The organism is Streptomyces sp. NPDC045026 (genome assembly GCF_056432625.1).
The window spans coordinates 1-57671 of record NZ_JBWKIS010000041.1 but is presented as its reverse complement, the minus strand read 5'-3'; the positions used below and the strand labels follow the sequence as shown (position 1 = coordinate 57671).

General features: G+C 68.9%; 40 protein-coding genes and 5 pseudogenes (1 of these 45 running past the window's edge). 32 read left to right on the top strand and 13 right to left on the bottom strand.

Translation table 11 applies throughout. The features are described 5' to 3' along the window. Positions 1–669, bottom strand: the 5' portion of a protein-coding gene (locus tag AC07EJ_RS43010) for a hypothetical protein (protein ID WP_393587834.1). It extends 75 nt beyond the left edge of the window; 669 of the gene's 744 nt are visible here — the first part of the coding sequence; it begins with the start codon at positions 667–669; the stop codon falls past the left edge of the window. A 174-nt stretch (positions 670–843) separates the two neighbouring features. Between AC07EJ_RS43010 and AC07EJ_RS43005 the strand changes: the two genes are divergently transcribed. The 3 genes from AC07EJ_RS43005 (at position 844) to AC07EJ_RS42995 (ending at position 4274) form a co-directional block, all read left to right on the top strand. After that, positions 844–1578: a Crp/Fnr family transcriptional regulator gene (locus AC07EJ_RS43005; RefSeq protein WP_389484105.1), complete on the top strand. Its 735-nt coding sequence runs from the start codon at positions 844–846 to the stop codon at positions 1576–1578. An 81-nt stretch (positions 1579–1659) separates the two neighbouring features. After that, positions 1660–4020: a hypothetical protein gene (locus AC07EJ_RS43000; RefSeq protein WP_478886284.1), complete on the top strand. Its 2361-nt coding sequence runs from the start codon at positions 1660–1662 to the stop codon at positions 4018–4020. A 35-nt stretch (positions 4021–4055) separates the two neighbouring features. Next, positions 4056–4274: a hypothetical protein gene (locus AC07EJ_RS42995; protein ID WP_389484101.1), complete on the top strand. Its 219-nt coding sequence runs from the start codon at positions 4056–4058 to the stop codon at positions 4272–4274. A 56-nt stretch (positions 4275–4330) separates the two neighbouring features. On the opposite strand, the gene AC07EJ_RS42990 is transcribed toward AC07EJ_RS42995, so the two are convergent. After that, complete coding sequence (locus tag AC07EJ_RS42990) at positions 4331–5125, bottom strand: FHA domain-containing protein (protein ID WP_389484099.1); 795 nt, start codon at positions 5123–5125, stop codon at positions 4331–4333. 170 nt (positions 5126–5295) lie between these two features. On the opposite strand from AC07EJ_RS42990, the gene AC07EJ_RS42985 reads away from it, so the two are divergent. Next, positions 5296–6918, top strand: a complete 1623-nt coding sequence (locus AC07EJ_RS42985; protein ID WP_389484097.1) for a serine/threonine protein kinase — start codon at positions 5296–5298, stop codon at positions 6916–6918. Between the two features lie 1245 nt (positions 6919–8163). Continuing rightward, the gene (locus tag AC07EJ_RS42980; protein WP_478886283.1) at positions 8164–8889 is read left to right on the top strand and encodes a class I SAM-dependent methyltransferase; all 726 of its coding nucleotides are present in this window, start codon (positions 8164–8166) and stop codon (positions 8887–8889) included. A gap of 257 nt (positions 8890–9146) precedes the next feature. On the opposite strand, the gene AC07EJ_RS42975 is transcribed toward AC07EJ_RS42980, so the two are convergent. Continuing rightward, the gene (locus AC07EJ_RS42975) at positions 9147–11909 is read right to left on the bottom strand and encodes a SpoIIE family protein phosphatase (RefSeq protein ID WP_478886282.1); all 2763 of its coding nucleotides are present in this window, start codon (positions 11907–11909) and stop codon (positions 9147–9149) included. 407 nt (positions 11910–12316) lie between these two features. Then, positions 12317–14401, bottom strand: a complete 2085-nt coding sequence (locus tag AC07EJ_RS42970) for a SpoIIE family protein phosphatase (protein WP_393587823.1) — start codon at positions 14399–14401, stop codon at positions 12317–12319. A gap of 868 nt (positions 14402–15269) precedes the next feature. Between AC07EJ_RS42970 and AC07EJ_RS42965 the strand changes: the two genes are divergently transcribed. Beyond that, positions 15270–16340, top strand: a complete 1071-nt coding sequence (locus AC07EJ_RS42965; protein ID WP_389484086.1) for an AI-2E family transporter — start codon at positions 15270–15272, stop codon at positions 16338–16340. A gap of 368 nt (positions 16341–16708) precedes the next feature. On the opposite strand, the gene AC07EJ_RS42960 is transcribed toward AC07EJ_RS42965, so the two are convergent. After that, positions 16709–17536 carry an IclR family transcriptional regulator gene (locus AC07EJ_RS42960; protein WP_393587822.1) on the bottom strand — a complete coding sequence of 276 codons (828 nt, stop codon included), beginning with the start codon at positions 17534–17536 and terminating at the stop codon, positions 16709–16711. A gap of 143 nt (positions 17537–17679) precedes the next feature. Here AC07EJ_RS42960 and AC07EJ_RS42955 point away from each other — a divergent pair, with 143 nt between their 5' ends. From AC07EJ_RS42955 to AC07EJ_RS42940, 4 genes are all read left to right on the top strand, one after another. Continuing rightward, entirely contained in the window at positions 17680–18627 is a 948-nt protein-coding gene (locus tag AC07EJ_RS42955) for a 5-dehydro-4-deoxyglucarate dehydratase (protein ID WP_389484081.1), read from the top strand. Further along, positions 18624–19916, top strand: coding sequence for a glucarate dehydratase family protein (locus tag AC07EJ_RS42950; protein WP_478886281.1), 1293 nt, complete (start codon positions 18624–18626; stop codon positions 19914–19916). The genes AC07EJ_RS42955 and AC07EJ_RS42950 overlap by 4 nt, the downstream gene beginning before the upstream one ends. Positions 19917–20056: 140 nt before the next feature. Then, complete coding sequence (locus AC07EJ_RS42945; protein WP_478886280.1) at positions 20057–21436, top strand: MFS transporter; 1380 nt, start codon at positions 20057–20059, stop codon at positions 21434–21436. 978 nt (positions 21437–22414) lie between these two features. After that, positions 22415–22621, top strand: a complete 207-nt coding sequence (locus tag AC07EJ_RS42940; RefSeq protein WP_389484075.1) for a DUF5988 family protein — start codon at positions 22415–22417, stop codon at positions 22619–22621. A 243-nt stretch (positions 22622–22864) separates the two neighbouring features. On the opposite strand, the gene AC07EJ_RS42935 is transcribed toward AC07EJ_RS42940, so the two are convergent. Both AC07EJ_RS42935 and AC07EJ_RS42930 read right to left on the bottom strand, forming a co-directional pair. Next, positions 22865–25225: a GH92 family glycosyl hydrolase gene (locus AC07EJ_RS42935; protein WP_389484073.1), complete on the bottom strand. Its 2361-nt coding sequence runs from the start codon at positions 25223–25225 to the stop codon at positions 22865–22867. Positions 25226–25512: 287 nt separating this feature from the next. Then, positions 25513–26904 (bottom strand): MFS transporter, encoded by a 1392-nt coding sequence (locus AC07EJ_RS42930; RefSeq protein WP_478886279.1) that lies wholly within the window; start codon positions 26902–26904, stop codon positions 25513–25515. 750 nt (positions 26905–27654) lie between these two features. Here AC07EJ_RS42930 and AC07EJ_RS42925 point away from each other — a divergent pair. The 6 genes from AC07EJ_RS42925 (at position 27655) to AC07EJ_RS42900 (ending at position 35178) form a co-directional block, all read left to right on the top strand. Next, positions 27655–28647: a LysR family transcriptional regulator gene (locus AC07EJ_RS42925; RefSeq protein WP_389484069.1), complete on the top strand. Its 993-nt coding sequence runs from the start codon at positions 27655–27657 to the stop codon at positions 28645–28647. Positions 28648–28845: 198 nt separating this feature from the next. Beyond that, positions 28846–30138, top strand: coding sequence for an FAD-dependent oxidoreductase (locus AC07EJ_RS42920; RefSeq protein ID WP_389484067.1), 1293 nt, complete (start codon positions 28846–28848; stop codon positions 30136–30138). A 12-nt stretch (positions 30139–30150) separates the two neighbouring features. Beyond that, positions 30151–31962: a dihydroxy-acid dehydratase gene (ilvD, locus tag AC07EJ_RS42915; RefSeq protein ID WP_478886278.1), complete on the top strand. Its 1812-nt coding sequence runs from the start codon at positions 30151–30153 to the stop codon at positions 31960–31962. Beyond that, the gene (locus AC07EJ_RS42910; RefSeq protein ID WP_389484064.1) at positions 31959–33242 is read left to right on the top strand and encodes an aconitase X; all 1284 of its coding nucleotides are present in this window, start codon (positions 31959–31961) and stop codon (positions 33240–33242) included. The genes ilvD and AC07EJ_RS42910 overlap by 4 nt, the downstream gene beginning before the upstream one ends. Before the next feature lie 47 nt (positions 33243–33289). After that, positions 33290–33757, top strand: coding sequence for an aconitase X swivel domain-containing protein (locus AC07EJ_RS42905; protein WP_478886277.1), 468 nt, complete (start codon positions 33290–33292; stop codon positions 33755–33757). Continuing rightward, positions 33754–35178 (top strand): MFS transporter, encoded by a 1425-nt coding sequence (locus AC07EJ_RS42900; protein WP_389484060.1) that lies wholly within the window; start codon positions 33754–33756, stop codon positions 35176–35178. Before AC07EJ_RS42905 ends, AC07EJ_RS42900 begins: the two co-directional genes overlap by 4 nt. Positions 35179–35770: 592 nt before the next feature. Here the strand turns inward: AC07EJ_RS42900 and AC07EJ_RS42895 are convergent. Together AC07EJ_RS42895 and AC07EJ_RS42890 are read right to left on the bottom strand one after the other, a co-directional pair. Next, positions 35771–37180: an alpha/beta hydrolase family protein gene (locus AC07EJ_RS42895; RefSeq protein ID WP_389484058.1), complete on the bottom strand. Its 1410-nt coding sequence runs from the start codon at positions 37178–37180 to the stop codon at positions 35771–35773. 74 nt (positions 37181–37254) lie between these two features. Next, positions 37255–37863, bottom strand: a complete 609-nt coding sequence (locus tag AC07EJ_RS42890; protein ID WP_389484056.1) for a TMEM175 family protein — start codon at positions 37861–37863, stop codon at positions 37255–37257. 549 nt (positions 37864–38412) lie between these two features. Between AC07EJ_RS42890 and AC07EJ_RS42885 the strand changes: the two genes are divergently transcribed. The 3 genes from AC07EJ_RS42885 to AC07EJ_RS42875 all read left to right on the top strand — a co-directional run bounded on the left by AC07EJ_RS42885 (position 38413) and on the right by AC07EJ_RS42875 (position 41960). Beyond that, the gene (locus AC07EJ_RS42885; RefSeq protein WP_478886276.1) at positions 38413–39960 is read left to right on the top strand and encodes an alpha/beta fold hydrolase; all 1548 of its coding nucleotides are present in this window, start codon (positions 38413–38415) and stop codon (positions 39958–39960) included. Between the two features lie 12 nt (positions 39961–39972). Beyond that, positions 39973–41583, top strand: a complete 1611-nt coding sequence (locus AC07EJ_RS42880) for an alpha/beta fold hydrolase (RefSeq protein ID WP_389484052.1) — start codon at positions 39973–39975, stop codon at positions 41581–41583. Positions 41584–41699: 116 nt separating this feature from the next. Then, positions 41700–41960 (top strand): hypothetical protein, encoded by a 261-nt coding sequence (locus AC07EJ_RS42875; protein WP_478886275.1) that lies wholly within the window; start codon positions 41700–41702, stop codon positions 41958–41960. A gap of 408 nt (positions 41961–42368) precedes the next feature. On the opposite strand, the pseudogene AC07EJ_RS42870 reads toward AC07EJ_RS42875, so the two are convergent. Beyond that, positions 42369–43256 (bottom strand): annotated as a pseudogene (locus AC07EJ_RS42870) (alpha-galactosidase); the annotation flags it as partial. A gap of 13 nt (positions 43257–43269) precedes the next feature. On the opposite strand from AC07EJ_RS42870, the pseudogene AC07EJ_RS42865 reads away from it, so the two are divergent. Further along, positions 43270–43632, top strand: a pseudogene (locus AC07EJ_RS42865) (GNAT family N-acetyltransferase); the annotation flags it as partial. A 190-nt stretch (positions 43633–43822) separates the two neighbouring features. Beyond that, entirely contained in the window at positions 43823–44161 is a 339-nt protein-coding gene (locus AC07EJ_RS42860; protein WP_389484047.1) for a cupin domain-containing protein, read from the top strand. 703 nt (positions 44162–44864) lie between these two features. Here AC07EJ_RS42860 and AC07EJ_RS42855 read toward each other — a convergent pair. Then, positions 44865–45776, bottom strand: a complete 912-nt coding sequence (locus tag AC07EJ_RS42855) for an alpha/beta fold hydrolase (RefSeq protein ID WP_389484045.1) — start codon at positions 45774–45776, stop codon at positions 44865–44867. 61 nt (positions 45777–45837) lie between these two features. Here AC07EJ_RS42855 and AC07EJ_RS42850 point away from each other — a divergent pair, with 61 nt between their 5' ends. Next, the gene (locus AC07EJ_RS42850) at positions 45838–46320 is read left to right on the top strand and encodes a MarR family winged helix-turn-helix transcriptional regulator (protein WP_389484043.1); all 483 of its coding nucleotides are present in this window, start codon (positions 45838–45840) and stop codon (positions 46318–46320) included. Positions 46321–46697: 377 nt separating this feature from the next. After that, a pseudogene (locus AC07EJ_RS42845) lies at positions 46698–46977 on the top strand (glycosyltransferase); the annotation flags it as partial. 166 nt (positions 46978–47143) lie between these two features. On the opposite strand, the gene AC07EJ_RS42840 reads toward AC07EJ_RS42845, so the two are convergent. Together AC07EJ_RS42840 and AC07EJ_RS42835 are read right to left on the bottom strand one after the other, a co-directional pair. Then, on the bottom strand, positions 47144–48703 hold the full coding sequence (locus AC07EJ_RS42840; protein WP_478886274.1) for an SDR family oxidoreductase: 1560 nt from the start codon (positions 48701–48703) through the stop codon (positions 47144–47146). 347 nt (positions 48704–49050) lie between these two features. After that, positions 49051–50076, bottom strand: coding sequence for an alcohol dehydrogenase (locus AC07EJ_RS42835; RefSeq protein WP_478886273.1), 1026 nt, complete (start codon positions 50074–50076; stop codon positions 49051–49053). Between the two features lie 561 nt (positions 50077–50637). On the opposite strand from AC07EJ_RS42835, the gene AC07EJ_RS42830 reads away from it, so the two are divergent. The 9 genes and pseudogenes from AC07EJ_RS42830 to AC07EJ_RS42790 all read left to right on the top strand — a co-directional run. Beyond that, a complete protein-coding gene (locus AC07EJ_RS42830) occupies positions 50638–50778 on the top strand; it encodes a hypothetical protein (protein ID WP_478886272.1) in 141 nt (46 codons plus the stop codon). Positions 50779–51748: 970 nt separating this feature from the next. Beyond that, complete coding sequence (ppgK, locus tag AC07EJ_RS42825) at positions 51749–52522, top strand: polyphosphate--glucose phosphotransferase (RefSeq protein WP_478886271.1); 774 nt, start codon at positions 51749–51751, stop codon at positions 52520–52522. Positions 52523–52628: 106 nt separating this feature from the next. Further along, a pseudogene (gene pgi, locus AC07EJ_RS42820) lies at positions 52629–52898 on the top strand (glucose-6-phosphate isomerase); the annotation flags it as partial. Positions 52899–52947: 49 nt separating this feature from the next. Further along, positions 52948–53979 carry a phosphogluconate dehydrogenase (NAD(+)-dependent, decarboxylating) gene (gene gnd, locus AC07EJ_RS42815; RefSeq protein WP_389484033.1) on the top strand — a complete coding sequence of 344 codons (1032 nt, stop codon included), beginning with the start codon at positions 52948–52950 and terminating at the stop codon, positions 53977–53979. A gap of 5 nt (positions 53980–53984) precedes the next feature. Further along, positions 53985–54659, top strand: a complete 675-nt coding sequence (locus AC07EJ_RS42810; RefSeq protein ID WP_478886270.1) for a 6-phosphogluconolactonase — start codon at positions 53985–53987, stop codon at positions 54657–54659. Beyond that, positions 54581–55990 carry a glucose-6-phosphate dehydrogenase gene (gene zwf, locus AC07EJ_RS42805; RefSeq protein ID WP_389484029.1) on the top strand — a complete coding sequence of 470 codons (1410 nt, stop codon included), beginning with the start codon at positions 54581–54583 and terminating at the stop codon, positions 55988–55990. The genes AC07EJ_RS42810 and zwf overlap by 79 nt, the downstream gene beginning before the upstream one ends. Before the next feature lie 510 nt (positions 55991–56500). Then, entirely contained in the window at positions 56501–57121 is a 621-nt protein-coding gene (locus tag AC07EJ_RS42800; protein ID WP_478886269.1) for a hypothetical protein, read from the top strand. Next, positions 57118–57321, top strand: coding sequence for a hypothetical protein (locus tag AC07EJ_RS42795; protein WP_389484024.1), 204 nt, complete (start codon positions 57118–57120; stop codon positions 57319–57321). The genes AC07EJ_RS42800 and AC07EJ_RS42795 overlap by 4 nt, the downstream gene beginning before the upstream one ends. Before the next feature lie 189 nt (positions 57322–57510). Beyond that, positions 57511–57671, top strand: a pseudogene (locus AC07EJ_RS42790) (DNA-directed RNA polymerase subunit alpha); the annotation flags it as partial.

Genomic DNA, 57671 nt, shown 5'->3' with positions numbered 1-57671 from the left:
GACGAGCTGATCCGCGGTCCGCGGCCCGGGCTGCGCGGGTTGCTCGACGGAGCCGGCATCCCGGCCGGAACCGACCTGCGGCCCGACGGGGCTGCCCGGGTACCAGAGCCAGGCCCGCGCTGCGTATTCCTTGACCCGGACGTCGGCCGCGGTGAAGGCGTCGGCGTCGAGACCCTCGTAGCCGTGCCCGACTGTTTCCTCGTGGACGTGGTGCGAAAGGATCGCGGCCAGCGGGGTGCCGCCGGTACCGGCCAGGGTCGCGTGCCGCAACGGTGCCGAGTCCAGCAGCCGGGCCAGCGCCTCGAAGGGGGCGCCGGAGACGGTGCCGTCCGGATCGAACCGGATCTCCCCCGCGTGCACCGCGGCCCGCACCCGCAGCCGGGTGTCCGCGCCGGCCTGCCGGTTGTGCTCGCGGATCCGTGAGCACAGCTCCGGGAGCAGCGGAAACAGCAGCCTGGCCTTGGGCAGTGCGGCCGGGGCGACGAGCCGGCAGCCGTCGCCGGTGTCGACGTACGCGAAGTCCCGCTCGTCCAGATCCGCCACGCACAAGGCGTCGGACAGCGCGGAACGCAGAACTCTGCGGATCTCCTGCAGCCGCTGCTCGCCGCGGCCCGCGGAGCCCGCGATGTCGCACGCCAGCAGGGCTCGGTATTCGTACCTCGGATTCACAATTCCTCCGCGATCACGACGGGCGCAGACAATTCGAAGATCGATTTGCTGTCGCCCGGGACATCCGGTGTCGACAAGATGATTGACGAGACCGTAGAGGAGGGGTCCCCGGGTAGAACGGCTACTAATACGGCTTGTGCGGCTTCGGCTGCACGAGGAAGAGAGGTGTGGCCGATGAGCAACACACGTGTTCGCGGGGCCGCGGCCTACTGGCCGTCGGCCGGGCTGCTCGGCCGGGTCGACAAGGCCGACCGCGGAATCCTCATGGGACTCGGCCACGGCGTGGCCTACCCGACCGGCCAGATCACCATCCGCGAGGCCGACACCACGGACTTCGCACTGCTCCTGCTCGGCGGCACGGTGAAGGTCACCGCGCACGCGCAGGACGGCCGCGAGGCGCTGCTGGCCGTGCGGATGGCCGGGGACCTGGTCGGGGAGTTCGCCGGGATCGACGGCCGGCCGCGCTCCGGCACCGTGACCGCCTGCGGCAGGGTGCTGGCCCGCTACATACTCCGTTCCGAACTGCTGGAGTGCACCAAACAGCACCCCGCCATAGGACTTGCGCTCAGCGCGAGCGTGGTGGCCAAGCTGCGCACGGCGACCGGCCGGATCGTCGACTTCACCGGTTGCGACGTGCTCGGGCGGCTGGCCAGGATCCTGCACCACCTGGCCGTCACCTACGGGCGTCCCGGCCGGAACGAAGCCCAACTCCCGCTGTCGCAACCGGAGATGGCCACCCTGGTCGGCGCGGCGGAGTCGTCGATCCACAAGGCCCTGCGGGTGCTGCGGGACTCCGGCGCGGTCGTGACCGGCTACCGCAGGATCACGATCCTCGACCTGGAACACCTCGCCCGGATCGCCGCCGCGGCCGGGCCCGCCGAATCGCCGGCGATCTCACCGAACACGTAATAACGCCGGGTTCGCACGACGGGTCGGCGCGAGCCTGACCGAGTGCCAGGACCCGGGCGTTGCAGAGGACGGGGGAAGCAGATGTCAGAGAACAACGGTGCTCCGGAGGATTCCGGGCGGATCCGGACCGGCGACGTGTCCGGAACGATGGTCATAGGCAGCCACAACACCGTGAGCAACCTGAAGATCACCGCCGAGTCAGGTTCGACCGTCACTGTGCACGGGGGACCGCTGCCGGATCCGGTCAGGCGCCCGTCGATCTCCCAGCTGCCGCGGTCCGTCGCCGAGCCGCTGATCGGACGAGCGCGGGACGTGTACGTACTGCAAAAGGCGATCGAGACACGCCAGTTGGTGCAGGTCTGGGGTGCGTCCGGGGTCGGCAAGAGCGCGTTGCTGCGCCACCTCGCGTGCACGATGGCGCGCGGGCCCGAAGGCGTGGCCCATGTCGAAGCCGGCGGACGTACGGCTGATGACATCGCGCAGGCGATATTCGACATCAGCTTCGACGCGCCGAACTACAAGCCTTCGTTGGAGGTGCTGAAGGAGCATCTGAAGACCCTGCGGCTACGGATCTACCTGGACGACGTGGGACTCGACGAGAAGGACCTGCGCCGGCTCTTCGACATGGCCGGGCAGTCCACGTTCGTCTTCACCTCGCAGCAGCGGTCCGCGGTCGACGGTGTGCACGCGATCCGACTCGACGGGCTGACGGCCTCGGCGGCGGCGGAACTGGTACAAGCGCTGCTCTCCCGCGAGCTGCGGCCCGACGAGGCGCCGATCGTGGACGCGCTGTGCGACGCGGTGGACGGCAACCCGCTGCGGCTGCGGCGCATCGCCCTGTCGGCCGCGACCGGCAAGGGCCTGCCGGGCATCGCCGATCTTCCCGAACTGCTTCCCGCGCTGCTGAACAAGCTCCGGCCGCAGGAGCGCGACCTGCTGTACCTGCTCGGTTCGCTGTCCGGCGCCGAGTTGTCCCCCCGGCATCTCCATGAGCTGCTCGGCCGGCCGGACACCGAAGCGCTCGCCGAGGGTCTGGTGCGACACGGACTGCTGCTCGCCTCGGAGACCGGCTACAGCTGTCCGCCGGATGTCGCCGAGTGCGTGCTGAACATGCGGAGGACGGAGTTTCCCGCCGATCGGCTCTGCCGGGCGCTCACCGTATGGGTCGAGGCGAGGGACACCACTCCGGACGACGTCGCGGCGCACTTCCAGGCCCTGGACGTAGCGGTGCTGAGAGCGGAGCGGAGCGGACACGCGCAGCTCGGCGCGGCGCTGGCCCGTGCCGCCTCGCCGAAGCTGGCGCTGTCACGGCAGTTCGACGCGTGGGGCAGCCTGCTCGGAGCCGGCTGGGCAGCGGCGAAGAGCGCGGGGGACAAGGCGGGGGAGGAGTTCTTCCTGCGGGAGGCCCGTGCCCGCAAGCGGGCGATCGGGCGAATTACGCAGGCGGCCGTCATGGGGATCGAGGCGGGCGTGCTGATGCATGAACTCGTCGCCCTGCATGCACATATGGCTGGTACTCAGGTCGCTGCCGCGGTGTCGGCCGGTACGCCGGCGATCCCCGCTGCCATCCAGGGCGCGGTCCAAGCACCGGTGCTCGCACATGCGCCTGTCGTTACGTCCGTCGGGACGGCTCACGCGCACGCCGCCAACGTGGCGAGGCCGGTGATCGACATGTCCTCGACCTCCGTGCCGTCACATGCCGCCACACATGCGGCCAATGCATCCGCGACAGCCGCGCAGGGACCCCCGCCGATCGACCTCTCGGGCTCGGCGGTGCACTCTCACTCCGCCACCATGTCTGCCGCGGGTGCGAGCCACCCGGCGCTCACCGCCGGCGGTGCCGCGAGCGCCAAGGGCGGAGTATCGGCACTAGCTCTCGCCTGCACGCTCGGCGTCGCGGCTGTGCTGGGAGTGGGTGCCATGGCCTACGTGAGCGACCAGTCGAGCCCGTCTCCCACCGTCGTGGCCGACCCGATCGGCACGCCGGACCCGATCGGCACGCCGGGCCAGATCGATGACACCTCCGACACGGCCGACCCCGTGTGCGCGACCGTGCTCCCCGACCTGTCGTCGGAATCCCGGACGTTCAACACCGACAGCGCCCTCGCGAGCTCCGCGATCGATTCGTACAACACAGCCATGGCCTCCTACAACTCGGGCGCCACGTCCACTCCTCCCGACGACACCATGTTTCTCACCGAGACCGGCACCGTCGTCAGTGATCTGGAGGACTTCGGGACCACGCTGCAGGAGGCATCCGCGCAGGCCCAGGACAGTTCTGTGTCATCGGACCTCGACGACATGCTGACCGCTACTCAAGACATCAAGAGCCAGTACGAGTCGTTCGGGGGCGGTCAGGGAAGTTCGGAGATCGACACGACGAGTCAGGTTTCGGACCTGAACTCGGCGTGGTCCAGCCTGCAGACCGACTGCGGCGAGTGACCTTCCGCTCCAGGACCTACTGAGAAAGGCCGGCCATGCCCGCGGAATCCGCCCACGGAGACATTCACACCGGGGACGTCTCCGGCACCTTCGTCGTAGGGGACAACAACCGTGTGACGACCACGACGTGTCCCCCCGAACAGCCCCAGCAGCAGAATTCGGCCGAGGACCAGGCAGCCGTTTTCGCGGTCGGGCACGGCACCATGCACGTCACGTACAACGCCGCCGCCGAGCGCGAGGCGGAAGAAGACTGAGGACCGCCGCGTGCCCCGGCCGGTGACCGGCCGGGGCACGCACTTTGCGCATCCGCTCAGTCCTTGTCGGTCAGCAGTTCCAGGTCCTGGGCGCAAAGTGTCGCCGTCTTCAGCAGTTCCCGGATCAGGTTGACGCTGAGGGTCGAGCCGACCGGCTCGCCGACCTCGTCACGGAGCAGGCCGCGCACGCCCCGGCGGTGCAGCCGCTCGCGTACGTCCTCGACCGTGTTCGCGACCGACTTGTGGGTCCAGGACTTGGTCGCGTAGGGGGAGGTATTTGCCAGACGGGCCGTGTCCTCCCAGGCAAGGGGTAGAGGGAAGGCGTCGTGGCCCTCCAGATAGCGCCGGGCGAGTGCGGTGAGCACCAGCCGTTCCTGCGGGGAGAGTTCGTAGACCGTCTCGGGATCCACGGTGTCCGCACCGGTCGTGGATCGGGGGTTCTGGCTGTCCTCGTCCACGACGCGGACCTCCACCAGATGGGAGCGTCGCTTGGACGAGTTGATCACCAGCGGGGTGTACCCAGGCCCGACGAGCCGTTTGTGGCCGGTGAGCATCAGCACGCCGTCGGGCAGCTCGATCGGCAGATTGCCGGTGTTGACCAGCCACCAGTCGCCGTCCGTCGCCGTGCAGGTGAACACCCCGTGCCGACGGCTGACGGTCGGGTCGTCGACCCCGACCGGCACATGCACGTCCTCACGGTCGCGCCCGAACAGAAGCGTGTACCGGCGCGGCGGCACGGCGTACCCACCCTCCGGGCCCAGTACGAAGATCGTCCCCGGCGGCGCCGAGGGCACTCGGTCGGAGGGGCTGCCCGGTGGCAGCATCTGGGGTGGGAAATTTCCGTTCGCCATGTCACATACCTCCGGATCAGATCGCGTCAGTGTAGGAGCGCACCGCGGGGACCGGTCCTTCCGCAGATGGGTATGCCGGGCATGGCGTATTCACGCCCAACTCGTTTTGCCTTGGCCTGACTTGCTCGATAGCCTGCCCGCCGTGAGTGTGAGCGGGCGGGGAACTGCTGATGGTGGATAGCGCGGTCGCCGAACCGCTCGGTGCGGACGATCCGCAGGAGATCGGCAGCTTCAACATCATCGGCCTGCTCGGCGTCGGCGGCATGGGCGAGGTCTACCTCGGTGCCTCCGACAAGGGCTACGCCGCCGTCAAGCGCGTCCGGTCCCGGCTGGTCTCCCACGAGCGCTTCGAACGGGAGGTCGGCATCCTCTACCGTGTGCCGGCAGGAGTCGGTCCGCGGGTACTGGCGAGCGACAGCACCGCGGAACGTCCCTGGTTCGCCAGCGAGTACGTGCCCGGACTCACCGTGGACGAGGCGGTCCGGCTGCGCGGCCCGCTGCCCGCCGAGGCACTGTGGCTGTTGCTGGCCGAGGCGGCCACTCATCTGTCGTCCGTGCACGCGCTCGGGATCGTGCACCGTGATGTCAAGCCCGGCAACGTCATGCTGGTGCGGGACGGCGTGAAGCTGATCGACTTCGGCATCGCACGCGCCGCGGACCAGGCGAGGCTCACCAAGAGCGGTGGCAGCTACGGTACGCAGGGATTCTCGGCGCCGGAACAGCAGGCCGGGGACGCGGACGTGGACGCGCCCGCGGACGTCTACTCGCTCGGGGCGCTCGTGCTCTACGCGGCTTCGGGCCGCACGCCCGGTGTCGTCCCCGACGCCGAGCCGCTGCGGGCCGTGGACGACGGCCTCGCCGCTGTCATCGGGTCCTGCCTTGCGGCCAGCCCCGGAGCCCGCCCCACCGCCGGCGAGGTGGCGAAGGCGGCCCGCGCACACCTGCCTGTTCCTCCTCCCTCCTGGCCTTCCGAGGTCATGTCACGCATCGCCTCGCGGCTTGCCTTCGCCGCGACGCCGGTCGGCAAGCTGGAGACCGTCCCACCGCCGGACCTGGATGCGGATCCGACGCCTGAGACCGCGCCCCCGTCCACCGCGGTACCTCGCCACCCGCGCAAACGCCTGATCCTGACCGCCGCAGTGATCGCCCTCGGCGCCGTCGCAGCATTCGTACTCGTCCCGTCCATCGCTCGGCACAACGGCGCCGCGCATCCGTCCGACAGCGCGTCGGCCGACGCCGGGTTCGCGGCAGGGGCGCCACGGAAACCCTCCTCGAGCCCAAGCCGTTCGCCCTCGCCCACCGCGGAGTCCGGGCGCCCGACCCCGAGGGTCCCGGCCGGCACGCACACAACCCTCCCGCCGCGCGCCTCCGGCGCGCGTTCGCCCTCCGGCCCCGTCGCGACCGCCGCGTCCTCAGCAGCCGCCACCCGCGTCACCTCGTCGTCGATCCGTGGCATCAGCGGCAAGGACGACCCGGCACAGGTCAAGGGCTCCGAGGCGGACACCTCCTGGGTCGGCAACGACGCCGCCTGCTCCGCCTGGCTGGACGACAACGGCTCCGGCGAACTCGCAGGCGTGCTCAATACCTCCCTGAACCAAAGCTGCAACGCCGAGCTCCACCGCAACGACGGCATCGCGTACACGTTCCATGCCTCCTGGGGCGCCGCGAAAACAAACTCCATCTCGAACGTCGGCCACACGATGTGGATCTGCGTCTGGAACGCGAGCGATCGATCCGACGAGCAGTGCTCCGCCCACTTCGCCATGAACGGCGACACCCCGTTCAAGGAGTGAAGCGAACAGTGAACCCGTGGGCCTCCCGTGTGCGCGCGCCGTAGACGGAGAGGTTGTTCGACAGCTCGCGTACGCGCCGCCACAGGACCAGGGTCGGGTGCAGGCCGATGGCGAGGGTTTGACTGTCCGGAGGGAGCCTCGGTGTGCGACCGGTCACGTCAGTGACAGGTCCGGGGCCTGTGCCTGTGGGGTGCCATAACTCTCGTACATGCTTCGACCTGGGACTTCGAGGCCTGGGCCCGATCATGGCATGCTCGAGCGCCGTGGCGCTCCGCATGGTCCAACTCGTTTTTGTCCGCCTCCTGGGGCTGCTCCTCCTGCTCTCCCGTTGCCAACGAGCCAAGGACGTCGAGCTGCCGGCGCTGCGCCACGAAGCAGCCGTGCTGCGCAGTCGGCTTGGCGCCTCGCCCGACACACGTCACGCAGGCGCTTGCCGCACGGATCAACGCTGGCAAACGGCCGTAGGGACCGTGCCGTGGGGGTGGGCTGATCGTAGGGTCTGGAACAGGCAGACGAGGCTCGAGCAAGGGAAGCAGCTGATGCCGGTCGTGACGCTGTTCCATGTCAGTGGGCCTCCGCTTGTCGTGAGCTGCCTGCGCCCGATCGCTGGGACCGAGGCGCTCGCCCAGTGCGGCTACAGCCGGGCGATGCCACGCATCCGGGGAGTGAGCGGCGCGTGTGGTGACCAGCTGCTGGACCACGTGCCCGGCAATAACGAGGACCGTGGCGGGACCGGGGCGGTCAGAACGGAGAATCAGGAGTTGTTCGCCCGGCTCTGGCCCCACATGCGGCCCCTTGGCAGTGCGTCCCGGCTGCTGCGGACACTGAAGCGGCGCGGCTGGACGATCGTCCGCGCTCTCTCGGCCTCGGCGAGGGACCTTGCGGTGATGTGGTGTGTCCTGGACGTAGATGACGTGATCGACGCCGGTACCAGGGCGGAGGGTGTGGACACTGGTAAGCCCGCCCCCGATCGCAGGCCTGTTGCTCTGGAGAAGGCGGGCGTGGGGTCGGCCCAGGCGCTGGTCGCCGGCGACAGTCCAACTGGGCGTGCAAGCTGCGGGCCGGGCCAAGGTGCCGTTTGTTGTAGTGCCCTCCCGCGGACTCGGCGAGCGGGCTCTGCGCGCGGCCGGCAACTGGAACACCACGTCGGTGTTGCCGGACTCCTCGCCCGTCTCAACTGCGGTGCGCTCGCGGACCCTGTCCGCTACGCGCCCGAATGCGGTTGGCCGCACTGCCGTGAGTGAGATGTTCGGCGCCGACTACACGGTCTCTGTCGAGTTCTACGATCTGCTCCAGGCCGAAACCGACCGCCGCTCGGCAAAACGGCGCTTCGCCGAGGCGGCCGGCCGCGCCCGGCACGGGATCCTTGATGTCGGCGCGGGTACCGGGATCGTCACCGAGACCCTGTTGACCGCCTCCGCCGCGCCCATCCACGCTGTCGAGCCGGCAGCCCCGATGCGCGCGGCCCTGCTGTCCCGCCTGGCTGGTCTGGGCGCTGACCAGCGTGCCCGCGTCACCCTTCACCCCGTGTCCATCGAGAGAGCGGGACTCGAGGAGGTTGCAGACCTGGCCGTCGCCTCCAACGTCATCGCCTGCCTCGACCCCGCCACCCGACGCTCCACCTGGCAGGCAGTCAGCCGCGCGCTCCTGCCTGGCGGGCTACTGCTCTTCGACCCTCCGCCCGCCGAACTGCCGACCGGGCGCGAGACGGTGGGACGGCTCGGGCCGGTCCGGGTAGGCGCGGACATCTACGGTGCCGACATCACCCGAGAACCCGATGGGGGGATCGTGCGGATGGTCTTCACTTATCACGTCGAACGAGACGGACGGGTATTGCGCCAGCAGCGGGAGACATTCGAGCTGTGGCCGGCCGGCGCTTCGCAGATCGGCGCAGAACTTGAGGCACAGGGCCTGCAAGTCGTGCAGGCTCCCAGGGCCGATCTTCTGGCCGCGCGCCGCCCTGCACGTTGACGGCGACGCGTGGGCCGGCGCTGGACGTGCCTCCTCACTCCCGTGTGCCCCGACGTATCGACATAACCCGTCGACAGCGGTGAACCTTCGGCATCGGCCTCCCGCGGGCCGTTGCGCGAGGCACGTCCCATGTCGGGCACGCCGTACAGCCTGCGGTCGGCCGGGCCATGCGACGCGACGTGGGCGGCGACCGCGTCGACGTCGGGCGGTCGTACCGTTTTCCAGAGAGCAGGCTTCTCTGCCTGCGAGCCCGCCCCTCACTCGGGCAGTTGGTCGGTCAGTGCCGCTACATCCAGCGCGGGGGCGCCTCCCAGCGTCTGTTCGGCCCAGATCACTTTGCCGTTCGCCACATAGCGCGTGCCCCACCCGGCCGCGAATTGCGAGACCAGGAACAGGCCGCGGCCTCCTTCGTCGGTCGTTGCCGCGCGGCGCATCCGCGGCGAGGTGTTGCTGCCGTCCGACACCTCGCAGACCAGGGTGCGGCGGCCCAGCAGGATCCTGACCCGGACCGGAGGGGCTCCGTAGCGGATCGCGTTTGTGAGCAGCTCGCTGAGGATCAGTTCGTTGGCGAAGGACTCCTCCTCCAGCGCCCAGTCCTGCAGTCGGCGGCTCACCTCCGTCCGTATCCGGGAGACCGCGCTGACGTCGAACGGTACGTCCCAAAGCGCGACGCGGGAGGGATCGAGCAGTCGGGTGCGGGCCACGAGCAGGGCCACGTCGTCGCTCGGGTGCTTCGGCAGCAGCGTCTCCATCAGGGCCTGGCAGGTCTCCTCCGCTGTCTGGTCCGGATTGGCCACGGCGGCGCCGAGCAGGGTCAGTCCCTCGTCGATGTCCCGCTTGCGGTCCTCGACCAGGCCGTCGGTGAACAGCACCAGGCGACTTCCCTCGGGCAGGTCCAGTTCGCCCGCCTCGAACGGATGCCCGCCCACGCCCAGCGGCGGCGACAGGGGCAGGTCCGGGAACGTCACCCGGCCCACCGGATCCACCACCGCGGGCGCCAGGTGCCCGGCGCGGGAAAAGGTGCAGCGGCCGCCCACCGGGTCGTAGATGGCGTAAAGGCAGGTCGCACCGGTGACCTGCGAGCCCTCGCGGTCCGCCCCGTCCGCCTGCGAGTCCAGGCGCATCACCATCTCGTCGAGATGGCCGAGCAGTTCCTCCGGCGGCAGGTCCAGCGAGGAGAAGTTCAGCACCGCCGTGCGCAGTCGGCCCATGGTCACCGCCGCGTGCAGCCCGTGGCCCACCACGTCGCCTACCACCAGTGCCACCCGGAAGCCGGGCAGGGGGATCACGTCGAACCAGTCGCCGCCGACGCCGGACTGCGCGGGAAGATATCGGAACGCCACTTCCAGCGCGTCCTGCTCGGGCAGATCCCGGGGCAGCAGGCTCCGCTGCAGCGTGACGGCCATCGTGTGCTCACGGGAGTACCGGCGTGCGTTGTCGATCGCGACGGCCGCCCGGGCCCCCAGCTCCTCGGCGACGGCGATGTCCTCCTCCTCGAACCGCGGCGTGCCGGCCTCCCGCCAGAAGTTGACCATGCCGAGCACCACGCCCCGCGCTCTGAGCGGCACCGTGATCAGCGAGTGGATCCCCGACGCCAGCACCTGGCTGGCGCCCTCCGGGTCCTGGGCCTGCCAGTCCCGGGCGTTCCGCAGGTCCGGCACCAGCACGGCCGTGCCGCCCCGTAGCGCCGCCACCATCGGCGTGTCGGCCACCACGAACTGGATCAGGTCGCCCACCGGCTGCAGCGGATGGGACGCGTCGGACCCGTGCAGCGCGGTACGGCGCATCCGGTGCACCGCGCCCGTGGGCTCCTCGCCCTGCAGGACGGCCTCCAGGAGTTCCACGGTGACCACGTCCGCCATCCGCGGCACCGTCACCTCCGCCAGTTCCTCCGCGGTACGCCGGACGTCCAACGTCGTACCGACCCGCACCCCGGCCTCGTACAGCAGCGTCAGGCGTCCGCGCGCCACATCGGCCCGGCCCGACAGCGCCTGCAGCTCCGTGGTGTCCCGGAAACTGGCCACCAGGCCCGGCGCGTCGCGGTACGGAGTGGTGCGCCGGGTGTTCACCGCGAGCAGCCGGTTCCCGGCAGCGCACACCTCGTCGGAGGCGATCTCGCCGGCCACCAGCAGCTGGGTCAGCTCCGGGGACAGCCCCAGTTCCGTGACGTGCCGCTGGTCGGCGTCGTTCGGCAGGTCCAGCAGCTTGCGCGCTTCGTCGTTGGCGAGCAGCAGCCGGCCGTCCGCGCCGACGATCAGCACACCCTCGCGCACCGCGTGCAGCACCGCGTCGTGGTGTTCGTACATCCGGGTCATCGCGGTCGGCCCCAGACCGTGGGTCTGCCGGCGCAGCCGCCGGCTGACGAGGGCGGTCCCCCCGGTCGCGAGCGCCAGGGCCAGCGCGGCTGAGCCCAGCACCACGGGCACCTGCTGGTTCACCAGGTGCCCGAGGGTTTCGATCTGAATCCCGGCGCTGACCACCCCGACCACTCGCCGGCTGGCGTCCGTGACGGGCACCACGGCGCGCACGGCGTCGGACGGCTTGCCGTGGAAGACCTCGGTGAAACTCTCGCCCGCGAGGGCCCGCCGCACGTCCCGGGCCTGGGTGCCGATCAGCTTGGGCTGGGTGTCCGTGAGCCGGATCCCCTTCGTGTTCAGGATGGAGATGAAGTCGACGCCCGCACCGACCTGTGCCTGCATGGTGGGCGTCTGAAGCAGCTTCGTCGGGTCGGGCGACTGGAGCGCGCGTGCCGTGCCGGGGGCGTGGGCAAACACCTCTGCTGCGGCCATGGACCGCTGCCGGGCACTGTTCTCGGCGTCGTAGCGCCCCTGCAGGACCAGGGCGGCGGCCGCCGACGCGACGAGCACGAGGACGACGAGGATCTGCAGCAGGAACACCTGCACGGCCAGAGTGCCGAGGAACCGGGACGGCGTGAGGCGGAGCCCGGCGGAGCGTACCGGACGGCGGCCGCTGAGCGGCGACGCCGCCTTCGATGGGGACCGGCGGGAACGTCCGATCATGTTCAAGTTCTAACACCGCGCTGACCCGCTAGGCGACCGGTATTTCTCGTTTTTTTACGCTTCGCACCCGGCTCGCACGCGGCCCGGGTTCGAGTATGAGGCGGCACTCGGCCAGCCCGAATTGGCCTGTCTCGATGAACCAGGCCAGCAGGCTTGACGCAGGCTCCTCGGGCGTGTATGCGGAACCGCCGAATAGAATGTCCCTCACTGCCGGGGAGATCACGGCCGTCGGATGTGGGCCGATCCCGACCAAGGGGAAGCTGACGCGGCCCCGACGCCGGGCGGGAATCGGAGCCGGGGACTGCACCAGTTCGTCGTAGGGGGCAAACCGGTAACGCGTCGGCCCCACCCACGCAATCCACGGACAGAAGGCCACGGTCTGCGTCAATGACTTCAAGCGCGTCAGGTCAAGTGGTCTGTTCGGGCGTGGCTTGCGCGATGAGTACGGCGACGTCGTCGTGGTCGTCGGGGTGCCGCAGGGTCTGAACGAGCCATGGGCAGGTTGTCTCGAGAGGCCGGCGGGAAGTGTCCAGGGTGTGCAGCAGGGTGTTCAGTCGCTCGTCGATGGGGTGGTGGCGGGTTTCGACGAGGCCGTCGGTGTAGAGGACGAGCCGGTCACCGGGGTTCATTTCGAAGTCGGTGCTCTGGAAGGGGATGCCGCCGACGCCGAGTGGTGCACCGGTGGGCAGGTCGAGCAGTCGGGTACGTCTGTCGGCTGTGGCGAGGACGGGCGGGAGGTGTCCGGCGTTGGCGATGCGGCAGCGGTGTTCGTGGGGGTCGTAGACGGCGTATATGCAGGTGGCGATGTAGTGCTCGAGCCCACAGGTGATCTTGTCGAGGTGCTGGAGGACCTGGTCGGGTTCGAGGTCGAGGTCGGCGAAGGCACAGGTGGCGGTGCGCAGGCGGCCCATGGCGGCGGCGGCGTCGATGCCGTTGCCCATGACGTCGCCGACGACCAGGGCGGTCTTGTCGTCGGTGAGGGGGATGACGTCGTACCAGTCGCCTCCGACTTCGCTGGATGCCTGGGCCGGCTGGTAGAGCGAGGCGACGTCCAGGCCGCGGGTCGGGGGAGGGGGGCCGGGCAGGAGGCTGCGCTGGAGGGTCTCGGCGGCGTTGCGGACGCTCTGGTGCCAGCGGGCGTTGTCGATGGCGACGGCCGCGCGCGCGGCCAGTTCCCCGGCCAGGATCACGTCGTCCTCGTCGAAGGGGAGGGGGTTGCGGGCGCGCAGCAGGTCGAAGGCGCCGAGGACCTCGTTGCGGGCGATCAGCGGCACCGCGAGATAGGAGTGCACTCCCGCCCGTGCCAGGGAAGCGGCGGCGTCGGAGTCTCGGGCGATGCGCAGGAGGTCTTCTTCGCGGGCGCGGGCGACGAGGACCGGTTGCCCGCTGTGGACGCACTGGGTGACCAGCCGGTCTGCCCCGTATGCGGAGAGGTCGCCGACCTGGTCTGTGGCTGCGGTGGCTTCGGTCGGGTAGGCGGCGGCCACGGCCAGTGCGCGGAACACCTCCGGTCCGTCGTGGGGCCTGGAGGTGCGGCGGAAGGCCAGGACGGCGTCCAGGACGTCGACGGCTGCCAGGTCGGCCAGGGCGGGGACAGCGACCTGGGCCAGTTCGTGGGCGGTCTTGTCCACTTCCAGCGTGGTGCCCACGCGGGCGGAAGCCTCGGCGATCACGGACAGGCGGCGACGGGCGCGGTCCGCTTCGGCGGCGGCCGCGTGGCGTGCACTGACGTCGACGACGGAGTTCGCCACACCGATCACGCGGCCGTTGGGGCCTTCGATCCGGTAGTACGACACCGACCAGGCATGGTCGTGATCGGTGTCGGCGGGCGTGCGGCCGACGATGTACTGGTCGATCAGGGGCGTGCCGGTGATCAGCACCTGGAGGAGGGCGGACTCGATCGTGTCGATGTCGAGGCACGGCAGGATGTCGTGGGGGTGGCGGCCGATGTGGTCGACGGCCGGGATGCCGTTGATGCGTTCCAGGGCCGGGTTGACCAGCAGATAGCGCAGATCGGTGTCCAGCAGGGCGATGCCGATGGGAGCCTGCGACACCAGGCGCTGGGACAGGGCCAGGTCCGTCTCCACCCGCTGCAGCGTGCTCTGGTCGGCGGCGATACCTAGGGCATAGACGTCACCGAGGTCGTCCAACAGACGCATGTTGCGAAACTCCACCAGACGAGTGCTGCCGTCCTTGCAGCGGATGGGGAAGGCGCCGGCCCAGCTCGCCCCGGTGCTCATCACCTCGGCAAACAGCTTGATCACCATGTCCCGGTGCTCTTCGCGGACCAGCAAATGTGCCGCGTACTGGCCCAGCGCCTCCTCGGCCGTGTAGCCGAACACGTCATCGGCCTGCGGGCTCCAGAACACGATCCGTCCACCGGTGTCCAACACAACAGCGGCGACACTGAGCAGGTCGAGCAGCCCTCCCGGCGGCGCAGGCCCCTCCGGTCGGGGCTGCTCCTCCCTAGGGAGCGGCTCGTGTGCACCCATCCCTGACGGCTTCCTCCTCAGCGACCCCGGTACGGGGCGCGCGGCGGTAGACGGCTTCAGTTCCATGCTGCTCCCCGACCCGCTGCTGCACTATCCGAGAGCGGCCCTGGCGCCCAAGAATCCGAGGTCGTCCTCGGGCGGCATGAGGCGCGCCCGCCCGACTGTGATCGGTGCACCTGAGCAGGCACAGAATGTGCCCTTGTCGAGCACGTGCCAGTGGAAGGCGGACCGGAACTCGGCGCTGTTGTCGGTCTGGATGAAATCGCCCGGAACGGCAGGCGTTGGATGCCGGAGTCGAGGAATTGGATGGCGGTGGTCCCACCCGTCGGACGGCCCGATCTGCCAGTCGACTGTCCTCGTGTCGCTGAGCCCGGATGGCGTAGGCCGATCGCTATCGCTGTTCGCCGGCCACATCGAGCACCAGAGAGCCGCGCCGCGGGAGATGGCTGTCCTACGCCCGACTGGACGTGAGCGGAGGGTGTCGGGCCGCCCCGGGCGGAGGGCTTGGCCGCGCCCGTCCCGGCTTGCGACGACTCTTCTGCAGCCACACCCTTTCCAAGACGCCCCTTGTGTTCGCTCCGCTTCGGCCCAGTCACATGAGTCCGACAGCGTTGTTCGAAGCCGCCCCTGGGGGAACACGTAGCTGCGCGACTCGACGACGGGAGGCGGTGACACTCAGGTGGACGACCGTTCGCGTCGGTCGCAGCGGCAGCAACCGGGCGGGTCCGGCTCGCGCCCCGGATCCGGTCGCGGTGGGCGACGGCTGCGGTATGTCGTGCTGGGGAGCCGGCCCGCCCGCGGGGTGGGGGCTCAGGCACGGGCACGTACGGCTGGAACGGGAGTGGGGCGCGCCGGGGACCACGACGGCATGGCTGTGAACCGCGGGCTGCGCGTGGCGGCGGCGTACGCATGGCGGCTGCTGCTGCTCGGGGCGGCCGTGTACGCGGCTTTCACGATCCTGGGGCGATTGCAGCTGGTCGGTGTGGCGCTGTTCCTCGCGCTGGTCGTGACGTCGGTGCTGCGTCCGCTGGCCGGCCTGCTGGCGCGGCGCCTGCCGAGGGCCGCGGCAGTTGCGTTGAGCGTGCTGGGGAGCCTGACGGTTGTGCTGGGGCTGCTGGCGCTGGTCGGCGGACTGACAGCAGGGGAATCGACACGGCTGGGACAGGAATTCTCCGGGGGCATCGGGCGGATCCAACGGTGGCTGGAGGGCTCTCCCTTCCACGTGAGCCACGTGGTGCTGTCGGATCTGCAGGGAAAGGTGTCCACGTTCGTCTCGCAGCACCGTTCGGAACTGATCAGCAGCGCGCTCAGCGGCGCCGGGCGGCTGGTGGAAATCCTCACCGCAGCGGCGCTCGCCCTGTTCTGTTCCTTCTTCTTCATGCATTCCGGGGACAAGTACTGGTATTGGTTCCAGGATCTGTTGCCGGAGGGCGCTCGGGACACCTGGGGCCGTGCGGGACGAGCGGCGTGGCGCACGTTCGCCGGGTACACACGGGGCATCATCATCGTGGCGGCATCCAACGCCGTACTGGTCGGGATCGCCCTGTTCGCGCTCCGCGTGCCGCTGGCCCTGCCGCTGATGCTGCTGGAGTTCTTCGCCGCCTTCATCCCTCTGGTCGGCTCACCCATCGCGCTGGCGGTGGCCACGATCGTCGCCCTGGCCGCGCGGGGCCCGGTCATCGCGATCGTGGTACTCGCCCTGATCGTGGTCGTCGGCCAGATCGAAGCCCACGTATTGCATCCACTGGTCCTGAGCTGGGCGGTGCGGCTGCACCCCGTGGTGGTGGCTGTCTCCGTCATCACCGGCAGCATTCTGGCCGGAGTGGTCGGCGCGGTCGTGTCCGTACCCATGGTGTCGGTCGCCTGGTCCGTGGTCTGCGAGCTACGCGAACCGCGTACCCGGCCCGACCCGGACCACCCCGGGCGCTCGCCGGACTGACGGACGCACTGCGCGGTATCTGGACGCCGGTCTGTACGACACCTTCCGCCTGCAGGATGGCGTCGAACGCGGCCGGATAGCGAACGTCCCGGTCCCGGATCAAGAACTTCACCTTGGACCCCGTTTCCTGAAGGCCCATCACCGTTTTACGGGCGAGTTGGGTGGCCCGGGCCGCGGTCGGGTGCGCGGTCGCGCCTAGGATTCGCACGCGCTGGGTGGCGTGCTCGATCACCGCGAGGACGTACAGGGTCGTCCAGGTCAGGGGTATGGTCTCGAATAAGTCGGTGGCGAGGGTGGCCTGTGCTTGAGAACGCAGGAATGCCGCCCAGGTGGTGCTGGCTGTACCGCGACGATCGAGACCGTGGTGCTCAGCGCCAGTCGACTCCGCCCGCGCCCACGCCCTGCGCGAGTCTGGCCTCGATCTCCTCGCGCACCTTCTGCATCACGGTCACGATCCGCCGTTCGCGCGCCTCGGTGAGCCGTGCCACTGGCACCGAGCAGCTGATCGCGTCCCCTGCCGGCGCCTCGCCGTTCACGCGCAGCGCGAAGCCGAATCCGACGATGCCGGTGACGCCCTCCTCGCGGTCGATCGAGTAGCCGCGGGACCGGACCTGTGCGAGGTCGGCGACGAGCGCGGCCAGTGTGGTGTGGGTGCGTGGGGTCAGTGCCTCGTACGGTGTGTCGGGCAGTGCCGTGTCCGGGTGTTCGGCCAGCAGCGCCTTGCCGAGTGCGCCCGCGTGGGCGGGCAGCCAGCGCCCCACTCGGCTGATGGTGCGCAGATACTCGTGCGACTCGCGGGTCGCGAGGTAGGCGATGTCCATGCCGTCGAGGCGGGCCAGATGGATGGTCTCGCCGAGCTGCTCCGAGGCGTCGTCCAGGTACGGGCGCACCACGCGGACCACGGGGTCGGTGTCCAGATAGGTGGTGCCGGTGAGCAGCGTGCGCAGGCCGATTCCGTACAGCGAGGCGGTGGCGTCGGTGCGCACCCAGCCGCGTGCGATCAGGGTCTGCAGCAGCGCGTACATGGAGCTGCGCGGCACGCCCAACTCGTCGGCGAGTTCCTGCAGTCGAGCGGGCCGGTCGCCGCGGGCGGCGAGGAGTTCAAGCAGTTCGACCGTGCGAGCGGCCGACTTCACCTCGCGCACGCCGGATTCAGACGGCCGGAGGGGCTCGACGGGCTCAACAGATTCGGACATGGGCTGATCGTACGTACTGTCACGACCTGCGCGTCCGCCTCTCCACGCCATGCCGAATCGCTTGCTCGAACCCATTGACGGGGTGGTTTCCCGAGCCTACTGTCCATCCCCATGTGCGAACGTCATCTACATACGGAGACAGCATGGTGACTCGGACCCCCCACGCCGGCACTGCGGCGCGGCTGCGCGACGGCATGGCGCAGGGCGTGCTGTCGTTCCCGCTCACCAGCTTCCACGCCGACGGTTCGCTGGACCTCGACGGCTTTCGCAGCTATCTCGCCGGGCAACTGGAGACGAACCCCGGTGCAGTCTTTCCGGCCTGCGGCACGGGGGAGTTCAGCGCCCTCGACGAGGACGAGTACGGCCAAGTCGTCGCCGCCGCCGTGGAGGTGACGGCGGGCCACGTCCCGGTCGTCGCCGGTACCGGCTACGGCTACGCCCAGGCACTGCGCTTCGCCCGTATCGCCGAAGAGGCCGGAGCCGACGCACTCCTCGTCCTGCCGCACTACCTCAACAAGGCCCCGCAGGACGGCCTGGTCGAGCAGCTCCGCCGGATCGCCGACGGCACCCGGCTGCCACTCATCGCCTATCAGCGCGACCACGTGACGTATGACGCGGAGACCGTTCGCCGGATCGCAGCGATCCCCGGCGTCATCGGCCTCAAGGATGGCCACAGCGACCTCGACCGGCTCCAGCGCAGCACCCTCGCCGCCCCCGACGGCTTTCTCTTCTTCAACGGCGCCCCGACAGCCGAGCTCCAGGCCCGCGCCTACGCGACGGTCGGTATCCCCGCTTACTCCTCGGCCGTCCACGCCTTCGCCCCGGAGATCGCCAACGCCTTCTTCCAGGCCCTGTCGGCAGCCGACGACAGCCGCGTCGACAAGCTGCTCGCCGACTTCTACGTCCCCTTCGTCGAGCTGCGCGACCGGCGCCCCGGCTATGCGGTGTCCCTGGTCAAGGCGGCGGCCCGGCTGCGCGGCCGCCCCGTCGGACCGGTCCGCCCGCCCCTCACCGATCCGACCCCCTCAGACCTCGCCGACCTCGAAACACTGCTCACCACCGGCCTGAACCTCGTTGGAGCCACCCGATGAACGACCTGACGATCACCGACGTCCGGCTGACCCCGATCCTCGTCGCCGACCCGCCGCTGCTCAACGCCCAAGGCGTGCACCAGCCGTACACCCCCCGCCTGATCATCGAGGTCACCACGGCGGACGGGATCACCGGTCTCGGCGAGACCTACGGCGACACCAAGTACCTGGAGCTGGCCCGCCCGTATGCCGAGAAGCTGGTCGGCCGGTCGGTCGCGGACCTCAACGGCCTGTTCACGGTCGCGGACGAGGTTGCGGTGGCCGATGAGCGGGTGACGAACCAGGTGGACGTGGGCGGACTGCGAGGCGTCCAGACCGCCGACAAGCTGCGGCTGTCCGTCGTCTGCGGCTTCGAGGTCGCCTGCCTGGACGCGCTCGGCAAGGCACAGGGCCTGCCGGTCCACGCCCTGCTCGGCGGCAAGGTGCGCGACGCCGTCGAGTACAGCGGCTACCTCTTCTACAAGTGGGGCGAGCACCCGAAGGGCGTCGACTCCGAGGTGGACGACTGGGGCGAGGCCGTCGACCCGGCCGGCATCGTCGACCAGGCACGCAAGTTCACCGAGCGCTACGGCTTCCGCTCCTTCAAGCTCAAGGGCGGCGTCTTCGAGCCCGAGCAGGAGATCGCGGCGATACGCGCCCTCGCCGAGGCGTTCCCCACAAGCCCGCTGCGACTCGATCCCAACGGCGCCTGGTCCGTCGACACATCCATCAAGGTCATCGAGGCGCTGCAGGACGTCCTGGAGTACATGGAGGACCCCACTCTCGGTACGTCCAACATGGCCGCCGTCGCCGCCCGCACCGACGTGCCGCTCGCCACCAACATGTGTGTGACGACCTTCGACGAGGTCAAGGAGGCGTTCACCCGCGACGCCGTCCAGGTCGTCCTGTCCGACCACCACTACTGGGGCGGCCTGCGCAACACCCGCGAACTCGCCGCCATATGCCGCACCTTCGGCGTCGGAGTGTCGATGCACTCCAACACCCACCTGGGCATCTCGCTCGCCGCGATGACACACGTGGCGTCCACCGTCCCGAACCTGCACCACGCCTGTGACTCGCACTACCCCTGGCAGTCCGAGGACGTGCTGAACGAACGGATCACCTTCACGGACGGCAAGGTGACCGTCTCCGACACCCCGGGCCTCGGCGTCACCCTCGACCGCGACAGGCTCGCCGTCCTGCACCAGCGCTGGCTGGACGACGACGGCACGATGCGCGAGCGCGACGACGCGGCCGCGATGCGGGTCGCCGACCCGGCCTGGGAAACCCCGGCCGTCCCCCGCTGGTGACACCAACTGCCTGACGGGAGCCGGGCGTTCGTACGTCCCGGCCCCCGGCTCTGGTTGCGGGAGTTCCCCGCCGGGAGCCCCTTCCCGGCCTCGGCGACTCCCGCCCCTGCCGTACCCCGCTTTCACGATCGGAGCCGCTCGTGTCCGCAGTACCCCAGAGCGCCGTCAACGGCGCCGTGCAGCACCCCCCGGCCGTCGAGTCCGCCATCAAGAAGATCTTCAAGCGCGTCATACCGCTGTTCTTCATCATGTTCGTCGTGAACTACATGGACCGGGTCAACATCGGCTTCGCCAAGGACGAACTGAGCGCCGACACCGGTCTGTCGGCCGCCGCGTTCGGCGTCGGCGCCGGCATCTTCTTCATCGCTTACGCGATCTTCGAAGTGCCCTCCAACATCCTCATGGAGCGATTCGGCGCACGGATCTGGCTCACCCGGATCATGATCAGCTGGGGGGTCGTGGCCACCGCCATGGCCTTTGTGAACAGCGCCGAGATGTTCTACGTGCTGCGCTTCCTCCTCGGCGTCGCGGAAGCGGGCTTCTTCCCCGCGGTCATCTACTACTTCTCCCGCTGGCTCCCCGACTCCCACCGCGGCCGCGCCACCTCCGTCTTCCTGATGGGCTCCGGCACGGCGACCGTCATCGTCGGCCCGATCTCCGGCGCGCTCATGGAGATGCACGGCCTCCTCGGTCACGCCGGCTGGCAGTGGATGTTCTTCATCGAGGGCCTCTTCTCGGTCGTCCTCGGCTTCGTCGTCTATCGCTTCCTGGACAACAGCATCGAGAGCGCGGACTGGCTCACCGACGAGGAGAAGCAGGGCCTCGTAGCCACGATCGACGCCGAACAGGCCGCCCGCGAAAGCAAGCGCGGCGCCGCGAAGGTCTCCCGCTGGAAGCTGCTCGCCGACCCCCAGATGCTGCTCTTCCTCTGGATCTACTTCGCGATCAACGTCGCCCTGTACGCGGTGACGTTCTGGCTCCCCTCGATCGTCGACGACATCGGCAACCTCTCCGAATTCCAGGTCGGCCTCCTCACCTCCGTACCCTGGCTGTTCGCGATCGTCGCCGTCTGGGTCTCCGGCCGGATCTCCGACCGCACGGGCAAGCGCCGCCCCCTGCTGATCACGCTGTTGCTCATCGGCAGCCTCGGCACACTCCTCGCCGTGTACGTCTCGCCGTGGCTCGGCCTCGGCGCCCTGTGCATCGCCGCGGTCGGCTTCAAGCCGGCATCCCCCATCTTCTGGACCATTCCGCAGAACTACCTGGACGCCCGCGCTGCCGCCCCGGGCATCGCGCTCATCAATTCCATCGGCAACCTGGGCGGCTTCGTCGCCCCGACCGCCTTCGGCATTCTGGAGACCACGACGGGTTCCACCAAGGGGGGCCTGGTCGGCCTGACGGTGGTCGGAATTCTGGCCGCACTCAGCGTCCTTCTCGTACGAGGAGGCGGCCGGAACGACAGCGTGAGCGGCATGGCCGAAGCCCCGGCAGCGGCCGATGCCAAATCCGCCACCACCTGACAGCGACGATTGCCTACGGACCACGGCATCGCCCGGAAGCCCGACTCTCCGCCTGACCGACGCTTCGGCTGTCCTTGGTGGGAACGTCGGCCTTGCGGGCGATGCCTCATTGGGGCGTGGCTGTACGGGCTTCCTGACACATCCCGCCCAGATCAGGAGATCCAGGGGTAGTTCGCCGTGCACGCGCCGGAAGCCCCATTGATGGTTCTCGGTGCTGAGCCGAATGATCAGGTCGCGAATCTCTTCCGGCAGGGGCGGGCGTTCCGGGGAGGGCGGTTGTGTCCACTGCTTCCTCACCAGCCGCTGGTGCCAGGCCAGCAGGGTCCGCGGTGAGACGATCCGGTGCCCGCGCAGGGCTCGGGGGAGCAGTCGGGCCAGGGCGGCGAGCAGCGCCCGGTCTGACCAGCCGGGCTTGGGCGTGGTGACCTGTCGGCGGAGAACCGCGAGCTCGTGGCCCAGTATCAGTATCTCGACGTTCTTGGCCGCAGAGGATCGGGACAGCAGGATCAGCCACGCGAAGATCCGCACGGTGATCAAGTAGGCAAGTCGTACCAGCACGAGCACTGATCATGCCGGAGAGATGGTGTGCTACGCGCCTTCCCCGAGGCCAGGTCCCGTGAACCCATTCTGGAGCGCTACGGGGCAACGTCGCCGTGGACACCCGCATCGAAGGCAACCGGGCCGTCCCCAGCACGCCGGACACCGCCGACGTGTCCGCCGACACCGTCGCACCGTCGCACCGGCCAGGCTGACCGGCCTCCGGCAGCGCCTGACGACATCGAAAGCCAAGGCCGGGTCGACTTCGCCAGTTTCCTCACCAGCCGCTGGACACGCAGCCCGCTCTCAACTGGGCGCCGCCTGGATCCGCCCTGATGAGCCCCTCGCGGTGGTGGGGGTCGCCGGCACGGAAAGAGGGCGGTGGCAGACGTGTCGGCGCGTCATGAAGGAGCCGGTCGGGCCTGCGGGGAAGATCGGGTCATGGTCGACGAGATGAAAGCAGTTCTCGAGGGCGGTCCTGACGATCTTCCTGAGCGGATCGTCTCCGTCTCCGCGCCCGGGCTCGACATCAAAGTTCCCTTGCGCGGGGGATACGAACACTTCAAGGTCACGACACGTCAGGAGGAGACCTCGCAGGGCCTGTTGCCCGTGTACGAGTGGTGGGAGCGCACGGAACTGCCTGGGTAGGATTCCGCTCGCAGCGTGCGGCCCGAGCGCGGCGGGTGCCAACCACCACTCACTCCGGCCGGATCCGGGCCGGGTAGAGCTCGTCAAGCGACTCGATCATGCCTCGCAGCGCCCGCGCGGGCGCGCTTGGGTGGCGCGTGGAGGGCGAGTTCGAGAACCGCGCGTTCGTCGGTCGTACAGAACGGATTGCACAGCGGGCAGCCGCAGTGCGGCCCCTGTGTGGAGGGGCCGCAGCCGACAACGTCAGTGCTGGTCGATGGCGGGCGGGGCGGCGCTGACGCCCCAGGTCGTGGGCTTGTCGGAAAGGTCGATCTTGATCGTGCCGGAGCGGAGCAGATCCTTGTGGGAGAGCCAGCTCTGGTGCAACGTGCCCTTGCCCGTGTTCACGGAGGACACGTACTGGAGCTTCGACGCGTCAGCGCCCGGCGCCTCGATGTTGATCTTGCGTCCGTGTTCGGGCCGGATCTCGACCTTTTCGAACATGGGCGCAGTAACGATGTAGTTGGCGGAGCCGGGCTGCGCCTCGAACACGCCGGCCATGGCGAAGACGAGCAACGACGACGTGGCGCCGAGGTCGTCGTTGCCGGGCATGCCGTACGCGTCGTCGGTGAAGAGCGTTCGCATCGCACGCAGCACCGCGGACGTCTTCCACGGGGCGCCGGTCCACGAGTACATCCACGGAGTGTGGAAGTCGGGCTCGTTGTTGGGGTTGAAGGCGAAGTTGTTGTGGTAGTCGTACGCGCCGCTCACCCACGACTCCGAGGCGGCCTTCGCCGGGTCGGTGAGGACGGTCGGCATGTCGAAGAACTTGTCCAGCCGCTGCTCCGCAGCCGCCTGGCCGCCCATGAGACCGAAGAGGGTCTGCGGGTCCTGCTGGGCGAGCCACTGGTACTGCCATGCGGTGCCCTCGTGGAACGCACCGGCCTGGGTGGGGTCGGGATCACCGGCGACGGTGCCGTCCTCGTTCTTGGCGACGGGGAACCCTGAGAAACCCTGCGACGTGACGCTCGGGTCCCACAGCTTGGCGAAGTTGTCGCAACGCGAGGCGAGCGTCGCGGCCTTGTCCTGGTAGCCCAGGTCACCGGCCATCGTGGACAGCGCACAGTCGCCGAGTGCGTACTCGAGTGTGGCCGAGCCCGACTGGCGGCTGTCGCCGTACAGGTAGCCGGGCAGGTTCTGGTACCCGACCCAGCCGTTCTTGACGTACGACGGATTGCCGTCACGGCCACGGAAGACCGACTGGTCGGTGGGGACCTCGTTGGCGTTCTTCCACAGGGCGTCGAAGAGCTGGTGCGAGGTGTGCTTGTCGAGCAGCCCACGCTGGTAGATGTCGACGATCCACGGGGTGATGGGATCGCCGCTCATCACGTTGGTCTCGCCGCCACCGAGCCCCCAGCGCGGCAGCCAGCCGCCGTCCTGGTAGATGTGCAGCACGGACTTGGCCATGTCCGCGGCCCTGTCCGGGTTGAGCAGGGCCACCAGCTGGTTCTGCGAGCGGTAGGTGTCCCAGAGCGAGAACATTTGGTAGTACGTGGAATCCGCTCGGTGCACCTTGTCGTCAAAGCCGCGGTAGCGGTTGTCGACGTCAGAACCGATCGACGGGTGCAGCAGCGAGTGGTAGAGCGCGCTGTAGTACGTGCGCTGGTCGGCGGTGCTGCCGCCGGCCACGCGCATCCGGTTCAGCTCGTCGCGCCAGGCGTCGTGCGCGCCGGCGCGGGCCTTGTCGAACGACTTGGGCTGCTCGGCCCCGCGGTTGAGGCGCGCGCCGTCGATCGAGGTGTAGGACAGGCCCACCGACGTACCGACCTGGTCGCCCTTGGCCGGGTCGAACGTCAGCCAGGCACCGGCGCGCTTGGTGCCGCGCGATGCTTCGCGCTGGTTCGGCGTGAGGGTGCCGTCGGTCCAGGTGCCGTACTTCGAGAACGTCCGGTCGAACTTGGCGCTGAAGTAGACCCGGTAGCGCTCCTTGCCGGTCTCGCCGCAGAAGTTGCCGCCCTGGACCCAGCCTTCCACGGTGTCGTTGCCGACCACCTTGACGTCGCCGGCGTAGGTGCTGCCGTTGCTCTCGCCGGCCTCGATGAGCACGTTCTCGGAGCCTGATCCGCCGGGGTAGGTGTAGCGGTGCTGGCCGGTCCGCTGCGTGGCGGAGAGCTCGGCCTTGATGCCGTTGTCGAACTTCACGCCGTAGTAGCCGGGCGCGCGGGTCTCGTTGTCGTGACTGAACTTCGCACCGTACTGCGCCGGGTCGGACGAGGTGACCGCACCGGTGGTCGGCATGAACCGGATGTTGCCCATCGTCTGGCAGCCGACGCCCGACAGGTGTGTGTGGCTGAAGCCGAGGATGGTGTCCTGGGCGTAGTCGTACGAGGCGTACTTGTTCAGCTGCGTGTCAGGACTCAGCTGCACCATGCCGAACGGCGCGGCCGCGCCCGGGAAGGTGGTCCCGTCACCGTTGTTGCCGATCGATGTGTCGACCAGCGTCGTGGGGTCATCGGCGAACTTCGCTCCCCGCTCCTTGGCGTTCGCGACGCCGGCGGTGGCGGAGGCCATGGCCATAGTGGTGACGATCAACAAGGCGGTGAACACGCGTCTCAGCGCTCTCATCGCGATCCTCTCGGTACGACAACGTTGTCAAGTCAGTGCCTGTCGATCTTTGCCCTTTCAGTGTCGTTCCGTCAATCCATCCTTTTCCGCGGCCGGTTGGGTGTGGGAGGGGCCAAGGCGCTTGCCTGCGTGGCTTCGTCAGGGCGTGCTGGTTCTGCGGGAGTGTTGCAAACCCACCCTTACGGTCCCTCTGGGATGCCGCCCGACGTCTGGCAGGCGGAGCCGGGCGACGGCCTCGCCGAGACGCCGCCTGGCCTGGATCTCCGGAGGGTGGGGCGGGTGGTCGTTCAGATGGCGTCCAGCGCCAGCCCCTTCGTCCTGGGGCCGAAGAGCCCCACGTTGAGGCACAGCAGCACCATGAGTGCGGCGGAGCCGGCGAACACCGCGGTCGCGCCGAGGTTGTCGAGGACACTCAGTGCGATGAACGGCAGGATCACGGAGACCAGCCGCGACAGCGAGTAGGCGATGCCGATGGCGCTGCTGCGTAGGTTCGTGGGAAAGATTTCGGCCTGGTAGACGTGGAACGCGTTGGAGAAGACGTTGCTGCAGAGTGTCAGCAGGAAGCCGCTTCCCACGATCAGCCAGGCCGCGTCGGCGAACCCGAACAGGACGCCGAAGAAGGCCTGGCCGAGGGCGGCGACGATGATGAGGGTGCGGCGCTCGAACCGCTCGATGAGCGGAATCGACAGAGCGGAACCCAGCGGGTAGCCGCAGAAGCTGAGCGCCGCGTACCCGAGCGAGGCGGTTGTCGAGTGGCCCTTGGCTGCGAGGACGACGGGGGCCAGAGAGCCGAAACCGTAGTAGCCGACGGTCTGCAGGACCTGGAAGATCCACCACATGACGGTGCGGCGGCGGTAGGGCGGCTGGAACATCCGGCGCAGTGGAACCCGCACGGTGGGGACCGCTTCGGTCTCGGTCTCGACTTCGGCCTGTCGTGGCGCGGGGCGCTTACCGGCAGTCCCCGGTTCGTTGACTGTCTCGATGTGCGCGACGATGGCCTCGGCTTCGGCGCGCCGTCCCTTGGCCTCCAGCCATCGGGGGGACTCGGGGAGAGTGCGCCGCATCCATTGGATGCAGAAGGCGCCGAACGCGCCCGCCACCAGCAGCCAGCGCCAGCCGGAGACCCCGGCGATCTGGTGCTCGGCCACCAGGCGTGCGCCGAGGAGCGCCGCCAGTGGCACACCGAGGAACCCGACGGTGTAGGCCCAGGCGATGTAGCGTCCGCGCACGGCCGTCGGCAGCAGCTCGGAGAGGTACGTGTCGACGAGCACGAGTTCGGCGCCGAGCCCGAGTCCGGCGAGGAACCGGGCCGCGATGAGCCAGTTCACGTCGGGCGCGGCGGCGCACAGCAGGGAGAACGCGGAGTACGTGGCGAGGTTGACCAGGAACATCCGGCGTCGGCCGAAACGGTCGGCGAGGAGTGACATGACGTTGGCGCCGACGAACATCCCCAGGAATCCGGCGGCGATGATCCACGACTTCTGGGTCTGGCTCAGATGCCAGGGCTCGGTGAGCGCGGCGGCGAGTACACCGCCGAGGAACACCTCGTAGAGGTCGAAGAAGGCGCCGATGCCGACGATCGCCGTGAGCCGTCGGTGCCAGGGGCCGGGCCGCAGTACCTCGAGGCGGCGGGACACCGGTGAGGGAGAGCCGGCGGTGGAAGGGGTGGTTTGCGTCATGCGCCTGTCAGCTCCTTTCAAATGTATGCAAGGTACATGCATGCGATGCGACGTGACCATGGTCGTGACGTGGTCGGATACCGGACTCGCGGCCGTCGCGACGGGCTGTCCGGCCGGGCGTTCGGCCTGTGCTCGGGCTCCATGGTGTGGCGGTCGTTCAGGGAAGGAGCCCATCCATGAGGTGGGTTCGGGAGGACCATGTGAAGCACGGGCGAATGCAGCGCGGGCGAAGGGCCGTACGGACACGGGAGTTGTCGCCGTGTTGGTGCTTCCGCGCAGCTGCTCGGCTAGCGACCCGGACCGGACGCAGGCGTGGCAGCGGGACCTGGCAGGACGCGAGGGCCCGCAGGCGGTGTGACGGGTGACCGCCGACTGGGTGTGCTGGTGCTGGCCCGCCACGGGTGAACTCGTCGACTTCGACAGCCCGTTCGCGCAGTGGCAGTCGGCCGACGAGCCGATCGGCCGGTCGGATCGTCATGTACCGCGTAGGCATTCACCGTTGACGGGTGTGCACGACACCTGCGCGAACTGCGTCGAAAGTCAGAGAGGCGCCCCTCCAGCACCGTCGACTGGCAGGCACTCACGACCACGCCCCTGTGGGACCTGACCAGCGGGGACGAGGTTTCTGGCACCCACAGGGCGGTCACGGACCTGAGCCCGACACGGGTGACCTGGCGAACGGGCTCGCTTCCGGCCAGCGGAAGGTCCCCTTGCCCCCGCACCGTCGCCCAGGGCAATCTCCGCCCCACCATGACTGAACCCACCACTAAACCCACCACCGAACCCCGCCCCCGCCCCGCCGCCCACCTGGCCAACCTGGACCTGAACCTCCTGGTCACCTTGAGGGCACTGTTTCGCGAACGCAACGTCACCCGTGCCGCCCGCAGCCTCGGTGTCACCCAGCCCGCCGTCAGCGCCGCGCTGTCCCGGCTGCGACGGCACTTCGGCGACGAACTGCTCGTACGCACCCAGGGCGCCTACGTACTCACGCCCTTGGCCGCGCAACTGGCCGGACAAGTGGAGACGGTGTGCGCGGCGACCGAGCGCCTCTTCGCGACCGGCAGCGCCTTCGAACCAGCCACCTCGCGCCGGGAGTTCACCCTCCTGATGGCCGACTATCCGGCGACAGTGATCGGCCCGCACCTGTCTCGACTGCTGGCCGGTGAAGCCCCGAACTGCTCCTTGCACATGCAACTGGTCAGGGAGGTGATCGGCGGGGATGCCACCGACACGCTACGTCTCGTGGACGGCGTCATATCTCCCGCGCTCGGCCATTTCCAGGTGCCCGGAGCCGCATCGGCCCCACTGTTCCGGGACCGGTGGGTATGCCTGGTCGCGGCGGAGCATCCGTTGGCGGCGGCGGACCGCTTCGGTACGGACGAACTCGCCGGGCAACCCTGGGTGGTGCCCTACCACCGCGACGACGGATACCCGTCCGCGGCGCCCGCCACCCGGCAACTCAGTGCGCTCGGCATCCGTCCCCATATCGCCGTCCGGGTGGAGAGCTACCGGGCCGTACCCGACTTCATCGCGGGGACACACCGCGTGGCGTTGGTACCCTCTCGGCTCGCCGCGAGTCTGCCCGATGACGCGGGCCTGCGCACCCTCGCGTGCCCGACAGCCCTCGAACCGTTCGACGAGCACCTGTGGTGGGACGCCGGCCATGACCAGGACCCGGCCCACATGTGGCTGCGCTCACTGGTGCGCAGGGCTGCGGACCGACTTCCCGCGCTCGTTCCCTGAGCCGGCCCCCTTCCTGCTTCCCGGCCCACGACCAATCTCGGCCCACGACGATAAACGCCATTGATACCCCTCAGTCGAACACCTTATTGACCAGGGCGTTCCCGTAAGCCGGAAGGCTCTCCTACTGTGCGGCGCAGGCCCTGACCACCCGGGCTGCACCCGCTTTGCCCCGTCTCATCGCGCTGCACGGAGTCGCTGATGCCGCACGCCCTCACCGAACTCAAAATCCACACCGTCACCAAGTCACCCGGCACCGCACCCCACGAACTCACCGCCGACCTGTGTGTCGTGGGCGCCGGAGTCTCCGGTGTCTCGGCCGCCGTCGAGGCCGCCAGGCTCGGCCGCGACGTCGTACTCGTCGACTCGCTGCCGTTGCTCGGCGGCCAGATGGTGAACTCCCTCATCGGCCTGTTCTGCGGAGTGTTCGGCAACGGCCCGGACTACCACCAGTTGACCCACGGCATCTTCGACGGCATCCTCACCGATCTCGACAAGACCGGTGACCTGCACTACAACCGCGGACACACCCTCACCGTCAACTATGACGAGGTGGCCCTGGGCCGCTGGGTGGAACGCACCGTCCACGACCTGGGCATCAGGGTCGTACTCGGCGCGGGCATCACCGAGGTGGAGCGTCCGGGCCGCCGGATCGAGGCTGTTTCCTTCGCCACCCGGCACGGCGCCGTCCGCGTCACCGCGTCCGGCTTCGTCGATGCCACCGGCGACGCCGCCCTCGCCTGGGAAGCGGGCCTGCCCTGCCGGCTTCCCGAGCGCACCATTTACGGCTCGCAGCAGCTCGTCCTCGAACACCTCCACGAGGAGCACCAGCCGGGCCGTGACGAACTCGCCGCACACGTCGCAGCGAAGGCCGCCGCCTACGGACTGCCGCGCCGCGACGGCCTCGCCTTCTTCTTCCCCGGCCGGGGCACCGCCGTCCTCAACATGACGCACATCCCCGCGCCCCTCGACCCCGTCGCGAGCTCTGCTGCCCAGCTGGAAGGCCGCGAACAGGCCGACCGTGTGGTGGAGTTCCTGCGCACCGAGTTCCCCAAGGCGTTCGGTGACGCCAGGGTCCGCGCCTATGGACTCCCCGGCCGCCGGCAGACCCGCTGGATCAAGGGCGTCCACCAGCTGTCCCTCGACGAGGTGCGCACCGGCGTCCGCTTCGAGGACGCGGTCGCCCGCACCGCCTGGCCCGTCGAACTGCACGACCGGGCCGACGGCTATGTCTGGGAGACGTTCGACGCGGACCATGTGCACTACGTGCCGCTGCGTTCCCTCCTCTCTCCCGACTGCGACAACCTCGTCGCCGCGGGCCGCTGCGCGGACGGTGACGCGGCCGCCCTCTCCAGCGTCCGCGTGATGGGGCCCTGCGCAGCCATGGGGGCGGGTGCGGCGCACGCCCTGGACCTGGCAGGCCCCGAAGGCAGCGTGCACACCGTCGACCCCACCGCGCTGCGGGCCCGCGTTGCCGACAACGTAGAGAGCTGAGGGCCCTTCGCCATGAACGATTTCACCGAGCTGCGATCCACCCCCCTGCGCAGCAACTACCGCCCCGGAACTTCCCCTTGGGCCGTCCGCCGCGCCCAGTGGCGCGCGCTCGGCCTCACCGACGAGGACATGGCCAAACCGAAGATCGCCATCGTCAACTCGTCGTCCCAGCTCGCCTCCTGTTACAGCCATCTCGACGAGATCGCCGTCGCCGCCAAACAGGCGATCGCCGACGCCGGCGGCATCGGCTTCGAAATACGCACCGTCGCCCCGAGCGACTTCATCCACAGCGTGGGCGGCCGAGGCGGCTACATCCTCTCCGCCCGCGACCTGATCACCCATGACATCGAGGCGGCCGTGGAGGGCGCCCAACTCGACGGCATGCTGTGCCTGGCCTCCTGCGACAAGACCGCGCCGGGCCAGCTGATGGCGGCCGCCCGCCTGGACCTGCCCTCGCTCATCGTAGGCTGCGGCTACCAGCCCTGCGGCACCTTCGCGGGCCGCCACTGCGACATCGAGGACGTGTTCCTCGCCGCGGGCCACCACGCACAGGGCCGCCTCGGCCTCGACGAACTGACCGGCATGAGCGAGAACGCCGTCGCCGGACCGGGAGTCTGCGCGGGGATGGGCACGGCCAACTCGATGCACATCGCCTGTGAGGCCCTCGGTCTCGCGCTGCCCGGGTCGACGCCCGTGCAGGCGAACAGCCCCCGCATGTGGGATGACGTACGTGCGGCGGGCCGCCGGATCGTCGACCTGGTACGTGAGGACGTCCGCCCGCGCGCCCTGCTCACCCGCGAGGCGTTCGAGAACGCCGTCACGGTGATGCTGGCCCTCAGCGCCTCGATCAACTCCGTCAAGCACCTCCAGGCCGTCGCCGAGGAGGCCGAGACCGGCATCGACGTCTACGGTCTGTACGAGGAACTGGCCGACCGGGTACCGCTGTTGGCTGCGGTGCGCCCCAACGGGCCGCATTCCATCGAGGAGTTCGAGGCGGCCGGGGGAGCCCTCGCGGTCATCCGGCAGCTCGGCGACCTGCTCCATCGCGACGCGCCCACCGTGTCCGGACGCACCCTCGGCGAGGAGAGCGCCCGCCGTCCCGTCACCGGGCCGGAGGTCATCCGCAGCCGCGAGCACCCGCTCGGCTCCCGCCCCACCATCGTGCTCGTGCGCGGCTCCCTGGCCCCCGAGACCGGCATCGTCAAACTCTCCGTCGACGAGGATCGCCCCGGGGCGTTCACCGGTCCGGCCAAGGTCTACGAGACCCCGACGGCCGCCCTCGACGGGCTGCGGGACGGCGAGGTGCTGCCCGGCCAAGTGCTCGTCCTGAGAGGCCTCGGACCCAAGGGCACCCCCGGCATGGGCATGGCCTCACGGCCCGTCTTCGCCCTCGACGGGGCGGGGCTGACCGGCAAGGTCGCGGTGGTCACCGACGGCCAGCTCTCCGGCCTGGTCAACAAGGGCATCGTGGTCGGGGAGGTGTCCCCGGAAGCCGCCGAAGGAGGTCCACTCGCCCTAGTCCGCGACGGCGACACGATCCGCGTCGACCTGGGAACCCGGCGCATCGACCTCCTCGTCCCGGAGGCGGAACTCGCCCTGCGCGACGCCGACGATGCCCGCGCCGCCGCCGCACCCGAACCGGTCACCGGCTGGCTCTCCGTCTACCGGCGCACCGTCCGCCCCCTGCAGGAGGGTGCGGTCCTCACTCCACGCCCATCGGCCGACGCCGACGCCGAGGCCCGGCCTGCGCGGGAAGTCCCGAGCGCGCCGGCCGGCCGCCGCCCCATCGACCGAGGCCCCGCCGACGAAAGCCGTCCCGTATGAACCTCACCGACTCCGACAAGGCCATGCTCGACGGCGCCGAGGGACCCGCGGTCGCCGCGGCCATGGACCTCTTGGTCCGCTATGGACGGGCTCTCGACGCCGAGCACCTCTGCGACGTACGCAACGTCGCCGGCACCATGACCCAACCCTCGCCCGCCAAGGCACGCCTGGTGGCCGAAGGCGGCTGGGACAAGGCGTATGCCGTCCTCAACCTGGACAGCGACGGCGACTTCACCATCCCCGACATGCGCGTCCCCACCTGCCAGCTCCAGCAGAGCTTCGGCCCCGACGCCGCGGGCATCGCCCCGCACCCCGCCCACGACCTGGTGCAACTTCAGTCGGACGCCGAGTCGTTCTACGGCCGCAAAGGCGTCAACATCCTCGCCACCTGCACGCCCTACCAGGTCGGCAACATCCCCGTACGAGGGGAGCATGTCGCCTGGATGGAGTCCTCGGCCGTCGTCTACGCCAACTCCGTGCTCGGCGCCCGCACCAACTGCGAGGGCACCGCTTCCACGGGAGCCGCTTCGCTCACCGGGCGCATCCCCTGCTGGGGCAACCACCGCAGAGCCAATCGCCTGGGCACCCACCACATCAAGGTCCGCACCCGCGTCACCGGCGCCCTCGACTGGGGCATGCTCGGCTACTTCGCGGGTGACCTCGTCCAGGAGGAACGCCCCGTCATCAGCGGGGACCTGGGGCAGCCCGACCTCCTCGACCTCAAGCACTTCGGGGCGGCGGCGGCCTCCTCGGGCGGCGTCGAGATCTTCCATCTGCCGGGTATCACCCCGGAGGCCCCCACTCTGGAGTCGGCGTTCGCAGGCGACACCGTCCCCGAAGCAGTGCCCTACGGCGCGGACGAACGCCGCGCCGTCTACGAGGACCTCAACTCCCAAGGCACCCGCACCGATGTCGACTTCGTCCTCCTCGGCTGTCCGCACGCCTCCCTCGACCAGGTCCGCGACACCGCCCGCCTCCTGGAGGGCAGACGGCTCAACTCCGGTACGCAGCTGTGGCTCATGGTGCCGCGTGCCCTGCGCACCACTGCCGACCGCAACGGCTGGACCGCGGTCATCGAGGCGGCCGGCGCCAGGGTCATGACCGACTCCTGCCCCGCCATGTCCCGCACCGCGCCGCCCGGCACCAAGGTGTTCGCGACCGACTCGGCCAAACAGGCCCACTACCTGCCCGCGATCCTCGGTATCGAGGCGTGGTTCGGGACGCTCGCCGACTGCGTCGAGGCAGCTGTCACCGGCCGCTGGAAGGGAGAACTACGGTGAATCAGACGGAATGCGGAGGGGGAGCTGCGGTGCATCGGAAACCAGTTGTGCTCCACGGACGCACGGTCGTCCCCGGGATCGTCGAGGGCGAGGCACTCGTCTCGTCGGCGACGGTCTCCGGCTGGGGCGGCATCGACCCGGCCCGCGGGGTCATCATCGAGCGCCGCCACCCGCTGTACGGCCAGTCCTTCGCGGGCCGGATCCTGGTCTTCCCGGGCGCCAAAGGCTCATCCGGCTGGTCCGGCTTCTTCCAGGCGACCCGCCTCGCGGGCACCGCGCCCCTCGGCATGATCTTCGTGACGGTGACCTCGAAGGCGGCGCTCGGCGCGGTCGTCACCCGGGTCCCGACCCTGACCGCCCTCGACGCCGACCCACTCACCGTCATCCGGACCGGCGACCGCGTCACCCTCGACGCCGACATGGGCACGGTGACCATCCACCCGGCCCCAGCCCCGGCATCCGCCCTCGTGTCCACGTCCGTTCACCACCCCTCAACGGCGAGGAGTCCCCGATGAACGCACAGCCCCCGGTCGTCGAACTCGCCCCGATCGTGGAGCGGCAGCCCGCCACGCGCCGCTGGATCGCGATGTACGCGGTCTGCTGCCTCATCACGTTCCTCGACGGCTTCGACTTCCAGATCCTGTCCTTCGCCGCCACCTACATCAAGAAGGACTTCCACCTCACCGAGACCCAGATCGGCACCCTGGGGACGGTCGGCCTGTTCGGCACCATGATCGGCGCGTTGATCATGGGATACGTCGCCGACCGCATCGGCCGCAGGCCCGCCATCCTCACCTGCGTCGTCGGCTTCGGCATCTTCATGCTGGCCTTCGCCTACGCCGACACCTATGCCCACCTGTTCGCCCTGCGCTTCGTGTCCGGGCTGTTCCTCGGCGGGGTGCTGCCGCTGACCTGGGCGCTGTCCGCGGAGTACGCGCCCAGGCGGTTCCGTGTCACCGGAGTCTCGATCATCATGGTCGGCTACACCCTCGGCGGTGCCGCGGGCGGCCCGCTGTCCAACTTCCTGGTCCCCGACCACGGTTGGCGTTCCGTCTTCGTACTGGGCGGGGCCTGCTCCCTGCTCACCGTCGTGGCGGTGTGGATATGTGTCCCGGAGTCGGTGAAGTTCCTCGCGGTACGGGCCCGCAGCGGCAGTGACGAGCGGATCACCCGCATCCTGCACCGTCTCCAGCCGGGCCTCGACCTGGCACCCGGCACCCGCTTCACCACTGGGGACCACCAACAGCAGTCCGCAGTCAAGGGATTCACCCTGGCAGCCCTTTTCCGCGGCCCGCTGGCTCGTATCACTCCCCTTCTGTGGCTGGTCTACCTGCTGTCCTCCGCCTTGATCTACTTCATGGTCTTCTGGACGCCGATGATCAACGAGGGGATGGGGTTCAGCGTCAGCGCTGCGGCCACCATCGCGGCGGCGGCCAGCGTGGCGGGAGCCTTCGGGCAGCTCGCGATCAGTCGTTTCGTCGACCGGAAGGGCGCCGGCGTCATCCTGTGGATGCCGCTGGCCGCCGTCGTCTGCATGCTCACTCTCGGCTTGGGAGCCCTCGCTCCAACCCTGTATGTGGTGGTCGTCATCTCGGCCAAGATGTTCATCAACGGTGGCCACGGCGGCATCACCAGTATCGCCGGCACCTTCTACCCGACGGCCGTACGCGCCAACGGGGCAGCCTGGGCCTCCTCGGTGGCCAAGGTCGGCGCGATGATCGGCCCCTGGCTCGGCGGAGTACTGCTCGACACGGGCCTCGGCGCCCGGGGCGCATTCGTGATCTTCGCGTTCTGTCCGGCGGCGATGGTCCTGGTCCTGATCTGCCTGGGCCGCGCCCAGCGCCGGCTGCCCATCGACGCGGAGGGCGCCGTCGCCACCACGCCCGAGCCCACCGTCACAACGGCCGCGTCGTCCAGGACGGTCACCCAGCCCTGACCGTGCTTGCCGACAGGGGCGGGAGTGGCGGCCGCCTCTCCTCTTCCGGACCGCTCGTGATCCCTTCCGACCGAGACCACGTCTCGTATCAGACGCGGGAGCGTCGCCGGATCCGCCGCCACGTGGGCCCCGAGATCCAGCAAGTGCGGTCGCTGCCGCGTGGCCCGACCAGGCTCGCGGTTCGGCGGGATTTCTTGCCCCGAACGGCGAACGAAGCCCCCCGCGTCCCTCGTCCTTGGCCGCCTCGGCACACCCGATCCGCGGGAAGTCCCGGTCTTCGCCTCGCAGATCGACAACGGCCTCCAGCAGAACTTCAGCAACACCTCGGTGGGCCTGCTCAATGCACTGCCTTACGCCGTGGCCGATCAATGCCGGCAGCGTTCAAGATTTCCCACACCGTGGACGCCGCGATCGGGTAACCCAGCCGGGCCAGTTACTTCCGTCTGTGACGTTGAGGGCGATACCTGAAATACCTCACCCCGCGCTCAACAGCTCGTCAGACCTGCTCACCTTGGTTCCCCATATGTGATGACGCCCGTCGTCCGCCTGATCTCGCCGCTCACCCGTTCGGCGAGCGGCTGCAACCTGGCTATCAGCGTCCCGGCAGCGTCTCCTGCAGCCAGTCGAAGACGACGTCGCAGTGCTGCTGCGGGGCCATCGGGGAACAGTGCAGCTGCGCGCCGGTGGCCGCGGTGAGCTTCACGTAGTCCTTGGGGGACGTCAGTTTGTTGAACATCGTCCGCGGCTGCCCGGGATAGAACTGCTCGTACTCGTAGTCAAGGACCAGGGTGGGCATCGTGATGCGGCCTACCACGCTCGTGATGGTCAGTGCCTCGATGCTTTTGGCGGGGGTGTAGAAGTCCGTGAAGACCTTGCCCTCGCGGGCAGCGAGCATCGCCGGGATGGAGAAGGGCTCGAAGCGCTTCTTCATCGTCGCGGCAGCGGCCGCAGGCAGCTCGGGGACGACTTCTTTGTTCCAGATATTGTTGGTCTGCTCCTTGTTCGGGGTGAGGATCTCCCGAATCTCCGGCGGGAAGCCCAGCCAGGGTTCCAGGCATCCAGGCATCGCCACCAGGGCGGCGATGCGCTTCTCGAAGGCCGCGGCCCGGGGGGCCAGGTTGCCCGCCATACTCAGCCCAGTCAGGGCGATCCTGCCGGCGTCCACGTCGGAGCGGGCGACCAGCCAGTCGACGAGCGGCGTGACCACCGTCTCCCAACGCGGTGTGAAAACCACCCGGTTCACAAAGAGCAATTGCCCCTGGCCCGGCCCGTCGTACACGAGGGCATTCCAGTCACGCTCCAGGGCGGCCGAGACGCCATAGGCCCACATGTCGACGTTCTGTCCATCGCTGCCGTTCGTGAGGATCACAGTGGGGCGCTGTTTGCCGGAGTCGTCAGGGCGGAAGAACCACACCGGCAGCGGGGTCTTCCCGTAGGGGATGCCCGCCGTCACCGGTGCTGGGTCGCACAGCTCACAGAACTTGTCCCAGGCACCGCGCCCGGCCCTGTACAGCTCTTCCTCGCTCTCGGGGGTGTCGGAGCCGAGGACGAAGAACAGAGCCTGGGCGTAGTACTGCGCCGCCCGCAGCGCGCGCAGGCGCCTGGTCTGCCGGTCGGGCTTGCTGCCCTCGGGCGCCCTCATCAGCTGGTCGCCGAGCTTCTTGAAGGTCTCGACGTACGTCTGCGAGGAGAGGCCGGCCTTGTTGATCGTGTTCACGGCGGTGAGCACCTCGCCCACCTCGCTTCCGCCGAACCCTGCCCCGCCGAGGGCCCAGAGGCCACTGAAGTTGAACGCCGGGTCCTTGAACAGCGTCATCACCCCAGGCGTGGCACCCACCGGCGAGCCAGTGGCCGACGCCGTGGGCCTGGGTGCGATCCCTTGTGCGGAGGTTCGGCTCGAGGAGGTGCAACCGGTAGCCAGCGCGACCCCGGCCCCACCGACGAGCCCGGCGAGCGCGGTGCGCCGGCTCAGGTGGGATGCGTCCTGCGATTCGTGCGTCATGCCAGCTGACCGTAAGGCGCGCCGCACGCGCCTCCCGGCACGACACAGCACGTTCCCCCAGCTGGAACATCCGGTCAGCGACCCCGTGCCGCGATCCGGGCGGCCACCATGGAAAGTGGCACGGCGGCGGCCCAGCTGTAGATCGCAGCGGTGGGCGAGACTCGCGCGATCCCCACCGAGAGCAGAAACACGACGGCCTGAGCGGGGAGCGGGACGCGGCGCCAGGGCGCGCCGGCGGAGCGGCTGGTGTGCAGGTCCATCGCATACAGCACCAGTGCGGCCGCGCCGATGACGGCCCCGTACAAGCCGGGACCGAGGAACTGGTCGCCGTAGTCCTCAAGAACCTTGGTGGGAAAAGGAATCGACGACACCAGTATCAGGAACGCCACGTTGAGCCAGAACAGGTACGAGTCGATCGGCCCTGCGTTCCGCAGCGCCGCGTGGTGGGCGCGCCAGAACAGCGCGATCACCACCGCACTCAGCAGGAAGGCACCCGCCTGGGACTGAACTTCGTCCAGTGCCCGGTGCAGCTCCGCCCCGCGAAGGCCCTCGGGCAGCTTGATGTCCAGCACGAGCAACGTCATGGCGATGGCCACCACGCCGTCGGTGAGAGCGAGCATCCTGTCCTTCGATACGCGATCCACCTCGGGTGGGACCAATGGCCGCCGCTCACTTTCGTTCATGGAACCTGTCGTAGCACCCGCCCTCCGCAGGCGGAGCCAACCAGGCACGTGTCGTCCACTCGTAGCCCGTGTCGGGTTCCAGAACTCGGCACGCTTCGACCGGGCCGACCGCGCCTGCCTCGCCGCGCTGCTCCGACACCTGCCCAGGGCGCTGCGGTAACACTGTCTGACATCAAAGTCGTAAAGATCCCTCCGCAGCGCCCTCAAGCGAACGGGTCCGCGGAAAGGTTCGTGCGCACCGTCCGCTCGGAGGTCACCGATCGGATGCTCATCTTCAGCCAGCGCCACCTGCAGGGTGTGCTGGACGAATTACGAAAGGTCAGCGTCGACCCGCACGTCAGCGCCGCCGGCCTCTTCTGGAACGAACCCCGCAGGGTGATGCGGCGTGCGTCCCATCGTGTCGGATGGGCCGGGGGGTACGGGTTGTGACCGCTCGGCGTGCACCCGAACGCGCCACCCGGTAACGTCGAAAACGCGCGTTCCGCCCAATCCGCCGCGGCCCGGTCCCGTCAGTGGCCGCCGCCGATGTCGGCAGAGGAACGGGATCACATGCCAAAGCGCAGCATCCACGCGGTGACTGCCGCGGCCGCTCTGGCCTGCGTGGCAGCATTCGGCACCACACCGATCAGCGCCTCATCAGCAGCTGCCCAGGCCGCAGAGCCCAGCCCGGCAGCCCCCAGGTTCGTGCCGGGTGCCTGTCCGAAGCCGCCCGAGCCCATCGAAGCGCTGAGCAAGGCACGGTGCGGCTTCCTGGAGGTCCCCGAGAACCGCTCCCGCCCCGGCGGCCGAACCGTCAAGCTGGCCGTCGCGGTCATTCCGGCCGCTGTGGAGAAGCCCTCCGAGGACCCGGTGGTGTTCATGGCGGGCGGCCCCGGTGGCGACACGTTCGACGATATTCCCTTCCTCGTGGACTCCGGCCTGAACAAGGACCGCGAGCTGATCGTCATGGCCCAGCGCGGCAACCTCTACGACCAGCCGAACCTCGCCTGCCCTGAGGTCGACCGGTTCAACGCGCAGGCCGTGGGCCTGGGATATGACTCACAGCGGGCGGAACAACTCATGCTGAAGGCGGTGAAGGACTGCCGGGGCCGCCTGACGGCCGCCGGCGGCGACCTGAGCGCCTACAACACCACCGAGAACGCCGCGGACTTCGCCGACCTGCGCAAGGCGTTGGACATCCCCCGATGGAACGTCTACGGGTACTCCTACGGCAGCAATCTGGCCCTCACCTACCTGCGCCTGCACCCCGAGGGAATCCGTGCGGTCGCGATCGACTCGATCACACCTCCCCAGGTCACGACCCTGCCGTGGGGATGGGGCAGCGCCGCTGAGGGAATCCACAACATCTTCAAGGCGTGCGCGGCGCAGCCCGCCTGCAAGGACCGCTACCCGGACCTTCCCCGCCTGCTGACGGAGCAGGTGCGCAAACTGGAGGCGCACCCCCTGACTCTGAACGTCACGCCGCCGAGCGGAGGAAAGCCGGTCAAGGTCGTCCTCGACGGGGGCGCGCTGCTGAACCTGATCGTCGCCTTAACCCCCCGGCCCAAGGACATCCCGGCGGCTCTCGACGAACTCAGCCGCGGAAATCCGAAGCGCTTCGCGCAGGCCCGCGCGGCCGGCTCGGTCCAGAACGTCGGCGCCTTCGCGCACGGCCTGACGAACTCGATAGCGTGCGGCGAGTGGGCTCCGGGTTACTCGGAATCCGACGTGCTGAAAGCGGGGCGCAAGGCCTTCCCCGGGTGGCCGGACACAGTCCTGGCACAGGTGCCGCAGCTGCCCTTCCAGTACCCGGCGTGCGGGATCTGGAACGTTCCGGACCGCGCGAAGGTACAGCGGGTGGCCACGGTCAGCTCGGTGCCGGCGCTCGTCGTCTCCGGCACGTTCGACGTGAAGACCGGGGCGAGTTGGGCGAAGGGCGTGGCCCGCAACCTGTCCCGCTCGACCGCCATACAGGTCCCCGGGATCGGCCACTGGGTGGTCCCGCAGTCTCCTTGCGCGCAGCGCGTGCTGGCGTCGTTCTTCGCCCGCCCGACCGCCCCCGACACCTCGTGCGTGGACGCTCTCGAGCCCGAACCGTTCACGATCACCCCGAAATGACTGTGAGGGCAGATGACCTTCCACCACGCGCTCCGTCGTCGACGCCCCGTACGACGACTCCGGGCCACGTCGGTCGGCATAGCAACCGGTCTCCTCGTCACCGGCCTGCTCGCAGCGCCTGCTCAGGCACAGTCCCGCACCGACACCAGCGGCGGCCCCGAGGCGCCGATCGGCACGGCCGCACGCAAGGTGGGCGACGCCGGCTACGAACCGGGCCCCTGCCCCAAGACGCCGGAACCGGTCGAGGCGCTCAAGGGGGCCCGCTGCGGATCCCTCACCGTGCCGGAGAACCGCGCCAAGTCGACCGGTAAAACGATCAAACTCGGTGTCGCGATCGTGCCCGCCAAGTCCGCCACACCGAAACCCGACCCCATCGTGTGGCTCGCTGGCGGACCAGGGGACGACGCGGTCGGGGAGGCGAAGATGGCGATCGACGGCGGCCTGAACCGCGACCGTGACGTGATCCTCATGTCCCAGCGCGGTACGTACTCGGCCGAGCCGAACCTCCTGTGTCCCAACATCGACAGGTTCAACGCGCAAACGGTCGGTCTCGTCTACGACGCGCCGTCCACCGAGCGCCTGCACGTCGAGGCCACGAAGGCCTGCCACGACCAGCTGGCGGCTCGTGGGATCGACCTCAGTGCCTACAACGACACCGAGAGCGCCGCCGACTACGACGACCTGCACACCGCGCTCGGAATCAAACAGTGGAACCTGTACGCCATCTCCTACGGCACCCACCTGGCACTCGTCTACATGCGCCTGCACCCCGACGGGCTCCGCTCGGTGGGCCTCGACGGCATACTGCCGCCGTCCAAGGGCGGGGCGGCCCTGACCTGGAGCAGTGCCCGGCAGGGCTTCGACGGCCTGTTCAAGGCCTGCGCGGACCAGCCCGCGTGCAACAAGCGCTACCCGAACCTGTCGGCCACCTTCGACAAGCTCGTCCGCGACCTCGAAGCCAAGCCGGTCACCACCACGGTCAAGCTCCCCGGGAGCGACAAGCCGGTGAAGGTCGTACTGGACGGCGGGGCACTGGTGAACTGGATGACCTCCGCCACCCACGTGGCGCCCCAAGTACCCATCGCCCTCGATGAGCTGGCGCACGGCAAGCCCCAGCGGATCGCCAAGCAGTGGGCCGGCGGCAAGCTGAGCCCCCAGGCCATGGGCAGGGTTGCGCACGGTCTCGTCTACGGAGTCTTCTGCAGCGAGTGGACGCCGTACGAGAGCGAGGAAGAGGCGCTCCAAGGCGGACAGGACGCGTTCCCCTCCTTCCCCCGCTCGGTCCAGGCCCAAGCCCCTCAGCTCACGTTCCTCCGCCCGGACTGCGACGTCTGGAACGTCCCCGCGGCACCACGCTCGATCCGGGACGTGACCCGCGGCGACATCCCCACCCTCGCCTTGTCGGGCAGCTTCGACTCCCAGACCGGGGCGGACAACGGGCCGTACGTCGCCCGTACGTTGAGCAAGGCCAAGGTCGTCACGGTCCCGTTCGAGCCGCACGTGGTGTTCGCCACCTCGAAGTGCGCCCAGGAGATCACCGTCTCCTTCTTCGACACCCCGGCCGCACCGAAGACCGCATGTCTGAAGAGCCTCGAACCGCCCAAGTTCGAGATCGGTCGCTGAGCCGACGGCTACTCCACTGCTGCTGGCTCTTGGATGGAGGAGAGCCGAGCAGAGGGTCCCGACCGCTCTGGCCAGTCATCTCCTGGCTCGGGATGAGGAAGGTCGGGAGTTCGAAGGTGAGACGTTTCCGTCAGGACCGCATCTTCGACGAAGCACGGCACTGCGCCTGCCGAAAACTCTATTCGAGCTGTTCAGGCGGCATGTTGGCATTCGTGGAGGACTCCGCCGAGGCGGTCTTTTCGACGTATGTCGAGGTGGGTGCTCTGTGCGCGGGTGAACGGTTCGGGGACGGCACGCAGGGGTGTTGCCTGATGCATCGCTTGGTGGGGTCGGTGTGTGTTGTGGTGCAGTTCGAACTTGCGGAGCGCGTGGCGTAGGTGGTGCGGCACGTGCGGGCATGGCGCCGCTTGATCAGATCGCGGTGCCGTCGCAGCGCGGTGTCAGGTCGTACCAGTAGCCGTGACCGGCGTAGGACCTAACGGGGCAGCCGCACTGGCAGAGCGGCTGGCAACGCCCGGTCCTTCGCCGCGAGTCTCACCCGGTCCGTGCCGAGCTGCTGCGCAAGGACGGTGGGGCAACGTCAACCGACTTACTGGCGTGGTGAAGGTCGTCCTTGTCCTTCACCACGCCTCAGCATGAGCTCGGAAACCCTCGCTGAGCAGAAGGCACAACAGGCAGGGGCACGCGGCAGGGTTGAGGACGACGGCGCCTGATCAGCCGGCAGCACGAGCGGAAAGAACGTGTCCCCTCGGGATCCGGCCGGAGGCCCGCCGTTTCGACGTGTGTCACAGGCGGCGCAGCACCGTGAGTTCGGCGTCGTGCTCGGCGCTCCAGCAAAACGGCAGGCCCACGTGGCGCAGGTACGCGCCGCCGTACTCCTGGCCATCGGTCTCGTCCCGGTACCGCGCCCCGGCGTCAACTCCCTTGAGGCGCAGGCGATCGGGGCGTCCCGGGACCAGTGGCGATCCGTCGAGCCGGCCCGTGCTCAGGGCGGCGACCACGACACGGGTCCCGTCGGGCGCGACGGACTCGACGCCGAATGTCGGTTCGTCCGGCGAGCCCAGGACGTAGGTGTCGCCGTGGTGGACGACGTCCCGGACGTCCTTGTAGCGAGCGATCCACCGTGTGGCCGACGCCAGTTGTTCCTCGCTCCACGTGCCGAGGTCGGCACCGATGCCGAGGACGCCCGTCATCGCGCTGACGAAACGGAACGCGAGGGAGCGCGGCCGTGGGTCGAACAACCCCTGCGCGTCGGTGACCCAGGAGCTCATGGTGTGCGGCGCGTGTGCGTGGAGGTAGCCGTGCTGGATCCGGAGCCGGTCCAGCGGGGCGGTGTTGTCACTCGGCCACACCACATCGGTGCGGGCGAGCGTGGTGTGGTCGATCCGGCCGCCGCCGCCCGCGCAGCCCTCGACGGTGACGTGCGGGTGGCGGGCGCGGAGATGGTCCAGGACGCGGAGATAGCCCGCCACGTGCGCGGCGTCGAGGTCGAGCTGCTGCGCCGGCTTCGGTCCGGGGCGGCCGCGTTCGGTGGGCGGGCGGTTCATGTCCCACTTCAGGTACGCGATGTCGTAGCGCCCGAGGAGCCGGTCGAGGGTGCCGAGGACGAAGTCCTGGATGTCCTCGCGGCCGAGGTCCAGGAGGAGCTGGTTGCGGACGCGGCGGCCCGTGCGATGCGGCAACTGGTGCCGCGAGGAGCTCACGCTCAGAAGTGCGGAGCTCGTTGACCTCCGAGCGGCTGTGGCAGAGCGAGACGGCAATGTCGTGGGGTTCACGACCTTGGAGGGCGAGCCGCCGCGGGGTGTGCTGGGCATGATGTTCGTCGATCCCAGTGCGATCGGGCAGGGCATCGGCCGTCTGTTGTTCGATCACAGTGTCAAGACTGCTCAGGGTTTGGGCTTCAGGCAGTTCACCCTTGATGCGGACCCGAACGCTGAGCCGTTCTATGAGGCTATGGGGGCAGTTCCTGTTGGTGTTGTTCCCTCGGGGTCGATCTCTGGCCGGACTCTCACCCAGTATCTGGTCGACGTTCCTAGTCGGGCGTCATGAAGATGAGAGGTAGCCAGCCTCGTGCATGTTGGCATCGGATGCGACGGCCTCGCGGCGTACTGGTACGGCCGGGAACACGTAGGTGGGACCGCCGCACGCCAATGTTGCCTCCGGCCCCGTACGTCACGTCTCCAGCGGGCTCCGGCCAACCCCGGCTCCGTACTCCTCACTGCCTACAGAGGTCACTGTCATGAAGAACGAGCGGGAATTCTTTTCACCAGACGCCATGCAGTGGCGCACCGGGCCGCAGTCCGGGACCGTCGAGAGGATTCTGAGCAGGGACGAGGCTGATCCGGAGGTGCTGACCCGGCTGGTGCGCTGGGAGCCCGGCCTCGACACCTCACTCTCCGGCGTGATCCGGCACGAGTGGGTCGAGGAGGTCTATCTACTCGAAGGCGACCTGCACGACCTGACCCTGGATCAGACCTTCTGCGCCGGAGACTTCGCCTCCCGGCCCCCGGGTATGGAACACGGCCCGTACCGCACCACCGGAGGCTGCGTGATGTTGGAGATCCGCTACCGGCCGTAGCCCGCGTCGCCGCTGAGTGAGTGTCTGGAAACGCGGGACACCGGCGCTGGAGGCCCAGAAGACTCTGCAAGGGTCGGTAATCGACGGATGAACAGGCTTCCCAGGCCATGGTGGGTCCTCAGCCCGACCGCGTAACTACTCCGGAACGTTGGTGCTGTTCGGGGGATTGAATACGCAGAACTCGTTGCCTTCCGGGTCGGCAACGAGATCCAGCGAAAGCCGTGTCGCCGAAGACGGCCTCGCGGCCCCCGCACGGGCCGGGTTCCACCCACTCAGCTGGTCGAAGTTCCCTGATGGCGGTGCCAAAGTCGAGGCCATGGTGCATGCGCGGTTCTTGCCCTGCTTTGGTTCTGGGACGTGCCGCAGGAGAAGGGTTGGTGCAGGAGCGAGCCCGACCAGGCTCAGGTAGGGAGGTCCCTGGAAGCCGCGCCGGTAGTCCAGCGGGGGCGAGCGTGGCAAGCCAGAAGTTCGCTTGCGCTTCGGTGTCGACACAGTCCAGCGTCACAACGATCTGCATGGCGGAAGGGTAGGAGGCTTGGTCCTGAAGGGTGCCAATATTCGCGCACGGCTGCGATGCGCGCCCTGGGCTACCCGACGGACACGGATGCGCAGCGCGGCGAAGGTGCACCGGTGCCCGCTCTCTGCGTGATCGTTTGCCGGTGCCTTGCCCGGTCGGGTGTCACTGATCGTGGACCGTCCCGCGTTACCCGAGGTTGTCGAGTTTTTCGTAGAAGGACAGGAGGCCGTCTGCGAGCCTGTCGGGGGCTTCCATCGCCGCGTAGTGGCCGATCCCGTCAAGGGCGAGGGCGCTGACGTCCTCGGCGACCTGGCGCATTGTCGTCGGGGTGAACTCTCCTGATCTGCCGCCGACGGCGAGCATGGGCGTGGTGAGTTTCCGGGATGCCAGTTGGTGGATTTCGTCGCCTTCGCGGAGCATCGATCGGTACAGTCCAGCCGCGCCGTTGAACGCGTCGGGTCGCGCGTAGGAGCGGGCGAGTTCGTCGATGTCGTCGTCGGTGAACGCGTCGGGGGTCATGCAGAGCGACGGGATCGCGTACTGCGCGAGGAATGCCCGTTCTCGTCCGGTGAGCAGCATTTCGGGGATGCCCGGGGCGGCGAGCACGCCGATGTGCCAGGCGCCGCCGTGGGCGACGTCCGCGAGTTTTTCGACACCGAATCCGGGCAGCCCGGTCTCGATGGCCGCATAGCTTCGTACAAGGTCGGGGCGTGTGGCGGTGACGCGGAACGTGGTGGGGCCGCTGATGTCCTGGCCCGTGAGGTGGACGGGGCCTGTGTCGAGCCGCGCGATCAGTTCACTCAGGTCCTGGGCCGCCGTCACGCTGTCGTGCGCGGTGGTCGCGGTGGCGGAGTCGCCGAAGCCGCGAAGGTCGGGGGCGAATACGCGGTGGTGTTTGCTGAGCAGGGGGATCAGCTTGTGGAAGACCCACCAGGTCTCGGGGAAGCCGTGGACCAGCATGACGGGAGAGCCCGTGGTTCCGGCCGATATGTAGTGCAGTTCGGTCCCGTTCAGGCTGACATGGTGGTGTTCGACGCCCGGGATGGTGGCGCCGCCGGTCATGGGGTCCATCGTTCTCCTGGATTCGATCGACAACATGGTTGTCAATCTATGGGTCGACAACGTGGTTGTCGACCTCGTTTCTCGTATGCTTCGTCGCATGGCACGTTCACCGGGCGCTGAACTCGCGCTGCTGCTTCTCGGCGGCTTCCAGTCGATGGTGGACGATGTGCACGGCGAACTGGCGCACCGCGGACACCCGGGCGTCCGCGCAGGGCATGAGTTCGCCCTGCGCGCCGTCGACGAGGGAGCGGACACGGCCTCGGAGCTCGGCCGCCGGCTCTCGGTCTCCAAGCAGGGCGCTGCCAGGACGATCGCCGCACTGGAGAAGCTCGGATACGTCGAGCGGGAGCCCGACCCGAGCGACGGCCGCCTCAAACGGCTGCGGGTCACCGACCGCGGCCACGACATGATGACGCTCGGCGCCTCGCTCTTCGACGATGTGCGCGAGCGCTGGGCGGCACATATGGGGCCCGAGCAACTCCAGGCCCTTGAAGCACACCTGGCCCGGCTTGTCGCGAGTCGGCCGTCGAACGTTGCAGCCGCGGCACGGCTCAATGAGGATCTCGGCGAGGTCACCTGAGGCCGGCCGATCGCCGGACGTCACCGGCCGACCCGAGGTGACAGCCGTCGGCGGGATTCGAACGATTCGCGGACACCGGCAGCGGTTCCTCCGTGCCAGTGAAGAGCAGGCCAGCCTGGCTGTCGGAGAAACGCTGTTTTGAAGTCGGCTGTCACCTCGTGAGGGTGGTGCTGTATTCCCTGCCTGCGGCTGCCGTGACGGCATCCTTGAGCCCGCCGCCGTGGACGACCTCGAACCCGATCCGCCCACGTCCACGACGCCGAAGTCGGCTACGCCCGGGGCTCGAACGCCGAGCAGTTGCTCGACCGAGATCGCCGCGCTGACGGCGGCCGGGTGCATCCGGCGTGTTCGCGGACAGGCAGTGCAGGGTGAGGCCGATGAGGATCCTGATCGCCGCCGCGGGATCGCGCGGCGACATCGCGCCCTATGCGGGCCTGGGGGTCGATCCGCGCCGGGCCGGGTACGAGTTACCCTCGCCACCGCAGACACTTTCGCGCCCTCGTGCGCTACGCAGGGCTGGAGTTCCGCAGTCTTCCCGTCGACCCGCGGGTGCGCGGCGGCGTCACAGACAGACGTGAACTGATGTGCACCGCTGCCGAGTTCGTCGCCGAACTGGGTCAGGGCTTCGCCGACGCGATGAACGATGGCGCGGACCTCCCTCCACGCTGTACGGCTTTACGCCAGCCCGGCTGTGTTCCCTGCGTATGTCGGTCAACGTAGCCTTCGTGCTCGCCAGAACCGGTCCAGCCCCTCCAAGGGCACGACGATCGCGTCGGGAGAGTCGGCGGAGGCGGATCGGCGGGAGAAGAGTCGGCGCGTACTCTCAGCCGGCCGACGAGTTCTGCTCTCGCCGGGCTTGCGAGTCCACTGCCGCTGCGGCCGCGGCGATGTTGCGGGCCATGCCACCGAACACGAGGGCGTGGAACGGCGAGACACTCCACCAGTACGCATGCCCGAGCAGCCCGTGCGGGTGGAACAGGGCCCGCTGGCGGTAGCGGGCCCGCCCGTCGGCGTCGGAATCTGCGTACATCTCCAGCCAGGCCAGGCCCGGCAGCCGCATTTCGGCCCGCAGCCGCAGCAGTCGGCCGGGCTCGATCTCCTCGACGCGCCAGAAGTCGAGTGAATCCCCGACCCGCAATCGTGCCGCGTCGCGGCGGCCCCGGCGCAGGCCCACCCCGCCGACGAGGCGGTCGAGCCAGCCCCGTACGGCCCAGGCGAGTGGGAGTGAGTACCAGCCGTTGTCGCCCCCGATTCCCTCGATGACGTGCCACAGGGCCAGAGGTGAGGCGTCCGTGGCCAGCTCCCTGCGGTCCGTGTAGAGGCTGCCGCCTGCCCAGTCCGGATCAGTGGGCAGCGGGTCGCTTGGCGCACCCGGCACCGACGCGGACGACCACCGGGTGTCGACCCGCGCGTCCTGGACGCGCCTCAGGGCGAGCTCCAACGCTGCGTCGAGTCCGATGGGTGCCCCCGGCGGATCGGAGACATAGCGAGCGATGTCGTGCTCGCGGCAGACCACTTCGTGCCGCAGAGACTCGGTGAGCGGCCGCGCGATGGAGCTGGGCACGGGTGTGACCAGGCCGACCCAGTGGCTGGAGAGGCGGGGCGTCAGCATCGGCACGGGCAGGATCAGCCGTCGCGGCAGCTTCGCGACGGACGCGTACCTGCGCATCATGTCCCGGTACGTCAGGACGTCGGGGCCCCCGATGTCGAAGGTGCGGTGCACGTCGGCGGGCATGCGGGCACTGCCGACGAGGTAGCGCAGCACGTCACGTACCGCGATCGGCTGGATGCGGGTGCGCACCCAGCTCGGTGTGACCATCACCGGCAGCCGCTCGGTGAGGTAGCGCAGCATCTCGAAGGAGGCGGAGCCGGAACCGATGATGACCGCGGCGCGCAGAACTGTTGTCGGCACGCCCGAGTCCAGGAGGACGCGGCCGACCTCTGCGCGCGAGCGCAGATGCGGCGACAGCTCCTCGGCGGGCACTCCGGCCGGGGTGAGCCCGCCGAGGTAGACGATGCGTCCCACGCCCGCCGTGCGGGCCTGTTCACCGAAGATCCGTGCCGCCTCACGATCGGTCCTCTCGAAGCCCTGTCCCGTGCCGAGGGCGTGGACCAGGTAATACGCGACATCGACTCCCTCCATGGCGGCAACGACCGATTTGGCGTCCATGACGTCACCGCGCACGATGTCGACGTCACCCGCCCACGGATGGTCACGCAGCTTGGCGGGTGTGCGGGCCAGGCAACGGACGTCGTGCCCAGCGGCGAGCAGTTCGGGGACGAGACGCCCGCCGATGTAGCCGGTCGCACCGGTGACGAGGCAGCGCAGCCCGCCTCCGGCACTGTCCAGGCTCACGTGCCGCACGCCGGCTCCGCCGTTCATGTCCGTCTCCCTCACTCGCCCGCAGCCCCATCCCACGATCCGTCGTACGGGGTGCTTCCGCACGAGGGGAGCCGGCGACGGATACGCCGAGGGTTCAGCGCGTCGCGGCATCCGACATCCTCAGAGGCGAGCTACCGCGCACGGTCTGCGCCCGGACCGCCCGCCCGACGAGGCCGATGGACGAGTTCGACGGAGAGTCAGAACCAGTTTGCAATCCGACGGCTGGCGGAACCCCTGACGCTGGCGCCGTGACTCGAGTAGTGGCCGCAAGCGCAGGGATGCCGCCACCGATGGCTCCACGCACGGGCCCCCACCTGCAGCGATGACTTTCCGAGCCTCACAGGGTGTCAGCCGACCGTGAGCACCATCCGGAAGCGGGCCTTGCCGGCGAGCATCTTCTTGTAGGCCTCGTCCGCACGGTCCAGTGGCACGGTCTCGGTCATCGGGCGGATGCCGTGCAGGACGCTGAATGCCATGGTGTCCTCAACGTCCTGCGAGGTGCCGGACGGGTGGCCGCGGACGATGTAGGCGTTCATGAGCAGCTGGGCCGGGCTGATGCCAAGCGGCTCGGTGTCCGCCCCGATAACCACGAGCTCCCCGCGGGGGGCCAGGCCGTCCACGGTGGCCGTGATGGCTTCGGAGTTCCCGGCGGTGGCCAGGACGACCTTGGCGCCGCCGAGGGACTGCAGGGCCTCGGCGACCGGAGTGCCGGAGGTGCTGTCGACGTAGTGATGGGCTCCCAGCTGTTCGGCGAAGCCGGCCTTCTCGGGGCCGCGGGCGATTGCGACGGTTTCGAAGCCCATTGCGACCGCGTACTGCACCCCGAGGTGCCCGAGGCCGCCGAGACCGAGCACCGCGATCAGATCGCCGGACCGGGCGGAGCTGCGCCGAAGCCCGTTGAAGACGGTCACGCCCGCGCAGGCCATCGGCCCTGCGTCGTTCGCCGACATCGCGTCGGGGATCCGGGCCAGCGCGTCGACGGGCGCGATCACCTTCTCGGCGAATCCTCCGTCGTATGCCCATCCGGGGACCTTCAGGTTCCGGCAGACGATGAAGTCGCCCTCCCGGCAGGGTTTGCAGTGGCCGCAGCTGCCGCCGAACCAGCCGACCGCGACCCGGTCGCCGACCTGCCATCCACGGTCCTGAGTGCCTTCGCCCAGTTCCTCGATGTGCCCGGCGATCTCATGTCCGGGTACCTCGGGGAACGACACGTCTGGTAGTCCAGCGCTCACGAAAAGTGCGTCGGAGTGGCAGACACCGCATGCCTCCACCGCGATCCTGACCTGGCCGGAACCCGGCTGCGCCACCTCTCGCTCGGCGAGTTCGAACGTGCCGTTGGGTTCATTCACCTGTGCGACTCGGTAGGTACTCATCTTCAGCGCTCCTCGGGGAAGTTGTCTTCGTACATGGGCAGGCCGCTCAGGGATTGTTTTCGGAAGGCTTCCTCCTCGATCCGGTCTGGCCTCCCGGTCCCGCAGACCGAGCACGAGGCATCGTGACCGTGCAGGAACGAACGGAGCCTCAACTTCCCCCGTACGTGGGCGTGCCCTTGGTCGATCCAGTCGATTGCGCTGGCCTGCCGGGCCCTGCGTCGCGCCGAGCGATCGGTGGGCCGAGAGACGCTGCGTAGCGCTTCAAAATGCCTTCAGTGGCTGTGATCTGGGATTTCGTCCGACAGTCAGTTGGCTCGGTGGTATTCGTTGATGAGGCCCGCGATGGCTTTTCGGTGTTCGATCCGGGTTGAGGGCAGGGGGAGGATGTCCGGGTCGTCGTTGGGCGCGAGCTGGTCTCGGCCTTGGTGGAGTCGGTGGCTGTTGAAGTGGTCGGCGTAGTGGTGGAGGTGCGGGTGCCGAAATCCCCATCCACGGCCTGCGACGTGCAGATTTGCGCGAACGGTCGGTGATCGCCGGATCGGCGTGTCAAGCTGATCAATCTTGCTGCTGCGACTGCCCTACCTCGCCGTGTCGGGCATGTTCGCCTTGATACGGCTGCTGCCGATGAGCAGCATGGACAAGGACATCGAGATATTGACGCTGCGCCACCAGCTGGTTGTGCTGCAGCGGCAGATCGACTAAGAGACCCGGCAGGCCGCCTACCCGCCGTGCGATCCAGGCCCTGGTGCTGCGCCTGGCCCGAGAGAATCCCCGGTGGGCAGAACCCCCGGTGGGGATACCGCAGGATCCACGGCGAACTCGCTGCCCTGTTCGAATCGTTCTGCAACCGGCATCGGCCTCACCGCACCCTGCACAGCCCGGCGCCTCTGCGGCGAGTTCCCGAAATGATCACCGAACCGGACCGACGAGACCGGCTGGACATCCATCGGCGTGACCGACTCGGCGGCATCCTTCACGAGTACACACACGCGGCCTGATCTGCCCGGACGTAATAATCGGCACTCACAGGTTGCCGGGCTGCGCCAACTTGGGGGAGAGGGAAGCGAATTCGGCCTAATCCAAGGCATCCGTCTCGCCCCACGTCGTAGTGCTGACGATCAGTGAGCGGCTGTGGCTGCCGGTGAGCTCGCCGGGGGCCAGGGCCTGTGCGTCGAACCGGGTGGTCCATGCGGCCAGCGCGTCGGCGTTGCGGGCACTGCCGAGCAGCGTGGCGACAGGTCTGCATCCAGCGGTCCGTGCTCGAGTTCATGCGGGGCATCCGGACGCCGGTCGGGTTGGCATCACGCCTCCGTAAGCTCTGGCCGCGGCCGGTCCGGGTGGGGGAGAGGAGACGGCTCATGGATGCGGGGGACCTGCGGGATGGGTCCCGGTCGGCTTGATTTCCGAAAGTTACTGGAGGGTGCCGTCGCGGCCGGCGTGAGTCGCAGGCGTGTTCCTCTCGAACCTCTCGAACGGAGGGGAATGCTAATGCCCTTGCGGATATGCAAGCATTGGATATACACCCTAATCTTCGATATGGCCCGATAAAGGTGATGTGGCGAATATCGGTGGTATGTGTGAAAATCAGTAATTACGTGGCGAGGCTCTTGCGGGGCCTAACGTCCAAGATTCACACAACACGATTTGGGCCAGCCCCTGAGGGGAGCGGGCAGTGGCGCAGGAAACTCTGGACAAGGCGGCCCACGTGCTGGGAGTCGACATCGGCGGCACCGGTATCAAGGGTGCGGCGGTCGACCTCGAGCTCGGCAGCCTCATCGGTGAGCGGGTTCGGATCCCGACCCCGCATCCGGCGACCCCGGGGGCAGTCGCGGACGTGGTCGTGACGATGCTCTCCCAGATCGGCGTCCTAGGACCGGTCGGGCTGACGCTCCCGGCCGTCATCCGGGGTGGCAAAGTCCAGACGACGTCCAATATCGACCCGGCCTGGATGGAGACGGACGCGGCCCAGCTCTTCGCGCGAGCGACCGGCCGCGACGTGAGGGTGGTGAACGACGCCGACGCGGCCGGGATCGCCGAGATGCGGTTCGGCGCCGGCAAGGGACGCAAGGGCATCGTCGTGATGGTGACGCTCGGCACCGGTATCGGCAGCGCCGTCTTCACCGACGGGTTCCTGGTGCCCAACAGCGAGCTGGGGCACCTGCCGCTGCACCACGGGGATGCCGAGGACTGGGCCGCGGAGTCGGTGCGCGAGCACGACGACCTGTCCTGGAAGAAATGGGCGCACCGTCTGGAGAGGTATCTCGAGCTTGTCCAACGGCTGCTGTGGCCCGACCTGATCATCATCGGCGGCGGCGTCAGCAAGAAGGCCGACAAGTTCCTGCCGCACATCGAGCTCAGGACCGAGATCGTGCCGGCGCAGCTGTTCAACGATGCGGGCATTGTCGGCGCGGCGCTCTTCGCCCCGGCCGGGGAAGGGCAGCCCTAGCCCTCCGCGGTCGATTTGACGGCCCGGGCAGCACCTTCAGGGAGGCTGGCGTTGAGCAACAACGACCTGGCAACACTTTCCGTCAACACGATCCGCACCGGACGAGGTGCGCGCCGAGGGGACGGCGAAGGACGTGGCGCCGCACCGGGTGATGGAGGGCAACCGCCCGACGGACGTGCTGCTGGCCGAGGTGCTCACGCCGTACCGCGAAGCCGGGCGCCCGAGCCAGGGGACGATCTGGGGATCGACTCCTTCGATTCGACCAATCGACTCCTTCGACCAGTGGGGCGTCGAGCTCGGCAAGGTGCTCGCTGTCGCGATCATCTCGGAACTCGAGAGCGCGACCGAGCCTGGGTTCGGCCACACCTCGTCCACGAACGCGCTGATCCGGCACTACCGCACGCTCAAGGACCAGGAGGCGCCACATGGCGACAGACAAGCCCATGCAGCTGGGGATGATCGGGCTCGGCCGGATGGGGTCGAACCTGGTGCGTCGGCTGATGCGAGACGGCCACCATTGCGTCGTGTCCGACGTCAACGCGGCCGCCGTCGCCGAACTGGCCGGCGAGGGCGCGACGGGCGCAGACTCACTCCAGGACTTCGTCGCGAAACTGGACAAGCCACGTGCCCTATGGCTCATGCTTCCGGCTGCGATCGTCGACTCCATTCTCGATCAGCTCGAGCCGTTGCTGGAGCCCGGCGACATCCTCATCGACGGCGGCAATTCCTACTACCGCGACGACATCACGCGCGCCAAGCGTCTTGCCGACAAGTCGCTGCACTATGTCGACTGCGGGACCAGTGGTGGGGTCTGGGGGCTGGAGCGCGGCTACTGCCTGATGATCGGCGGCGAGGATGAGGCCGTGGCCCATCTCGACCCGATCTTCAAGACGATCGCTCCCGGCGAGGGCAGCGCCGAGCCGACGCCGAGCCGGACCCGGACCGACGGCACCGCCCCGCTCGGGTACCTGCACTGCGGGCCGAACGGCGCCGGGCACTTCGTGAAGATGGTCCACAACGGGGTCGAGTACGGGATGATGGCCGCGATCGCCGAGGGCCTCAGCATCATCAAGCGCGCGGACGCCGGCACAAGCCGGCAAGAGGTCGACGCGGAGACGACGCCGCTGCGCGATCCGTGGGCCTACCAGTACGACATCGACGTCGGCGAGGTGGCCGAGGTCTGGCGGCGCGGCTCGGTCGTCGGCTCGTGGCTGGTCGACCTGACCGCCGACGCCTTCGCCAGGTCGCCCTCTCTCGACGGCTTCACCGGGCGGGTCTCCGACTCCGGGGAAGGCCGCTGGACCGTCCTCGCCGCGGTGGACGAAGGCGTCCCGGTACCGGTCATCACCACCTCGCTCTACGAGCGCTTCGAGTCCAGGGAGGCCGGGGAGTTCGCCGACAAGATCCTCTCGGCGATGCGCTCCGAGTTCGGCGGGCACGCCGAAAAGAAGGGCTGAGGGCTGTGCATCACGAATGGGAGCACATGGCGGTGTTCCAGGTCGACGAGCGGGTCGCGCCCGACGGCGACCCGGACCGTAGCCTCACCCACCTGCGCGAGAGCCTCGGTGCGGCCCCCGCCGAGGTCATCGCGATGCCCGTGAACGACGCCGACCCTGACGCGGCGGCCGCCGCCTACGGGCGGTCGCTGCCCGAGCGATTCGACCTCGTTCACCTGGGCCTCGGCCCGGACGGGCACACCGCCTCGCTGGTGCCAGGGGACCCGGTGCTCGAAGTCTCGGACGGGCCGGTGGCTCTGACGGCGCCCTACATGAGCCACCAGCGCATGTCACTCACCTATCCTGCACTCGCTCGCGCCCAGCAGGTGCTCTGGCTCATCACCGGAGCGGACAAGCGCGAACCGCTCTCGAGGCCCGTTGCGGGAGCCCGGTCGATTCCCGCCGGCCGGGTCGAGGCGGCGGCGTCGCCCGTCCTCGCGGACGCGGCGGCGGCCGGTGGCCGGTGGCCGGTGGCCGGGGTCCTGCTCGCGTCGGCGCCCAGCCGCCAGCAGGACCAAGATGCCCGACCCCATTGCCGTGCCGGCTCCGTGAGGAGGATGAGGTGGCTTCGAACTCGTCGAACGTTCCCGCAGACGTGCTGGTCATTTTCGGGATCAGTGGAGACCTCGCACGCAAGATGACGTTCCGCTCGCTCTATCGGCTTGAGCGGCGCAAGTTGCTGACCTGCCCCATCGTCGGAGTGGCACGCGACGGCTGGTCCGACGACGCGCTGCGTGACCACGCCCGCGCGGCGATCAAGGCAGCGGGCGAGCCGCTGGACGACAGCGTCTTTGCCCGGTTCGCCGCCCGACTCAGCTATGTGCAGGGCGATTACGCCGACCCGGAGACGTTCCATCGCCTCGCCCGGGCGGTCAACGGCAAGCGGCACCCGGTCTTCTATCTGGAGATCCCGCCGTCGCTGTTTGCCCGGGTGGTCGAGGGTCTGGCAGGTGTCGGGCTGACCAAGGGCGCCCGGGTCGTCGTGGAGAAGCCATTCGGGCATGACCTCGCGTCGGCGCGTGCCCTCAACGCCGAGCTGCGTCAGCTCCTTGATGAGGATCAGCTGCTGAGGATCGATCACTTCCTCGGCAAGGAGCCGGCGATGGACATCCAGTTCCTGCGGTTCGCCAACTCCGTGTTCGAGCCGGTGTGGAACCGCGACCACGTCTCCTGCGTGCAGATCACCATGGCCGAGGACTTCGGGGTCGAGGACCGCGGCCACTTCTACGACCCGGTCGGCGCGCTCCGCGACGTCGTGCAGAACCATCTGTTGCAGCTGCTCGCCCTGATGGCGTCCGAGCCGCCGTCAGCCGCCGATGCGGACGCGCTCCGTGACCGCCGGGTTGACGTGTTCCGGGCGATCCCCGACGCCGACCCGGCCCACTACGTCCGCGGGCAGTACGAGGGGTACCTGCAGGTCCCCGGCGTGCGGCCGCGTTCGCGCACCGAGACCTTCGTCGGGTTGCGGCTGGAGGTCGAGAACTGGCGCTGGTCCGGGGTGCCGTTCTTCATCCGCGCCGGCAAGTCGCTCCCCGAGCGTGTGACCGAGATCCGGATCGTGTTCAAGCGCCCGCCGCGGCTTGCGTTCGCGGAGCGGTTCGCGCCCGAGCCCGACCAGTGGATCCTGCGGATCGATCCGAGCCCTGGCGTGAACTTCCGCATCCAGGCCAAGCAGCCGGGCAAGCAGGACACGCAGCTGGTGGACCTTGACCTCCTCTTCGCGGCCGAGCTGGGTGAGGCACCCGAACCGTACGAGCGCCTGCTCAGTGATGCAATGCAGGGCAACGCGAGCCTGTTCACCCGGGAGGACTCGGTGGAGGAGACGTGGCGAATCGTCCAGCCACTGCTGGAGGCGCCCGGCGATCCGGAGCGCTACCGGCCGGGGACCTGGGGACCGGAGGGAGCGAGCAAGCTCGTCGCCGGATATCCGCGGTGGCACGAACCATGGCTGCCGGCGAGATCTCCCGACTGACACAGCCGAGCCCCGGCCCTGGTGAACCGCAAGCTGATCAGCCCACCCACGTGAGGTACGAGAGTCCAGTCCAACGGATGGTGGTGGCCAGAAGCGGTTTTCGGCGTCCAGGAACAGCCTACGGACGCCGAGATCGCGTAGATCATCGATGCAAAGGCAGTGATCTTCGAGAGTTCCTCCTGAGGCTCGCGGAGGGCGGTCCGTCCGGCGAAGTGTCCATCCGTCGCTGATTGAGCCGACGAGGACGTCGTGGTGGTCGGTGCGAGCCATCGGGCGTCCCCAGTTGCTGTTCTCTCGGGCCTGGCGCAGGTTGAGCTGTTTGACAGGGGCGCGGTGGAGGGTCTGCCGGGGCGGCGGTGCCGGGTGAACGTCCGTTTCCTGGCGATGAGTTGGCGGTGCCAGGCCAGGAGTGTGGTGGGGGTGACCGTGAAGGTCTGGCACGGGCGCTCGCGCGGGACGAACTGCGAGAGCACGGGAGCCAGATCCGGTCTGCGGGCTCGTGGCGGACGCGTGCGATCTGACGGCGCAGCACCGCGTTGTCGTGCCGTAACGCGAGCCGGATCCTCGCACCTACGTCCGCCGGCTCGCCCCGCAGGAGTACGAGATACCGCACCATGCCCAGGATGTCTTCCGGCGCACCCGCGCCGAACGGGCGGCGGCCGGCGGCCGTTCGGCACCGACGGCCCCCTCACCGTCCTCGACCTCTGCTGCTCGTACGGCCTCAACGCTGCTCTTCTCAACCACCACGTCACACTGGCCGAGCTGCACGCGCACTGCACCAGCCCCGAGGCCGACGCCCTCGCGGCCACCGAACTCGTCGAACGCGACAAGAAGTTCTACGCCTCACGGCGCCGCGCGGACGCGGCTCCGGTCCTCGGGCTCGACACAGCCGACAACGCTGTCCAGTACGCCCTGGCCGTCGGCCTGCTCGACGAGGCCTACGCCAAGAACGTGGAACACCACCCGCCCAGCCTCCGGTTACGGCGCGCCGTCGCGGACACTGGACTGATCACGGTCACAGGAGGAGTCGGCTACATCACCCATCGCACCTTCCACGCGTTGCAGTGGAGGAAGCGGGGGCCGACTTGGGTCAGCGTGTTCGTCCTGCGCGCCGTCCCCAACCGGCCGTGATCGCACAGTTGGCAGCTCACGGCCTGACCACCGAGACCGACTCCGCACGGACCTGTCCCCAGCGGCTGTTCACCAGCGCGGCGGAACAGCGTCGCGCCGTCGACCAGGTGCTCCGTGCCGGCGACGACCCCACCGGACTGGAGGCGGAAGGTCGCTATCACACCCGGCTGTACCAGTCCCGGCCCTCGGCGTATGACTGACGCCCAGGAGCAGGAGCAGCTGATCGTCGGGCCCCACGCCAGCGAGAACTGGGGCCGCCGAGTGGCCGGCAGACGGGCGGAGTCGGGCAGTTCGGCCTCTTCGGAGGCTGTATCGCCCAGATCGCACGTACCCTTCGTGGTGTCTACGGCGTCACATAGCGGGCGCCGAACCACTGGAGGCAATACCTCGTGCTGATTGCTCAGCGTCCGTCCCTGACCGAAGAGGTCGTCGACGAGTTCCGCTCCCGGTTCGTCATCGAGCCGCTGGAGCCGGGCTTCGGTTACACCCTCGGCAACTCCCTGCGCCGGACCCTTCTCTCCTCGATTCCGGGTGCGGCGGTCACGTCCAT

What these genes read in the sequence shown, in the direction of transcription:
- AC07EJ_RS43005 (WP_389484105.1), top strand. Translation starts at nt 844, where the DNA reads ATGAGCAACACACGTGTTCGCGGGGCCGCGGCCTACTGGCCGTCGGCC.
- AC07EJ_RS43000 (WP_478886284.1), top strand. Translation starts at nt 1,660, where the DNA reads ATGTCAGAGAACAACGGTGCTCCGGAGGATTCCGGGCGGATCCGGACC.
- AC07EJ_RS42995 (WP_389484101.1), top strand. Translation starts at nt 4,056, where the DNA reads ATGCCCGCGGAATCCGCCCACGGAGACATTCACACCGGGGACGTCTCC.
- AC07EJ_RS42990 (WP_389484099.1), bottom strand. Translation starts at nt 5,125, where the DNA reads ATGGCGAACGGAAATTTCCCACCCCAGATGCTGCCACCGGGCAGCCCC.
- AC07EJ_RS42985 (WP_389484097.1), top strand. Translation starts at nt 5,296, where the DNA reads ATGGTGGATAGCGCGGTCGCCGAACCGCTCGGTGCGGACGATCCGCAG.
- AC07EJ_RS42980 (WP_478886283.1), top strand. Translation starts at nt 8,164, where the DNA reads ATGTTCGGCGCCGACTACACGGTCTCTGTCGAGTTCTACGATCTGCTC.
- AC07EJ_RS42975 (WP_478886282.1), bottom strand. Translation starts at nt 11,909, where the DNA reads ATGATCGGACGTTCCCGCCGGTCCCCATCGAAGGCGGCGTCGCCGCTC.
- AC07EJ_RS42970 (WP_393587823.1), bottom strand. Translation starts at nt 14,401, where the DNA reads ATGGGTGCACACGAGCCGCTCCCTAGGGAGGAGCAGCCCCGACCGGAG.
- AC07EJ_RS42965 (WP_389484086.1), top strand. Translation starts at nt 15,270, where the DNA reads ATGGCTGTGAACCGCGGGCTGCGCGTGGCGGCGGCGTACGCATGGCGG.
- AC07EJ_RS42960 (WP_393587822.1), bottom strand. Translation starts at nt 17,536, where the DNA reads ATGTCCGAATCTGTTGAGCCCGTCGAGCCCCTCCGGCCGTCTGAATCC.
- AC07EJ_RS42955 (WP_389484081.1), top strand. Translation starts at nt 17,680, where the DNA reads ATGGTGACTCGGACCCCCCACGCCGGCACTGCGGCGCGGCTGCGCGAC.
- AC07EJ_RS42950 (WP_478886281.1), top strand. Translation starts at nt 18,624, where the DNA reads ATGAACGACCTGACGATCACCGACGTCCGGCTGACCCCGATCCTCGTC.
- AC07EJ_RS42940 (WP_389484075.1), top strand. Translation starts at nt 22,415, where the DNA reads ATGGTCGACGAGATGAAAGCAGTTCTCGAGGGCGGTCCTGACGATCTT.
- AC07EJ_RS42935 (WP_389484073.1), bottom strand. Translation starts at nt 25,225, where the DNA reads ATGAGAGCGCTGAGACGCGTGTTCACCGCCTTGTTGATCGTCACCACT.
- AC07EJ_RS42930 (WP_478886279.1), bottom strand. Translation starts at nt 26,904, where the DNA reads ATGACGCAAACCACCCCTTCCACCGCCGGCTCTCCCTCACCGGTGTCC.
- AC07EJ_RS42925 (WP_389484069.1), top strand. Translation starts at nt 27,655, where the DNA reads ATGACTGAACCCACCACTAAACCCACCACCGAACCCCGCCCCCGCCCC.
- AC07EJ_RS42920 (WP_389484067.1), top strand. Translation starts at nt 28,846, where the DNA reads ATGCCGCACGCCCTCACCGAACTCAAAATCCACACCGTCACCAAGTCA.
- ilvD (WP_478886278.1), top strand. Translation starts at nt 30,151, where the DNA reads ATGAACGATTTCACCGAGCTGCGATCCACCCCCCTGCGCAGCAACTAC.
- AC07EJ_RS42910 (WP_389484064.1), top strand. Translation starts at nt 31,959, where the DNA reads ATGAACCTCACCGACTCCGACAAGGCCATGCTCGACGGCGCCGAGGGA.
- AC07EJ_RS42900 (WP_389484060.1), top strand. Translation starts at nt 33,754, where the DNA reads ATGAACGCACAGCCCCCGGTCGTCGAACTCGCCCCGATCGTGGAGCGG.
- AC07EJ_RS42895 (WP_389484058.1), bottom strand. Translation starts at nt 37,180, where the DNA reads ATGACGCACGAATCGCAGGACGCATCCCACCTGAGCCGGCGCACCGCG.
- AC07EJ_RS42890 (WP_389484056.1), bottom strand. Translation starts at nt 37,863, where the DNA reads ATGAACGAAAGTGAGCGGCGGCCATTGGTCCCACCCGAGGTGGATCGC.
- AC07EJ_RS42885 (WP_478886276.1), top strand. Translation starts at nt 38,413, where the DNA reads ATGCCAAAGCGCAGCATCCACGCGGTGACTGCCGCGGCCGCTCTGGCC.
- AC07EJ_RS42880 (WP_389484052.1), top strand. Translation starts at nt 39,973, where the DNA reads ATGACCTTCCACCACGCGCTCCGTCGTCGACGCCCCGTACGACGACTC.
- AC07EJ_RS42860 (WP_389484047.1), top strand. Translation starts at nt 43,823, where the DNA reads ATGAAGAACGAGCGGGAATTCTTTTCACCAGACGCCATGCAGTGGCGC.
- AC07EJ_RS42855 (WP_389484045.1), bottom strand. Translation starts at nt 45,776, where the DNA reads ATGTTGTCGATCGAATCCAGGAGAACGATGGACCCCATGACCGGCGGC.
- AC07EJ_RS42850 (WP_389484043.1), top strand. Translation starts at nt 45,838, where the DNA reads ATGGCACGTTCACCGGGCGCTGAACTCGCGCTGCTGCTTCTCGGCGGC.
- AC07EJ_RS42840 (WP_478886274.1), bottom strand. Translation starts at nt 48,703, where the DNA reads ATGAACGGCGGAGCCGGCGTGCGGCACGTGAGCCTGGACAGTGCCGGA.
- AC07EJ_RS42835 (WP_478886273.1), bottom strand. Translation starts at nt 50,076, where the DNA reads ATGAGTACCTACCGAGTCGCACAGGTGAATGAACCCAACGGCACGTTC.
- gnd (WP_389484033.1), top strand. Translation starts at nt 52,948, where the DNA reads ATGGCGACAGACAAGCCCATGCAGCTGGGGATGATCGGGCTCGGCCGG.